The sequence below is a fragment of the Photobacterium gaetbulicola genome, assembly GCF_003025515.1.
Lineage (GTDB): Bacteria > Pseudomonadota > Gammaproteobacteria > Enterobacterales > Vibrionaceae > Photobacterium > Photobacterium gaetbulicola.
In genome coordinates, this window is record NZ_PYME01000003.1 from 230,687 (window position 1) to 287,615 (window position 56,929).

Consider the following 56,929-nt stretch of genomic DNA (forward strand, 5'->3'; position numbering starts at 1 on the left):
CGAAATGCCCATTGGTTGTAGGTGGGCAGCGTCCAGTTACTGGCGGTGACCTGGGTCTCGCCTGAAGCTGGAAATCCGTCCATTACGGCGGCATGTGCTGTACCTAGCCCGGCAATCAGGCTAGCTGTCATAAGGCTGGTTAGTAGGCGCTGTTTCATGGAATTCACCTTCTTATGTTTCACTCTGTAGGAACTAATCTGTTGGGCTATTCTTAGCAACAGCCCTTTCTAAGAGTGATATTACCGACCATCATTTAAATGTAATGTCAGTTATGCGGGGGTTAACCCAGCAAATATCGATAAGGATCTGATTTGTAGTGGGGTTTGAGGGGGGGGGAAGAATAGTAGCTGAGCGTGGGTCCATGGCCACGCCCAACTGTTTTGTAAAGCTAGCCTTAACGCTGTCGCAGGTAGTGGCTTTTGACCATGGCATTAAGCAGGATCTCGCTGCTCTTAAGCTCAAACGTGAGTGGGGAAGGTAATTCGCCAAACAGTGAGCTGCCTCCACCCAGCACAAGGGGAAAAGTCGTAATGATCATCTCGTCGATCAGATCTTGGGCCAGGAAGTTTTGAATGGTGATCCCGCCATCGATGTACAGTTCGTTGAATCCCTTCGCATTGAGATCTGCCAGGATGTTGTTCAGCTCGCCGCTGACCAAAAATGCTTTGTCTTGGTAGCCCTCGGGAATGGTCTTTAGGCTGTTGCTGATGACAAAAACCGGCTTGCTGTATGGCCACTCGCAGTCAAAAGCACACACTGTCTCGAAGGTATTTCGCCCCATCACCAACGCATCCACCCGGTTCATAAAGTCATGAAAACCAAAGTCATTACCCTCAGGGTTAGGAATACTGTGGAGCCAATCCAAATTGCCGTTCTTATCGGCGATGTAGCCATCGAGACTGGTTGCGATGTAGACAATATTTGCCATGGTGATCTCCTGGTATGAGGTTGAAAATGATGCGGCCTAGATAGCCGTTAGGGTTTCGGTTATAATATTCTACAATGTAGAATAACGTGAAGTTTAAAGAGATCTGAGAATGACTGTCAAGGGAAAAAAACGGGGACGGCCGTCGACATCAGCGCCGGTTTTGAGCAAAGAACGGATCATCGAATGTGCTAACACTTTGATGGCAAAAGACGGCAAGATCCCCAGTATCCGCAAGCTGGCTGCCAGCCTAGAAGTCGATCCGATGGCGATTTATTACTATTTCACCAACAAGCAGGCGCTACTGGAAGCGGTGACTGTCTCGCTGGTGGCAAAGATCTATACTCCAAAGCTATCCGGTGACTGGCAACATGAACTGGCCAAGCTATGCGAGAGCTACCTCAACCTGCTGGCGCAATATCCGGGATTGTTGGAAACCTTACTGGGGATGACCGCCCATGGCCCGGCGACGGTGTTCACCGAGCGTTTTGATTTGGCGACAGCAGGTTTATCGCTAGATGAAGAGCTGCGTAACAATGCCTTGTCTATGCTGGCGGACTATTTGCACGGTTATGCCTTGGCGATGAGCTGCCAGGCAGGCGATGCACTCAAGGTGGATATGATGGTGGGGCCACTGAGCTTTTATATGCAGGCGTTGCAGCAGATGGCCAAGCCTTGATCATGCTTCCGGTCGACTGGCTTTTTCTCGTATTAAAAAGGCAGCCATTTGGCTGCCTTGGTTACTGCATGATGGCTCAGCGAGTGGCTTAGCGCTGCTCAAGCGGGTATGAGCGGTAGCTCCACATGCCGTAGGTACGCAGAGCATCGCGGTAGATCCCCAGTAGCTCACCATCTGAAGGAACCTTCAGTTCATCCAATGGTTTATCGGCGGCCGATACGGTATCGAACGTGATGCCTTTTGGTCCGGTTTGCCATGAGGCAATCTCGAACAGAGCCTGACCACGGCGCACGTGGCTTGCCGAGCTGATGATCGTTGCATGATCGATATCGTGACGGGCCAGGGCATAACTGCTGTATAGTGCATTTTCTACCGTACTGCGGGCGTAGTTGTCTTCGATAATACGCTCGCGGGCAATACCTTTCTCAACCAACCAATCGGCCATCAATTTGCCTTCGGTTTTGTGGTTACGTGGTACGCCGCCGGTGAGCACGATTAAAGAGTCCGGTTCAGCCTTGGCCATTGCCAGGGTCATTTCAAGGCGCTGGACCAGAATATCGTGCATGCTGCCGTCCGGGTTTAGAGCATAGCCCAGGGTAATGATCGCCGTATTGCCCTCGTAGGCTTTATCTTGTTTTTCTTTCAGCGGTGTTGCCACAATACGATTGACGGTATCAAAGATACGCTGGATATCGTCAGCCCGGCCGGCATTGAGCGATTTGAGGGCGTTCATGTGCTCAAGCGAAGCCTGACTGTTGCCTTTGAACTGCTGCCAGACCGCGAGGTAGGCATGGGCATCGACATCTTGCGGGGCGACGGCCAAAACTTGCTCGAAAAGCTCAATCGCCCGGTCGACGTTCTTGTTGTAGATCTGGGCATTGGCAGCAGAGATCAGCAAGTCGGTACGGTAAGGTTCTAGCTGGTACGCTTCAAGCAGGCGATTGGTGACAATCTCCATGTTGCTAGGCATTTTGGCGGTAAATCCGGCATGGGAAATACGGGCTGGCGACTTGAAGGCACTAACGGCATCGGCCAGCAGTTGGTCGACAACCTGGCGCTTGGTAATAAACTGGCTGTATTCCACAGTGGCCTGGATACTTTGCTGTGGGGCGGTATCTGCAGCCAGGATAGACGTCGAGGAAAGGCTCAATAGACCACTAAGGGCAAGGGCAATAAGGTTCTTTTTCATTGTTTTTGTTTAATCTGCATCACAAGGTGGGCAGCAATATATTGCATCCCTGGAATGAATATTGTGATCCAGTAATAAAATTCCCTTATCCCTGTGCAGGACGGTGCACAAAGTGATGGCTTGCTTCCATATTTGTGTGATGATTTTATTTCAATTCATTATTAGTGTGAATAAGTGACAGTTTCCGGGCGAGGGCTGCTACGGCTTGATAGATGGCATCGCCACATCCTGCATGATTACGCAGATCAACTTCTCGCTCTTCAAATTGACCATTTTCCCGGCAATGAAAATAAATTTCATTTAAAATACCAACCTCATATTTATTTGCGATATGTACCCGTTCTCGAATAAGTCGGGGGAATTGATTAATGGTGATATCAACAAATTTATTATCTACCTCGACCCAGACATGACTGAGGATTTCAGGGTAGTCGGCCAGATCATTGCGGCACCAAATCATCTTGGGGTTATAACCATGCTCTCTTAAATACATTGCCAGCATGTTGTTGGCCAAATCACAGGAGCCATAAGGAAAGGCATTGAGTTCCTGCCAGCGAGGAAGTTCACAGTAGCGGAAGGACTGGGTTTCGATAATGGTGGCAAGGGCACTCCGGAATGTATGGATATGGTATTTCATGGCAACCTTCCTTGTTGGTTAATAAAACTGTCAAAGGCCGCTTTCCTTGGTTAGGAATCTAGCGTATGGGTATAAGTATAGGCTGGTTGCCAAGACGAATGTCCTAAACTTGATTCTAACGATAATTATTATTGTTTTGTCTTGATTATTATTTATCAACTGTAAGGTAGAAATAATTATAGTTTTCATTCTTGGGCAATACGGCTAGGTATCATTAATCAATTCTAATAATCTTAAAAGTTCCTATGAGAATTTGAGAACATTCTTGGTTATGGTTTATTCGTGTGGTTGTTTTACTCTTTAATTATTGTTGTTGAGAAATAAATCTAGCAGAAAATTACTTACACTTTGTGTGGGTTAACTAATTATATTGTTGTGAGGAGATATTCAAACTTATTGATGTCCATAACTCAGGCTTTTCATTTCAAATTTAATGGAACTGACTTGATATTAAAGTCAGTAGCTTTTAATTATAAAAAATAAGTATTTGGAGCTTATTGATGAGTATTCACACGGCTAGGTTTAAAAATAAGGGAGTAGATAAGATATCTATCCCGCTGCTCTTCGGCATGATGAGTGCCGGTGCCTTTTCCGGTAATGTTTATGCCAATGATTTAACGTATTTGGAAGAGTTGGGTAAGCGGCTTTTCTTTGAGAATATTTCGCTGAACCAAAATATGTCATGCGCAACCTGCCATGCGGGCTCGGCCGGAGGAACTAACGGTGATTCGGTGACGAATAATACGGATGTTGCGGTAACTGGCTCCGACGGTGAAGGCGTCGGTAATTTAAGGCCACCAACAAACCAATATGTCCAGTTTCGAACCGATGCGGGAGATATCGTCGGTTTGGGCAATTTTAAAGTGTGCACGGTCCCGTTCCTCGGTGATGTTGCCTGCGGTGGCGCCTTCTGGAATGGACGGGCTGAAGGTAACCTGATTGAAGCCTTCCATAATATTGATCCCTTTGCGGGTGTTGGTAGTGAATATGAGGATATGTACCGTAAGTATATCGGTCCGTTGTCTGATCAGGCTCATGCCAGTCCGTTTATCAACCCGGTAGAGCAAGCGCTGGAGACGAAACAGGATGCTTGTAAGCAGGTTCGCGATGAGACTATCTGGGGTGAACAGCTATACAAATATGCCTGGGGCTCTGAATTGAGGTGCGGTAAAAGGCAGATAGATAAAACGTTCGCGCGTTTTGCTATAGCGCTTTCTGCCTGGCAGATGTCAAAAGATAATAACCGCTTTGATTCCAAACGTGATATTGCATTGAGAAATGATGCAGATGGACAATTCCCGCTGGATGACTTTACCGCGCAAGAGAACCGTGGCCACGATATTTTCTACAATGTGGGGCCGGTGAGAGGCAATTGTGTTTTCTGTCACCAAAGCGATCCGGTCAATGCCGGTGGGGTAGGGCCATTCGAGCGCTATACCAACGATCAGTTCTTTAATATCGGGGTGCCGAGGAACCATGACATTCCCAATGATCCCGAGCCGGATATTGGGGTTGAGCTGATTGCGCCAAACTTAGGATTACCCTTTGGGACAAACTTGGGTAAGCACAAAGTACCCACCTTGCGTAATGTGGATAAACGTCCGCACTCTGGCTTTGTGAAAGCTTATACCCACAATGGTTGGTTCAAGAGCCTCGAGCAGTTGATCCACTTTTACAATACCGCCAGGGTGAAACCGACCTGCGCCCCTCACATTGAGACCGCCGAACAGGCGATTGTCAATAATTGTTGGCCAGAGCCGGAGTTTGATGTCAATCGCCCGCCTCCGTTCGTTGTCGGCGGGTTGGGGCTTTCACCGCAAGACGAGGCTGACTTGGTGGCGTACCTGAAAACGTTAAGTGATGGTAGTTCGGTACAAGCACCGGCTCGCTACCGTCTGCATATCATCAATGAAAGCCGGTTGGATCATGGTGATGATGGTTCTTCAGGGCCATTCGGAGGTCTGGAAGACAGGGCTGACGATGCCTTTGGTCGCTTTTAAGTAGACTGATTAACCATCGAGCTAAACCAGAATGCCCGAGCCATTGCGATAATGGTTCGGGCATTTTGTTACTCGCTTTTGGTCATGAGTTTTAGGTACTCGGCCTCGGTGTAGTAATCGGCTTTATCAGCCCTGTCGAGGAAAACCAGGCCATTGAGATGGTCCAACTCATGCTGGAAAATTCGGGCAATGAAACCTTCCATTTGAGTTTTGACTTCCTTGCCTTCAAGGGTGTCGTAACGCACCTCGATATGGGAATGGCGGCTGACCAGTGCGCGGATCCCCGGAATGCTCAGGCAGCCTTCCCAGTCTTTTTCCATATTCTCGCTGGCCCAGGTAATTTCCGGGTTGAGCATCAAGGTCGGCTCCATCATCGGTGCGTCGGGATAGCGTGGGTTGGGGCGGGATGCCACGATGAAAGCACGGATAGACTCGCTGACCTGCGGCGCGGCGATACCCACGCCATTATGCTCCAGCATCTTTTGCTGTAGCGCATTGAAGAAGGGGGCGAACTCCTGATATTGGGTGGCCGAAATCAGCGATGCATGCTCGCGCAAGATAGGGTTGCCGAGCTGGGCGATGGTGAGCGTTTCCATGGTACGAGTCCTTTTCACTGTTTCTCCGTAAAGCTTATAGGGCGACAGGAAAAGCGGCAATAGGCAAGAGGGCGGTGCTGATGATTTGGTTGTGATGATGTGAAATATAACAGGCCCGGTGAAGGGCCTGTTTATCGGTTGAAGCTTTGCTCGGGAGAGTGGGCTGAACGAACTTACATCATTGCAAACAGCAGAAACACGATGGCGCAGCCAACCAGCAAGACCAGCGGGTAGGCTTTGCTGTTGTGCGGCTGTTCCTTGGGCGGCTCTTGCATTGCAGCAGCAGCTATCGGCTCGGCGTTTGCGGCGGTATTGGGCGCTGGCTCAGTGCCCGTTTGCGCCGCTTGTTCATCCGCGCCAAATAGCGCCATCACCTCAGCTTGGGTGCGTGCGGCCAATAGCTGATCCCTAAAATCGTCATCAACCAGCGACGAGGTCAGGGTGGTGAGCACTTCCATGTGGGTGGAGCCAGCTTCTGCAGGCGGAATAGCCAGCAGGAAAATCATATTGACCGGCTCGTCGCCATCAAGGCCCTGCCATTGCAATTCATCTTTGACAAAGGCGCAGGCAAACACCGGTTCGGTAACCGCTTCGGACTTACCGTGCGGCACTGCGAGGTACTCGCCTAGGGCCGTCGGTCCTTCCTCCTCGCGCTTGAGTACCGCATCGAGGAACATCTGGCGGTCGGTCAGCTTTCCGGCCTGATCGATTTTATCGGTCAGGGTTTCGATGGCGGTGATGCGGTCATCGAATACGGCATCGAGCATGATCAGATCAGGTGAGGTTAATTGGGCCAGTTTCATGGTCGTACTCCTTATTGTTCATGCTGCTGATTTGAGTTTGGCGCTAACCAGATAAACTGGTATGGCGCTAATGTTGACTGTGGTGCGAAGGTCTCACCGCTGATCAAATCTGTCCCGCCTTGTGCCAAGGCGACTTGCTGCGGTTGGCTGGTCAGGTTAAGGATGTAGGTAATGCGTGTTTCACCTTCACCACGGATCAAACCAAACACACCTTTGCCTAGGTTTAACACGGTTTGCTTGGAAAGCGGTGAAAACGCGCTGTGTTGCTGGCGAAGGTTGAGCAACTTGATCATTTCACCGTATACCTGCTGGCGCAATGAGCCATGGCTATTCAGCTCGTTTTCCAGTTCATCGAGACTGAACTTTTCACGGTTGATTCGGCGGTTGATGCCGGATGTTTCCATGCCCGCAATGTCATTCTCACTGCCGAGGAAGCTGTGGTAGTAGATAGCCGGAACGCCGATAAATGACAGTAACAGTGACTGCGCAGCAAGGAACTTGCGTGCTTTGTCACCGTCGGTGTCGCTTGGCTCGGTGATCGCACTGAGGTAATTGATATTGAGCTCATACGGCGATTGGGTGCCGTCTCCATTGTGTTTGTAGTTGACCCGGCCGCCCTTGCGCTCGACTTCGCTGCACATGAACTGGCGGTCGGCATCGGTCAGGATCCCTTCGGTCGGGCGTACTCCGATCCCATCGTGGCTGGCAAGGAAGTTGAAATAGGTAGTCTGGCGTCCGGCGCTGAGGTTCTCCATTGCCTCGCGGGTCAGCCCTTCGGCCCACTGGGTCAACACCGAGCTGTCTTCAGCGAGGAAGGCGTGCAGGGTCAGCGGCGGCAGCGGGAACTGGTAGACCATATGGGCTTCATCGCCATTGCCGAAATAAGCCACGTTTTCCGGGTGGGGAACGTTGGTCTCGGTGATCAGCAAGGTACCGCTGGCGGCAATATCCAGTACCAGGCGCCACAGCTTGATGATGTCGTGGGCCTGCGGCAGGTGGATACAGCTGGTGCCTAAAACTTTCCAGATAAAGCCAATTGCATCGAGGCGGATAGAGCGGCCGCCGTTGGCCGCATACATCAGCAGGATATCGATACTCTCCAGCAAGATCTGTGGGTTGGCGAAGTTGATGTCGATCTGGTCGTCTGAGAAGGTGGTCCAGACGTGGGCCGTCTCGCCGTTGGCCTTGGTAAACGGCGTCAGCAGCGGCAAAGCGCGCGGCCGGGTGACACTGCTGTAATCCAGGCTTGGGTCGGATTCGACGAAGTAATCTTGATAGCGCTCGTCGCCTGCCAGGTAGCCCTGGAACCAATCACTGCTCTTGGAGATATGGTTGATCACACAGTCGTACATCAGGTTGAAGTGCTCAGCCAGGGCATTGAGTTCATCCCAATCGCCAAGGTTGGGATCGACCTTGCGGTAGTCAACCACACTGAAGCCATCGTCCGAGGTATACGGGAACATCGGCAGGATATGGATATTGCTGATCGCCCCTTTGAGGTACTTATCGGCGAAGGTTTTCAGGGTCGCCAGTGTCGGCTTGCCGTTTTCGCTGATGCTGTCGCCATAGGTGATCAGGTAGCTTGTGGTCTGGTCGACCCACGCCGGGTAGGCCGGTGCCTTGCCCTGCCATTTGTCGATGAGCGCCAGGATCGCTTCGGTGATCTGCGGCGCCTGTTCTTGGCCGTAAATATCGGCCACTTTGTGGGTAATAGCTTGGGCAAACATTAGCAATTTTCCTTATCAGACGGTGTTGCAGCCGTACAGCGCAAACGCAGGTCGATGGTATTGTTCGGGGCAACCACCGGCTCGGCTCCGGCGATCAGTTGCTCGCGGTAGTTGACAATAGCGACATCGGCATAGTTGTCGAACTGGGTCATATCCAAAGTGATGGCTTGTTCGGTCGGGTTGAACAGGCGCAGGACTAGCGCGTTGTTTTCGTAGAAAGAGTACGACAGGCTCGACAGCTCCAGCTCTTCTTTGATATTGAGCAGGCTAAATTGTTTGCTCATTGGTTTAACGTCAAAGCGGACCTGGAAGCGCTCGAGACGGTTTTCAAAGCTGTTGAGGCGCTGGCGCTGGTAGCTAAACGGCTGGTTGAGGTACTCGGTTTCCAGCTCGCGGATCGCCTGGTGCGATGTACTTTCGGCCATGGCGATGGCAAAGCTGAAGCGCATGGATTGCTGCAGCTGGGCATCTGGGGTATGAACCACGGTATTGTTGATCCCCGATGCGCGGCCCGGACGCCACAATAGCTCATCTTTGCCAAGGTAGCCGACCGCCTTGAACAGGGTCAGGGCGATGCGATCGTATTGGTCGGTTTTGAGGATTTGGTATTCCTTGATCCCTCGGCCGTTGATAATTAATGCCCTGTCTGTTTGCTTATCGTCAGCGTCATTTGCTATCGCGACAGCACCCTCGGTGGTCTCGATATCGACCGGGCACTCGCGGAAGCGCTCGCGCCAGTTTTCCTCTGCGCCGAACAGCACCGGCGCAATTGGCCGCTCAATCGTGGCAAACGGCAGGGTACTGACAGAGCTGTCGGTATTGATATCACTGTTGATCAATACACGTACCCGGTGGTCTTTGACGTGGTTGATGGTATCAATATCGACCTGCAGGTTGCGCTCGCCATGGTGCAGGGTAAACGTTAGCTTGAACACGATTTCGCTGTTGGCATCCCCCTGACGGCGGTCTTCCAAATCTTGTGGCACTAAGATCCGACTTTGCAGGGTCATTTGCTGCATTAGTTCACCGCGCTGGCTGCCAATTAGAGACAGTGGCTGGGAGTAAAGCGGGGTATCACCTTCCAGCGGTGAGAAATCATAGGAATCACCATCATCCGCTTGGTTTTCAAACTGAATGAGGTTGGAAATAGTTCGGCCACTTTGCTTGTCGGTTAGCACCAGTTCGCCGTTTCCTAAAGAAAGATGCAACCGGTCATTTTCTATCTGGGCCGAGGTGCCGTTTTGTGCCTTGGCCATCGAGCCAGCCTCGCAGACCTGAAAGGTTTGGTAACCAAGCGCCGGGATATCATTGAGCTTGGCTTTGAGCTCGAAACGGTAATACGGCGGGACAGGGACTTCTTTTTCGCCGTCTTTGGTGACTTCGATAACCTTGCCGCCATCGAGTGTGTCGCGCTTGACCAGCTCAGTGGTTACCGCTTGGCCGTTGTGCTCCAGTGTAATATCAGCCAAGGTGCTGAACACCACGATATCGACAATACCGGAATACGGTTTGATACGGTTGTTGAACACCATGACTTCACCCTCATCGCATACCTGGCTGGCAATGTCTTTGACAATCAGGTTGTACAGGCCGTGGCAGATCTCCTCGGCTTGTTTGAGGCGGTGCATTATATCGGCGTTGGTGGCATCGCTGTTGCAGCCGCCCATGCTATCGTGGGCATGACATTCGATGATTTTTTTCCAAGCGATATCAATGAGCTCGGTATGTACGGTAATACCGTGCGCCTTGGCAATCGCGGTGACCAACTCGAGCTTTTTCAGCAGGAACTGCTCGATGTCGAAGTTGAGTTTCTTGATGTCGTAGCGCACTGAGCCAATGGTTTTGTGGATGCGGGTATAGCGTGGGATCTTGAACTCACCTTGGTAGGTGTCGAAATCACTGCTGTTTTGGCGCAGGTAATCGACATAGTCTTCCATCGACGAAATCACATAGGTGTCACCGGCCGTGCTGCGCTCGGTGGCCTTGGCTAGGGTCTCCGGCAAGTTAGGGTCGATATTGACCTGATCGCCACCGGATGGGATCAGCACTTCGTCGAGGCCGGCAAGGGCCTTGATTTTCTCGACCATCGGGAAGATTTTGTTGTCGAGGTGGGCAGGCTCGGCCACGATATTTTTCGCCGCGCCGTAGCCGTGGACCAGGTTGTAGGCAAGGATGTTGTCGCCGCCCGGTGACTGCCAGAAGAAGTTGGAACGCTCGACCTGCTGGTCGTAGTCGATACCGCGCCAGAAGATGATATTGTCGATCCCACAGCCTTTGAATAGGGTAGGCATCTGGGCATTGTGACCGAAGGTATCCGGCAGATAGCCGACCGTCATGCTGTGGCCTAGCTGTTCGGCGACATGCATGCCGTATTTGAGGTTGCGGATGATAGATTCGCCGGCAACGTTGAAGGTATCGGTTTGGGTGTACCAAGGGCCGATAAACAACCGCTTGTCGCTGACCAGTTTCGCCATGCGCTCGCGCATGTGCGGCATCACTTTGAGGTAATCTTCAACAATGGCTGATTGTCCATCAAGGTGGTAGCAGCTATAGCTCGACTGGCTTTCCAGTGTCTCGATCACCTTGGTGAAGTTGTAGGTTGCAAGAACATCGCTGTCCTGCTGGGTGAAGTACCACTCACGGTCCCAGTGGGTGTGGGGAATAACATGCACTTTAGCCATGCTGACTTCTCTTCTTTTAGAATTTCAGTATTACAGGGGCAGTATCTACTGCCCCGCATTGTCTTGTGTTGGCCGGGGTGGCCTTATTGGGTTCAAAGGGCCAGCTTCGGTCAGTGGCTACTTTTAGGGTGCGGCTTGGTACAAAGCAGCAGGGCGATAGCGATAAAGCTTGAGCCGACAATAACCGAGATGGTATAGCTCACCGGATCGGAGGACAGGAACCAACCCCATACCGCAGGCAATGGCAGGCTCTGCCAGACATTGAGCACGACGGCCAGCTGGGTACCGATGATGGAGCCGAGGATCATAATCGGGATCATTTTCGGATTTTTCAGGATGAACGGGATAGCCCCTTCCGAGATACCGATAAGGCCGAGCATCAGCGAGGTCTTACCGACAGTTTGCTCTTCGCGGCTGAATACGCGAGGGCGGAACTTGCCGTCTAGCAGGGCGGCGATGCCGACACCGATAGGCGGAATCACGATACCCAGTTCGCGAGCAACCAGGTCGAAGTTCTCACCCATGCCGTTAAGGCCAAGAGCAACCGAGCCTGCCGCTTTGTTGATTGGACCACCAAGGTCAAAGGCGGTACCGGCAGCAATTACCATCGAGTAAATACCGCGACCAGCGTCACCGGCTTCGGTGAACAGTTTGACCATCGCCATGTTAACGGCGCCGAAGAACGGGTTGATAGCGTATTCCATGGTAAGCACCATGACGACACCACTGACAAGTGGTACCAGCAACATGGTTTTCAAGGTGGTCAGTTCGGACTTCACCTTGATAGTGTCGTTGAGGTAGCGAACCAGATAACCAATCAGGAAACCAATGGCGATAGCGCCGAAGAAGCCTGATGGTGCCCATACCTCGATACCGAAGAAGCGTTTGTAGACTTCGTCGCTCATTACCCCACCGATAAAGGCCGGGACCAGAGCGGGCTTACCGGCAATGGAATAGGCCAGGTAGGCAGCGAAGATCGGGTACATGAACTTGATGGTCATGAAGCCAAGGCGATCTAGGGTTTCGACCGGGGTACCGGAGATATCAATAAATTCACCGGTGATTTTGGCGACCGCCATTAGCAGGCCACCGAGTACCACCACAGGCAGCATGTAGCTGATACCTGTCATGATATGGCCGATAAACACTTGGTAGGCAGAACGCTTTTCCTGAACCGGAAGAACAGCGCCTGAAGTGGACTTGTCTTTTTCGCGTTTCATTGCTTCTGGCAGCAGGACATCGACATGCTTGATCAGCTCCTGGGTACGTACTTGCAACGGGTTGGCATTGTCAAAACGTTCCATATCCATGATTGGCACGTCGACAGCCAATACAACGGCATCAGCGCTGGCAATGTCGTGGGCGGTCAGCTTGTTTTTGACCCCGTCACTGCCCTGCGTTTCTACTTTGACTTCATAGCCTTGCTTTTCAGCCCAGCTCTGAATTTTCTTTGCCGCCATAAACGTATGGGCGATACCTGTAGGGCAAGCCGTTACTGCGACCAGTTTTTTCTTCGCCATGGTTTCATATCCATTGTTCTAAACTGCAGACAGTATAAAAAGCGGCGATCGGCAAGCGTTATGGTTTCTTGGTACAAGGTGCGTATGACGATACTTTTGAGAGCTTACTCACGGATTTTCATCCGTTGTTCGCGATTAAATACGCCCATCCAATGACGACGTGACGACAGCAAATTACATGAATACCTTCCGTGGGACCGAACGCATCATCTATGAGTTTATTATTAGCCACGCTAAGCAATTGGGCGAGATCTCGGCCAAGGAGATCGCCGCCAAGGCGTTGACCACCACGACCTCGGTCAACCGGGTGTGCAAAAAGATGGGGTATGCCAGTTATACTGAGTTACGCTACAAGCTGGCGGCAGACTTGGCCCGCCAGCGCTCGTCATCGGAAGATGAAGGGCTAGATCAGGAAGTGATTGCCAAGCTGGCATCCGGCCTTAAAGCCACCAATGTGGTGTATCTCTATTCCCGCGGTGCGTCGATTGTCAGCGTCAATTACCTGTCTCGCTTTTTGTCTCTCGCCAATATTCCTCATCTGGTGATCACCGATATTCACCAGCTCACCATGGCCAGTGCGGGTATCTTGGTACTGATCAGCAAATCGGGTGAAACCAACGCGGTGGTGGACATGGCCCACAATGCCAAGCGCAAAGGAATGAAGGTATTCTCGATCAGCCTGCGCGGCTCGACCCTGAGCCAAATTAGCCATCTCAATGTGAATCTGGAAGAGCAGATTGATGGGATTTCGCTGTACAGCCGGGAGAGCCAACTGCATATACTCGAGGTGGTGGATAAGTTGGGTGAGCAGTTGCTGACTTAAAGTTAATGAATAAGCTTTTTTGGTTTGAAGTGCCTTAAGTAATGTGGAATCACCACGGTCTCTGATTTTATGGTTTGGTTAGTTGCTTAATTGTAAGGTCGCGAACCAGCTCGAAGAAAAAAGAGACCAAATGTAACTGTTAGTGGGCTTATTAAATTAAGCTCCTAAATTTTCATTATTTTTTGTGATTTGCCCTCTTCGATTAGTTCATTATCCGAGCTTTATGAAGGGGGAATGTATTAATGATTCAATGCACATACAATGGTAATTTCAAGAAGAAATTCGATGCCAATATGACGGCTCTCGGCCTTCCGGTTCCTTCTGGGCTTTTTGAAACGGCGACGACAACCACTGCCACTCTAGTTGCAATGATCGAGTCTTACAATGCACTAGGAGCAACGGCAACCGTTAGTGAGATTCTTGGAGCCACCGTCGCAGTTGAAAAACTTAAACTTATCGCGGCCCTTGCTGGTTCTTTCTATATTGGGGCAGCTATCGGTTCTTTGGCTGTCGCGACGAGCAGTTCAGTTACTTGTTCTTTGAGTATGTCTGAAATTCTTGCCTTCAAGCGAAAACACAAACTCGATTTTAATGGTGATCACTTATTTTATCATCGCCATAGGGAAGTGTTTATGGCTTCTCACCAGAAACGGGGTTACTACCATAGGGCTGTCATACAATGATAAATGTAATTAAAGATAAAGCCTTATTACTATTCTTCGGAATAATTTGTGCTGCGGGGGCATGGCTGTTAATTGCAGGCATGGGGCAGTGGTTCTTTGTCTTGATGGCTGTTGTAGGCGGGCTGTCGTTCTGGCAGCGAAAAAAGAACAAATGATAATAGAGGGTTTATGGGGTTTCCCATAAGCCCTCTTTAATTCAATCATCCATACACATGATCAGCACCGCGGCAAATGCCAGGAAGGCGGTCATCATCAGGAACACATCGTTGTAAGCCATAATTGCCGCATCACGCTGCATGGTCGACAGCAGTGTGGCTTGGGCCTGCTGCATCGCGGTGCCGGCATCACTACCTGCCTTGATAAAGAAATCACTCTGTTGCAACAACTGCTGCCAGCCATTGGTACTGACACTGGGCAGTGATTCCTTGATATGCCCGAGGTGCTCGCGGGTTTTGTTATCCAGCAGAGTGGCGATAATCGCGATGCTGAATGCCCCGCCGAGGTTGCGCATGACATTGGTCAGGGTCGAGGCATCCGGCGTGTCGGCTTTGCTGATATGCTTCATCGCCACCAGAGACAGCGGTACCATGATGAACGGACTGCCGATAGCACGCAGCACCATGGAGAGGATCAGCTGTTGGCCGCCGAAATCCACCGTCATGTGGGTGTTGACGTAGCAGCTTAGGCCAAACATGGTAAAGCCGAATGTCACCAAGTACTTGGGTTTGATGAACTGGACCAGCTTGGGCACGATGGGAAACAGCAACAGCTGTGGGAAACCCATCCACATCAGCACTTCACCGATCTCCATGGCGTTGTAGCGCTGGATCTGGGTCAGGTACAGCGGCAACACATATATCGAACCGAGCAGTGCCATTCCGAGGATCAGGTAGGCCAGGCACGACATAGCAAACTGCCGCTCGCGCAGCAATCGCAGGTTGACCAGAGGCTTGTCGTGCTGCAGCTCGTTGATAACAAAATGCACCAAGCTAACGCCCGAGATAATCGCCAGCGTGACAATGAAGTTCGAACTGAACCACTCTTCGCGGTTGCCCTCTTCCAACACCACTTCCAAACAGCCAAGCCCAAGGGCCATGGTGACAATCCCGAACCAATCCGCCTTGAGCAAGGTGCCAAGGTTGAGCGGCTCGTCATCCAAGCCATAGCGGATCATCGAAATCACCAAGATCGCCGGCGGGATGTTGATATAGAAAATGTAGTGCCACGACAGGTTTTCGGTCAGCCAGCCGCCGAATGTCGGCCCAATTGACGGGGCAAAGGTAGCGGTCACACCGAATAATGCCATCCCGATGGCCCGCTTTTGGATCGGTAGCAGTTGAATCACCAGCGAGAAGGCCAGCGGGATCAGGGCACCGCCGCTGAACCCCTGCATGGCCCGGAAGACAATCATCGAACTCATGTTCCACGATAGCGAACACAGGAAGGATGACAGGGTGAAAATCGCCGTGGTCCATGTCAGGTAGCGGCGCTTGCCCAGTGCATTCGATAGCCAGCCGCTGAGCGGGATGGCGATCATTTCCGCCACAAGATAGGACGTGGAGATCCACGAACTCTCGTCCAGGGTAGCAGACAGTGCCCCCTGGATATCTTTGAGCGAGGAGTTGGTGATCTGGATATCCAGGATCGCCATGAATGCCCCAATCAGGCCGCCGAACAGGGCGATCCAGTGGCGGCGAGGCACATGAAGCGCCTCGCTTTCAACAGCATGAACCTGTTGCTGTTGAGCTGTTGTGATATCGGCCCCCATGACTTAGCCCCGTGTATCAACCGTTGCCACAACCGACAAGCCGGGGATCAAGCGGCCTTGCAATCCTTGTGGGTCGGGAATGGTAATTTTTACCGGTACGCGCTGGACAATTTTGGTGAAGTTGCCGGTGGCATTCTCTGGCGGTAATAGCGCGAATTTCGCACCGGTTGCCGGCGAGAAGCTATCGACGACGCCTTGCAGCGGTTGGTCCGGGAAGGCATCCAGTTCAACAGTGACGTTTTGCCCCTTGTGGATCCCGCTGAGCTGGGTTTCCTTGAAGTTGGCTTCGATCCATACATCGGAGGTTGGTACCAAGCTCATCAACGGCATACCCGGCTGAACGTACAGGCCAACCCGCAGGCTACGTTTACCCACGATGCCATCAATCGGGGCATAGATATTGGTGTAAGCCAGGTTGAGCTCGGCTTGCTCCAGTTGCGCCTGCGCTTCGGTTACCGCGGCCTCGGCCTGCTTGATTTGGCTGGCGATGACCACGAGCTGATCTTTGGCCCCTTGGTAGCTGGCATTGGCTTCTTCGAGCTGGGCGGCAGTCACCTTCTGTTGTGAGGTCATGCTGTCGAGCTCGTCCTGTGAAGAGTAATTTCGCTTGAGCAGGCTGCGGGTGCGTACAACTTGCTGCTTGGCTCGCTCGAATTCGGCTTTGGCTGAAGCAATTTGGCTCTCGACCTGACGGATCTGGGTCTTCTGCAATTGCTCTTGGGCATGGAAGTTGTCGATAGCCGCCTGGCTAACGGCTAAGTTGGCCTTGGCTTGATCCAATTTCGCTTCAAAGTCACGGTCATCGATTTTGGCCAACAGATCGCCGGCTTTGACCTGCTGGTTATCAGAGACGAAAGACTCGGTAATGTAGCCCCCGACTTTGGGGCTGATGTTGGTGATATCGCCTTGTAGGTAGGCATTGTCGGTCGACTCGAAGTATTGGCCGTAGCCATACCAATAGCCTGCGCCTAATGCACCAAGCGAAAGCATGATCAAGGTAGCGATTAATGGCGCTTTTTTCTTGTTGCGTTTGGGAAGTGCCGCAGGAGCGGTTTGTGATTGGCTAGAATTGGCAGCTGCAGGCGCTTGGGGATGATCGGCCATTTTACCCTCTGTGTCTTATAAGAATTGGCTTTCGTAAAGTGTTTCAAATTGTAAATGATCTCGATTGGTTGATAAGATAAGAAAAAGAGGAAACACTGTTGCAGAAAACGAACCAATTGACTAAAGGCTACATGGCGATGGATTTGAATTCGATAGCAATTTTTTCACAAGTTGTTGATTGTGGTAGCTTTACTCAAGCTGCTGACGTATTGGATATGACCAAGTCGACGGTCAGCCGGAAAGTTGCTGAGCTGGAAGAACATCTCGGTGTGCGTTTGATCACACGCTCGACCCGCAGTTTGATCCTGACACCGGAAGGCGAAGCGTTTTACCAGTCGTGTGTGCAGATGCTCGAAATTATGGGGCAAGCAGAACTTGAGGTCAGTGCCAACCAAGATCTGATCCGCGGCCGGTTGTATGTGGTCATGCCGGTCGAGTTGGGGCACCAGGTGATGGGCGGCTTTCTTAATGCTTTTTTGAAACAATACCCGCATGTCTCCCTGCATGTTGAAATGACCAACCGCGAAGTGGATATTATCGGTGAGGGGATCGACCTCTATGCTCAGGTTGGGGAGTTGGACGATTCAAGCTTGGTATCACGGAAGTTGACTGAGTCGCGCCGGGTACTGGCCGCCAGCCCTGACTACCTGGCGCAGTATGGCATGATTGAAAGCCCGGCAGATCTCAAGCCGCCGCATCATCAGGTTAAAGTCCACAACAAAGCAGTGAAAATTCCTAACTGGCACCTGATGCACGATGGTGGGGCGGTGAGTATCGATCTGCCCTACCGCCTGAAGGTCAATACCATCACCGCTTCCCTTTCGGCTTGTCTGGATGGGCTAGGTATTGCAGTACTGCCCGAGTTTATCTGCCGTGAGCATTTTGCCTCAGGCAAATTGATTCAGTTATTGCCGCAATGGGATATGCCGCTGGTACCGGTTAGTTTGGTTTATCCGCAGCGAAAATTGATGCCCAAGCGGCTGCGGGTGTTGGTGGACTTTTTGGTCGAGCAGTTCGAACAGCGGGTGAAAAAGCAATCTACGAGTACAGCCACCCAATAGTCTGGGGTCGCATTACTGGGGGGCAAGGAAGCTATTTATGGTTTAATCGATTTCCGTGTGTTCAATCGAATCTGGATTGTGTTTGGTCCGGCAATGGCTTAGTTTGAAGCCAGCTGTTGTTGCTCATTCGCTTTAGCGTCAGCCTCTGGCTCGACACTGGCTAAATCATCGACTTCGGCATCGAGGATCTGGTAACCCTTGAGCTCCATGCAGCGGCGCAATACCAGAGATTGGGTCTGGGTTGCTTTCACCGAGCCTATCGCGGCCCCGGTACCGGCCCCAAGAGCCAGGCCCCATACCATGCTCTCTCCCATCCCGACATCATCGGTGAGCAGTCCACCGAGCGCCCCTGCCGCGGTACCGATAAGTGCCATATTGGCAGCACTGGTGCGGACCGCCTCACCTTTATCGACTTCCTGGGTCTTCTGGCGGCATTCCGCCAAGTCTTGCTCGTACTCGAGTTGGGTTTTGTCATGGGAGCCGACAACTGGCGCAGCATTATACGAACAGGCAGAGAGCAAAGCTGTACAGATAAGAAGGGCTGGTTTTTTCACAGTTCTAGTTTTTCGCTGGCCAAAGAAAGATGGCCGCTATGGTAGGGGCAAAATCGCTTCTCTTCAATACAGTGTTTTTTATTTTATGTATCTTAATGCTAATGGAACAATAATGCGGCAGGTTGCCTGAAAAATTTACAATGTAAATTATGAATCACTGCATTCGATGGCGGTAGCCGAGGGTAAAGGCAATATCGGTACTGTTATCCATATTGAAGGCATTCTCGATCATCGACACCTCGATCGCGCCGCGCTTGGTATGGTAGCGATAGCCTAGTAAAAACTCGGTGGACGGCTCGCTGAGATCAGACGTCGCATCACTGGCCCCCTCGTAGACATGTACTTCGGTAATAAAGCGGTGTTTGGGGCTGATTTGGTATTGGTAACTGACCCCGGTGGCAAAGGCGAATTTGTTGTATTTGATTTGTGCCAACACCTCATCATGATGGCGGTAGGATAAACCCAGCAGGGTATAGATGCTGTGCTTGCCTGTTCGGTAGCTGTAATTGAGTTGCAGCGCTTGTTCGAAATTGCTGGTTTTGAACGGCCCGCTGCCAACGTAGTTGAAGTAGAGCGATCCGCCAAGAGACAGACCGTGATGCTTGTTTTCAAGCAGTTGGTAGCTGGTATAGAGGGAAAACGCATTGCTGATGGTTTCGCCTTCGAAGTCGTGGATTTCAACTCCGTACTGCGGGACCGAGATGTCGAAGGAGTGATCATCAACTTCATCGCGGCCATTCTGCCCAATACCGAACCAGTCATGGAAGGCTTTGGTCAGGGTGTCGAGGTGGTTGTTGGCGGCAAAGCGCCAGGTGTAGTCGAGCTCCAAGGCCCATTGGTCGTTGAGTTGCCAAAACCCGCCAATCGAAAGCGCATTTTGGTAGTAATCTGCGCTGTACTCTTCGGTGTGGGCCCACACGCTGGCAATGGTACCGGTGGCATAGAGTTCAACAGTATCCGGCGCATGGCTGAAGCCGGTTCTGACCAAGGGAGTCAGTGCATTCGACTGCAGGGGAGACTGGGCATAGGTTTTCAGTGGACCGTAATCGGCATAGCGCTGCTCAACGCCGGCTTGGGCGTGCCCTGCGAGCGAAAGCGTAATGAATACCGAGAGTTGCTTGTGATTATCCATAGGGGAGCCGATGCAGATTGAATCTTGTCCTTTGCTCGTTGTTATACTTATTTAGGCTGTCGCTGCGCTGAATGTGTAACAAAGTAATGCAAAGCTTTTCAAGATATTGAATCTTCAGTATAGCTCCCCTCTCGGGGGGCTGACGGGCTAAATGCGATCCCGCCCGGCATGGGCCTACAAAATAACATGCGGCAGATAGCGTGACATATCCTGGGTGATGCGTGAGCTATCCTCTCTGATGGAGATACCTCCTGCCCGGTCGTCTACCAGCCAACTGCCGATCAAGGTGTAGGCATTGTTGAACTTCGGCAGCGGGTGGTAGGCCTGGTAGATCACTCCCTCATCGCCGTAGGGGCCATCCACCCTCAGGGTCTGCCTGCCGTTTTCGACGATAGTGATGTTGGCACCTTCGCGGGCAAATATCGGCTTGATGACATAGTCCTTGAGCTCGCTAAGTCCTGGATCATCGGCAAAATAGGCCGGCAGCAAGTTCGGGTGTCCTTTGTATTTGTGCCAAAGCATCGGCAGTAGCGCTTTGTTGCTGAGCACTGATTTCCACATCGGCTCCAGCCAGTTGATCGGGTTGGATGGCAAGTGCTTGGCGTATTCTTCTCTTAGCATGAACTCCCAGGGATAGAGCTTGAACATCCAGCGGATGGGTTTATCGGCTAAGTCTGTAAACTCTTTCTTGCCGTTGATCCCGATATCTTCGACAAAGACGAAGGCGGTCGACAGGCCTGCTTCCTTGGCGCAGTCTTGCATATACTGCACCGTGCCCCTGTCTTCGACGGTATCTTTGCAGCAGGAAAAGTGCAGGGTCTGCCCGGGTTGCTGGCGTGCAAGGGTTTGGAAGCGGGCGATCAGCAATTCCTGCAGGAGGTTGAACTGATCGGCGTCGCGGCGGATCGCCCCGCTGTTGACCATATCTTCCAGCCACAGCCATTGCCAAAAGCCGGTTTCATAGAGCGAGGTTGGGGTATCGGCATTATTCTCATACAGCTTGGCAAAGCCGTTGCCGTCGTAGGCAAAATCGAGTCGGGAATAGAGCGAAGGCTCTCGGCTGCGCCACGACTCGAGGATTGGCTGCCACATGGTTTCCGGTATCTGGAATCGTTGCAGCCAGTATTCGTCGGCCACCACGTCATCGACAACCTCCAGGCACATCTGGTGGATTTCCTCGGTCGGCGCTTCAAGGTCTTGCTCTATCTGCTTGAGGGTGAACTGGTAGTAGCCGGTTTCGTCCCAATACGGCTCGCCGTACATGGTGTGGAAGCCGAATCCATATTCTTTGGCGAGCTCACGCCAGTGGGGGCGTTCTTTGCTGTCGATCCTTAACATCTGTATTCCTGGCCGATTCAAAAGGGCATGGCTGCCAGTATGGCATGGAGTGAAGTGAAATTAAGGCACCGGTAACGAATTTTTAGAGTTAGGGCAATATCGGTAGGGAGCGGGAATCAAACAGGCGGCGAGCTAGTTAAAATATAAACAAACTGATGCTTTATCGTATTTATTTACGGCTGTTTGCATATTGTTACACACTCTTCTCCCCGGGCGTAATTTACCGGGGCTAGATTGATATATGTCACATTATTGTGTGTCTCGCGGGGTATAGTAGCCCTCGTTAAATTCAGGTTGCATGCTTCGTACCTGTAAGGTTTAACATCACTACAAATAATCGTTCGGGTAAGTTACTGGTAAATAGTTATTGTTCACCGTTCCTTGAGTAAGCCACTTGGCCAGCCAACCTTTTGCTTTAACTTGGTGCTTACCCATTTTTTTCTTTTCTCTCTTACTTTTCTTGCTGCCCGCCCGCAAGCGAACAGGCAACAGTTTGCTTTCTGTTATTACTGAGTTTTGATCCAGTTTTCGATGCTGGTCTCGACCACTTCCATCGGTTGATCGCCGTATTTCAGCAACTGGTCATGGAATGACGCCCACTCAAATTGACCGCCCAGTTCCGTCTGTGCTTTTGCCAGCATCTCTTTGATGACCAAGTAGCCCGATTTGTAGGAAACTGCCTGCCCGACGTAGGCGGCGTAGCGGTAACTTTCTGACTCGATATCACCGTTACCCAGGGCCGAGTTCGAATCCATATACTCCTGAGCTTGTTTGATACTCCAGCCTTTTGCATGGATACCGGTATCCACGGCCAGGCGCATGTTGCGCAGTTGGGCTTCGTTCAGGCTGCCGAAGTACTGCAGGGCATTGCACTCTTCAGCATCGGTATAGATCCCACCCTGGAACGTCTGGTAGTCAAGGTCGAGTTTGCACATCCCGGTGGCATTGACGAAGGTGGGCTTGCCGCTGTTGTCCAGCTCGCCATAGATGCCCATCTCCAGGCCCAGCCACTCGGTGTACAGTGCCCAGCCCTCCGCGTAAGCGGTGTACCAGACGTTCTGGATGTAGTCGGGTTTGTCGGCCGGCGGGTATTCGATGGAGTAGGCGTTTTGGAAATGGTGGCCCGGTGCGGCTTCATGCAGCAATAAGGTCGAGACATTCCACTTCTGCAGGCTGTAATCCGGGTTGGTGTTGAGGTTGAACTCATTGTTGCCGTATGAGCCCACCCCGTCATATTCCTCGCGGTTGGCCGGAACCGGCACTATGGTGTAATCGGTTTTTATTGGCTTGAAGTACTTGGCGACGACATCATTGGCGTCGGTTTTGAATGTATTGTAGTCGATCAGGGCGGCTTCGCAGGCGCTTGGGGACGATGCGGCCTCACACAAAGTCGCATAATCGGTGCCCGAAATATCTCTGCCATCTCTGCCGTAGAAGAACTGTTCGCTGTTGAGGTAATCGAAAAACTCGTTGAGATCGATATCGCCGTTACCATCGAGGAGCTTGAAGGTTCTGAGGCTGATAGTACCGTTTTCCTCACGCCAATTGGCTTTTGGCGTGGCCCCCCGTTTGTCGACGATAAGCTCGGCTACCCGGATCATCTCCGCTTTGGCGTCGGCAACAAGATCTTCCCCAAGCTGGCTTAGCTCCATTGCCGGTTTGCCAGTAGTACTGTTGCGGTCTAGCTGCCATTGGTACCAGGCCTGGCCATTCGGTAAATCCCCCCAGCCGATATTGGTGTCTTCAGCTGTGCCCGCTCCTCTGGCGCCATCGAGGTAATCGACCTTGAGGAAATCAATCAAGCCGCTGACCGCATTGGTCGCATCTGCTACCGCCTTTTGGTATTCGGTAACAAAGGCATCCTCGTATTGATCGCGGTGTTGTTCAATATCTTCCAGTCCCTGGCTCAGCAGCCCATAAGGGGCCGTGCCGACAGCAAGGGCTTTTTCGGTACTTTCAACTAGCCGGTTGGTCAGGACTTTAGGCAAGCGTGCCTTGTCGACGATCCCCATCGCGTATTGTGAATGCAGGTTGTTCGTCCAGGCGGTGAATTCACGGATCACCTGGATATGGCTCTGGTAGTCATCAGGTGTTTCCTGTTTCGCGCCGGCCACTGAGGCATTCCAATCGATGTAGTTGTAGAAGTGGGTGATCGGGATGTCGAAATTCCCGAATCTCGGGTTGGGTAGTGAAGCACCACGAATAGCAATGTTGCGGTCAAACTGGAAAGTGTCGTAATAAATTTTGTCTTCGTCGGATAAGGCGCTGCGATCGATATTTTCCAGCTTGTCCAAATACATTCGGTCGACGGCTTGGCGTGAGCTGGCCATCTGATCGGTGACTTGCCCAAACTCGGTATTGTCCAGGGTATGAATAGCGCTTTGGTAGTCGGCAAAGACGCTGCGCATCTGCCTTGCTGGGTCTTGGTTTTGTTTCGGTTGCTCGATGTAGGTAGTTTCATCGTTGCAGCCCGCCAAAGCGGTTAGTGTGATGATGGCAAGGGCTATCGGGCGAAGTTTGTGGGTGTTCATTGTAATCCCTCATGGTGTGTGATCGTATCTTGTTTTGTTGTTATCCCGTGGGATGTTAAGAGGGTATAGGTTTTGATTACGGGGCTATTGTGATGGCCATCACGACCGGATAGCTTGCGTCATTATGCACGTTTTGCATATCAACGGGGATTGACTAAGTGGCAGCAAAATATGCCTATGATAATTGGCCAAGCCTGAGTTACCGGTTACTGGTATGCATAGAAGAGTGAAGCGATGAATATTCATAATGTTGCACTTATGGGCAAAAAAATGCTGCATTTGAGGTCAAGATCAAGCTTTGGCTTAAAAGTGTGAACTGGATGGCGAAATATATTCAGCCGAACCTGCTTTGACTAGTGGGTTGAGCCTAATGCCGATGAAAACAATTGCATGGAGCATGGAGCATGGAGCATGGAGCATGGAGCATGGAGCATGGAGCATGGAGCATGGAGCATGAGGGGAAAAAAAGGTCTCTTCAATTCGTTGGTTAGTGATGGTAGGAGGGAAAGAGACCTTTGTACCAAGGGCGGACGCTAATTTCACGTAATGGGTACTAACATCCCGAAGGAATGCAAGAGGAATTATATGCGGCCTAATTAGAGTTAAAAATCTAATTGGTGGATTAATGAACAATTCTGGTGCGGGGGAGGAAATTGGGCGCCTGTCGTAAAAAGGTAAGTCTTCTGATAAGCGAGTGGTTATTATTTGAGCAGATTGGGCTGGGGCCTTTCAGCCGTAAGAAAGTCATTAGTGAGGTTGATTTTGAATGCTCAACAATCCTTAGTAACACTTCCAGAAAAAAACACGTTGGATACTGTGATTAAGTCCATGTTGCTGCTGCTGGTTGTGTACTTTTGCTATCAGATCCTACAGCCATTTTTGCTCCCTATTGTCTGGGGGGCAATCATCGCCATTGCGCTGATGCCTTTGGTCAAGGCGCTGCAACGGCGCTGTTCGCTCTCCCTTGGAAAGGGCTGTATGTTGGTTACCCTGGTCGCCCTTGCGGCACTGCTGGTGCCAACGATATGGTTCTCCGGGGCGGTGGTAAGCACCAGCCAAGATGTTGCGACCGCGCTCTCTGCTGGGACTTTGGTGATCCCACAGCCAGATGCATCGGTGGCCGTGCTGCCAGTGGTGGGTGAGCCGTTGTACAAAGCGTGGAGCCTTGCTGCCACCAACTTGGCAAGTGCGCTGAATACCTATGCACCTCAAGTTAAAGCGCTGGTGTCAAGCGGGTTATCTGCTATCGGAAGTCTGGGCGGCAGCGTGGTTCAGTTCATTATTGCCATTCTGATTTCAGGTGTGGTGATGAGCAATGCTGCCCGCTGCAAGACGATGGCCGGCAAAGTGGCTGTTCGCCTGCTGGGCGATAAAGGTGAAGACTATGTCGGGCTGTCGATTGCAACCGTACGCAGTGTGGTTCATGGCGTTATCGGTGTGGCCGTTATCCAGGCAGTACTGGCTGGATTGGGCATGGGGATTGCCGGTGTGCCGGCAGCCGGACTGTGGATGCTAGCGGTACTGGTTTTGGCCATTATCCAACTGCCACCGATTTTGATATTGGGCCCGGTGATGGCATACCTGTTTGCGGTTGATACACCGACCGTTGCCGTTATCTTTAGCGTGTGGGGCGTTCTGGTTAGCGCCAGTGATACCGTATTGAAGCCAATGTTGATGGGGCGTGGCGTTGATATCCCGATGTTGGTGATACTGCTGGGCGCGCTGGGCGGCATGATGATGTCTGGTATTGTTGGTCTATTCGTTGGTGCCGTGGTATTGGCACTTGGCTACAAGCTGCTGATGGCATGGCTTGAACCGGCAGACAAGATCGCTCAGGCTGGGACCGAGGCGGTACTGCCGGTAGTTGCAACACCCTAAGCAACCGAAGAGGTTTGGATGTAAAGCCCTAACACTAAAAGAAAAAGGTCAATACCGATGGGTATTGGCCTTTTTTGTATTGTCTTTTCCAATCGAGACGGACGTTGCTATTTCGCTTCTTGTGAGTCTTTTTCTTCTTTGTCGCAGCCCCATTCACACGGCAGCTCGATAAGGATGTCCGACAGCTGTTCTGGCTGCAGCATTTGTTCGGGGGAGATATTGAGCTGGTTTGCCATGGTTTGGTTAAACAGCTGCCAATGGTTCAGTAAACATTGTTCTTCACTGGCGTTTTCCCATGTGTCCAATATAAATGGCTTCATGCTGGCGGCACCATGGGCATACATCATCATTTGCCATTTCATTTCCCAAATGTTGATCGGTTTCAGCGGGAAATCACTGTTGCAGTTAACGACCAGTTGGTTGACGAACTTTTCAAGCTCGCCGTTGTTATCGAAGAAGTAATCCATTAATACATCGCCCTGCCTGACCCCATCGGCAATCAGCTGGATAGGCATCGGGTGGGCAAGTTGCTGGGCTAATAGCATGGTGACAAAGCGATAGAGGATGACATTGCTCGGCAGCTCGGAAGGAATTTCTTCCAGCAACTTGTACATATAACTCAAGAAATAGACGTGCAGGTTGTCACTGATACTTTGCCAGATCTTTTCCTTGCTGCCGAAATGGTGGCGGATCAAGCTGTGAGATACCCCAGCGCGTTCGCTGATATTTCTCAGCGATACCCTTTCGTACCCCAATTCGCAGAACATTTCCGCGGCAGTTTTGATGATCAGCAGCTTGGTTTCTTCGGCGGCCTGTGCGCTGCGGCGGCCCTGTTTTCTCTCGGTCATGGTTCTATCTGTTTCATAGCCCACGCTATTTTAACCAAAAAACCGCGGGGGCGTCATCTGTGTGCTCACAAAATACATTTATTGTCCATCTGTAAAATATACTTGATCTCAACCAAGTTCAACATATACTGCACAGGTGTGTAATATAAATCTCAGAGAGAAACGCCCGTGAAAGGAACATCCATTTCGTTCACCCCGTTTGTCAGGGTGGCAACAATAGCATTGCTGGGAAGCATCCTAGCCGGATGTAACCAAGCTAATTCAGAAATAACCGAAGAGGTCGTCAAGCCCGTGAAACTGCTGGAAATCCCAATGCCAGCGAATCAGGCGAGTAATGCTTTTCCTGGCAAGCTAGTCGCGACACAGCGCGCCCAGCTTTCTTTTCAGGTACCTGGCGAAATTGCCAAGCTGACGGTCAGGGTCGGCCAGCGAGTCAAGCAAGGTCAGGTACTGGCGGTACTGGATGATCAGGATTACCGCTTGGCTTTCGATGCCAAAATGGCAGAGTTTGAGTTGGCGCAAAGCCAGTTCCTGCGCGCCAAGCAGCTATACGGCAAGAAGCTGATCAGTACCGACCAGTTTGACCAGCGCGAGACTGCTTACAAGGCGGCAGCCGCGAACTTGGAACAAGCAAAAACAGACGTTGAACATACCTTGATCAAAGCGCCTTTCAACGGTGTCGTTTCACTGAAATTTGTTAACCAGAACCAGTTTGTTGGTGCCAACCAACCTGTGATGAACATCCAGAATGTGGATGAAATGGACGTGAGCTTCAATCTGCCGGTACCTTTTGTGAAGCAGACCAGCTTGTCGGCGATCCGCCAGACTGCGGTGTGGGTTGAGATGGATAACCACCCAGCCCAGCCGATCCACGCAGAGTTCAAAGAGCTGTCGACCAAGCCCGATGCTGATACTAACAGCTATACCGCGAAGGTGACCCTTTCCCGCCCGGAGGAGATGAACTTGCTCTCCGGCATGGTAGGTCAGGTGCATTTTGCCAAGCCTGAGCTGTCTACTGCCGTGCGTTTGCCGGAAGGTGCCTGGGTTGAAAAACAAAACGGCCATGGGACATTGTGGCAGTTTGATCCCCAAACCGGCGTGGTCGATGCTCTGGAAGTCGCTCTCAACGATCAGGGCGAGGTGGTATCAGGTTTGGCTCCGGGGATCATGGTGGTGATCGCTGGCGCGACTGATTTGTTGCCGGGCCAACAGGTGCGAGCCTGGGAACGTGAGGGTGGTATCTAAGATGTTGAAGAAGATGTCATTCGCCGTTCTTTCCATGATGGTATTAGCCGGTTGCCAAGAGCCGCCGCAGCAACAAACTACTGCTTCGCTTGCAGTGTCTTCCCTGACGGTTGATCAGCCGATAACCAGCCAGTTCCGCTCCTTCAAGGGCCAGGTGGAAGCGGCAGAAAATACCCCGTTGGCGTTTCGGGTTGAAGGCGAGCTGCAGCGCGTATTGGTTAAATCTGGCCAGCAGGTCAAGAAAGGCGAGCTCCTTGCCGAACTGGATGCTGATAAGTTCGAGCAGCAACGCAATGATGCCCAGGTTCAGTTTGGTCTGGCGACCAAACAGCTTCAGCGTGGCCGGGAATTGTTCGAGCGCAAGATGATCTCCAAGGCTGAGCTCGACGAGCTGTCTGCCAATCACAAGCTGACAAAAGTGAACTTCAAGGCGGCGGAGCGCCGTTTGGGCTACACCCGCTTGGTTGCGCCGTTCGACGGCGTGGTGGCAGATGTGCCTAAGGAGTCGTTCGAGGCGGTATCTCCGGGTGAAACGGTCGTTAACCTGTACCAGGACGATCTGCTGTATATCAATATCGCCGTATCCGATCACGTGCTGGCCATGCTCAACCCGCAGCAGGTGAACCGCAGTTACCAGCCAATGGCGCGTTTTGGGTCCGAGTCGCAAACCTATCCCGTGACCTACCTTGAGCATACCGGCGAGCTAGAGCCACAAAGCCAAACCTACCGGATGTGGTTTGAAATGCCGCAGCGAGAGCCGGCGATTTTGCCGGGCACCAGCGTGTCTCTGCGTGTCGATATGGCGGAAGCGGGCCTGAGTACTTTGCAAGGCTACCAGCTGCCGATGACAGCTATTGAGGCAGGGCGTGAAGCGGGTCAGTTTTTTGTTTGGAAGCTCGACGGCAATCAGGTCCACAAGGTGGAAGTCAGTATTGGTCAGCTTAATAATCACGGTGCCATCGTAAGCAGCGGTATCAGCGAGGGTGAGCGCCTGGTGACCTCCAGCTTGCGAAAAATGCGCGAGGGAATGGAAGTGACCCAGTTACCAGCAGTAAAAGCAGAGGCGAAGGCCCTGTGAAATTGAACATGCCCACCATTGTCCAATCCCTCATTCGCTGGGTGGTTTGGCTGGTGATCACATTGGCTGGCCTCGCCCTCTTCACCGGATTAGGGCAACTGATGGCTGGCAAGCTGATTGACGGGGGCATGCAGTTTTTAGAGTTATCAATTCAGGCCACGCCCGTTATTACGACATTTTGGGTGCTTGGTGAAGATGATTGGGGATTGACTATGGCAGTAGCCACCATGGGAGCAGTACAGTGAATATTGCTGAGTATTCAATAAAAAATAAAGTCATTAGCTGGCTATTTTTGATTATTCTGGCGGCCGGGGGGGTGACCTCGTTTCTGGACTTGGGCAGGCTGGAAGACCCGGCCTTTACCATCAAAGATGCCATGATTGTGGCGACCTATCCGGGGGCAACCACCACAGAAGTTGAAGAAGAGCTGACCTATCCGCTGGAGAAAGCGGTGCGTCAATTGCCGTATATCGACAAAGTGACCTCGACCTCGTCTGCCGGGATGACCCAGATAATGGTCAGTATGGAGATGATTTACGGCCCGGACGAGTTGCCACAGATCTGGGATGAAATGCGTCGTAAGGTTAATGATCTGCGTCCGATATTGCCATCCGGTGTGGGTTCGCTGCAGATAATCGACGATTTTGGTGATGTGTACGGCGTGATGATCATGCTGACCGGCGAGGGCTATTCATACGTCGAACTCAAGCAGTACGCCGATTACCTGATCCGTGAACTGGAGTTGGTCGACGGTGTCGGCAAAGTGAGTCTGGCCGGGGAACAGCAAGAGCAAATTTTTGTCGAGATTTCCGTTGAGCGCATGGCGGCGCTGAATCTGGACATGAACACCGTTGTTGGCTTGCTTAACCAGCAAAACAGCGTAACCGCCTCGGGTGAGATGATGATCAATGGACAGAACCTGATCATCCGCCCCAACGGCGAGATGAACAGTGTCGAATCACTGGAAAACTTGGTTATCCATGGCCGCGATACCGGTAATCTTATCCGCCTCAAAGATGTCGCAACCGTGTCCCGTGGCGTGCAGGAAAAGCCGGGTAATATCGTGACCTATAACGGTCAGCCTGCGATTAACCTAGGTCTTTCTTTTGCCTCTGGGGTCAACGTAGTAGAAGTGGGCAAACAGCTTGATGCCCGTTTGGCTGAGCTGGAAAACATCAAGCCCGCCGGTGTTGAGTTGAACTACTTCTATAACCAGGCGCAGGAAGTGGACAAGTCGGTACAGGACTTTGTGGTCAGCCTGGGTCAGGCGGTGGCGATCGTGATTGTGGTGCTGCTGTTTGCCATGGGGCTGCGCAGTGGGGTGATCATCGGTTTGGTACTGCTGCTGACGGTATTCGGTACCTTTATCATGATGAAGCTCAATGACGTTGAGCTGCACCGTATCTCCCTGGGCGCCCTGATCATTGCGCTGGGTATGCTGGTGGATAATGCCATCGTGGTAGTCGAAGGGATCTTGGTCGGTCTGAAGAAAGGCCGTACCAAGGTGCAGGCGGCGGCAGATATTGCCAAGCAGACCCAATGGCCGCTGCTTGGTGCGACCGTGATTGCCATCACCGCATTTGCCCCTATCGGTTTGTCGTCGGATGCAACCGGTGAGTTTATGGGATCACTGTTCTGGGTGCTGTGTTATTCCTTGTTCCTGAGCTGGATCACCGCACTGACACTGACGCCTTTCTTGGCCGATTTATTGCTCAAAGACGAAGATAAAAACCAGCAGGATGATGAAGACCCATATAAAGGTGCATTGTTTACTGTCTTTGGTGCAATGCTGAGATTTGCTCTGCGTTTCCGTTGGTTGACCATGGTAAGCATGCTGGCTCTGCTGGTGAGCGCGGTAATCGCCTTTGGCCAAGTGAAGCAGTCGTTCTTTCCACCGTCGAATACGCCGATGTTCTACGTTGATTTGTGGATGCCGGAAGGGACCGATATTCGCGAGACCATAGCCCAGACAGAGCAGGTCGAACAGTACATCCGCCGTCAAGACGATGTTGATTTCGTCACAACCTCTGTGGGGCAGGGTATGCAGCGCTTTATGCTGACCTATCAGCCGGAGAAGAGCTACGAGTCTTATGCCCAACTGCAGGTGCGCACCACCAGTCGCGACAACATGTTTGATTTGCTGCACAAGCTGGATGCAGGACTGCCTGCCAAGTTTGATCAGCCGACCTTCCAGTTCAAGCTGATGGAATTCGGTCCGTCGCCGGCATCGAAGATCGAGGCACGTATTATTGGCCCAGATCCGCAAACGCTGCGTGATATCGCGATGCAAGTGGAAGACGTCTTACTGCAAGACCCAGGCGCTCGAAACGTCCGTCACGACTGGCGTGAACGCACTAAGGAGTTAGTGCCACAGTTCAATGAAACCAAGGCGCGTCGTTTGGGGATTTCGAAACAAGATTTGTCCAATACCCTGCAGATGGCCTATGGAGGTAATACGATTGGTTTGCTGCGTGACGGTACCCATATGCTGCCGATCATCACGCGTCTGCCGGAGTCTGAGCGGGTCGATTACGATACCCTGCAGAACCTCCAGCTTTGGAGCCCGGTCCAGCAGGCTTACGTACCGATTGAGCAGGTCATCGATGGCGTTGATCTCGGTTGGTCCGAGCCGCTGATCCAGCGCAAAGACCGGAAGCGGACCCTGACGGTACTGGCAGACCATGATGTGCTGGGTGATGAAACTGCGGCGACTCTGTTTAATCGTATCCGCCCTCAGGTTGAAGCCCTGCCGCTGCCGGTTGGCTACAGCATCGAGTGGGGTGGCGAATATGAATCATCGAAAGATGCGCAGGAGTCCATGATGGCCTCAATGCCGATGGGTTACCTGTTTATGTTCGTGATCACTATCTTCCTGTTCAACTCGCTGAAGAAGCCGTTGGTGATTTGGGCGACGGTACCGCTGTCGATTATCGGGGTGGCATTTGGCCTGTTGGCAACCAACATTCCATTCAGCTTCACCGCCTTGCTTGGCCTGTTGAGTCTAAGCGGGATGATTTTGAAAAACGGTATCGTATTGCTAGATCAAATCAATATTGAGCTGGAGTCTGGCAAGCAGCCTTATGATGCCATTGTCGACAGTGCCATCAGCCGTGTTCGTCCAGTGAGTATGGCGGCACTGACAACGATTCTGGGGATGATCCCGCTGGTGTTCGATGCCTTCTTTAATTCGCTGGCGATCACCATCATGGCGGGCCTGGGTTTTGCCACGGTACTGACACTGATTGTGGTGCCTGTGTTGTTTGCCCTGTTCTACAACGTTAAGCAGCCAGCAAAAGCTTAACGGTTGGGAAACTAAAAATGCAAAACCCCGTTGTACATAATGTATAGCGGGGTTTTTTTATAGGGTTATGTCAGTACGAACTGATCACCTGAAGAACAACTGGCTGAACGGATTGAGCAAGGTTGCCAGTCCTGACGTGAAGTGCAGCGGCGCATTTAACAGGGTCAGGCATAGGCAATCTTTCCCCTCCCGGGTTCTTGGCAGATGCTTGTGCGCTTCGGTTTGGATTATGAAATCACCTGGTTTGTAGGTACCGTTTTCATCGTAGAATTCGCCCGCGAGAACCAGGGTGATTTCTTGCCCCTGATGGGTATGCTCTGGCAAGGCACTGTCGGAATCCATATAAATGAAATTCATCTTGCTGGTTCCGCTGACATCCACTTGAGCACGCTTGATGTTTCCTGGCAGGCGGGACCAGGGACCAATTTTCTCGTTGTGGCGCTGCAAGGCAGAAGGAAGAGGATATGATTTGTCTTCCAATTTGAGTTGGGTGTCAGGCCATTCATCGACAGTTTCGTCAACAAGCTCTTGATCCATGATCTGTTGCATCATGGCATTGAGCGCCGGCGACAACGTTGCTGGTTCGCTTTTCTCAAGTAGGCCTGCCTGTTCAGTCTCGATGGCCGCGATTTTCTGCCGGCAGTAAGGACAGAATTCTAGGTGAGCACTGATCATAATGCTCGATGCTGACTCCAGTTCACCATGGGCGAAACGGCTAAGGAGGGCATGGTCGGGATGGAAGTGAATATTAGCCATCGAGGGCCTCCTTCATTTTTTGCAGGGCCAGGCGGAGTCGACTTTTCACCGTGCCAAGAGGCACATCGAGGGCATCCGCGACGTCTTGGTGGGAAGCGCCTTGCATGCAGACCATACGGACAATTTCCGCTTGGGCAGGGGGAAGCTGATTAATTGCTGCTTCCAATTCCTTACTCACGATTGAGTGAAACTCAGCAGGGAGTTTATCGGCATCAACATCTTCGTGCAGGATCGGCCAGAGATCATCACCTTGGACCCAATCTTGCTGATGCTTGGTCTTTCTGAGCAGATCGAACTTAACATTCCGGGCGACAGAATAAATCCATGTGAGCGCAGCACCTTTGGACTCGTCATAAAGGTGCGCTTTCAGCCACACCTTAAGCATGGTTTCCTGAACGATTTCCATTGCCAATGACTCATCTCGCAATTGCTTGCGGGAAAAATTAAGCAATTTGGGGGCAACCGAGGTAAACAGCTGCTCGTAACTGCGGCGGCAACGGGAATCGGCAATATTGTGTAGTAGCATTGCTACATCGATAGCAGGCGCTTCATCGTTAATGAGAGACTCCTTGCTGCTCCTGGAGTGCATAATTGCATGTGTTCTCATGTTAACCCTATCTGCAAGCATATGTCCGTTTGCAATAAACGCCAAAACTATTTGATGCGATCACTCTGACGTATGATTTTTCTGAGATATCTCAGGCATGGCTCGGAGGTGGGAGACTTTAATAGCCGTTGTTTTGTGCCCAGTGGAATGGGGAGAATTTCCAGCCAGCGCCAGCAAATCCAGTTGGTGTTGAATTGGTTTGTTGGCGAGCTTAAAGCACCGGAATTCAATTGCTGGTTGGGATACTCACTCGTAAGTTGCAAAAGACGCATCACAAGCAGATCATCGTCGGGGAGGACGCTATCTTGCCATAGTGGGTAGACTTGCCCCTCGAGGTGCTGATGCTGAACGCCAGAGGCGGTGACTTTTCCCCAGTGCCGGATAGCAAGCTTAAGCTTGATTTGGCTTCCGCTGAGCCAGTCGACGTCCTCTATGGCTGCAAACATGATAATGTCACCGCTATTACCGGCAATTTGGCCCGAATCATCTTGCATAACAAGCCACAAGCCACCTGCACGTAATCCGTCAGTAACGGTATGGGTGAAGCGGTATCCGGTACCATTGATGTTGCCATTACCCATAGGCATGAAATGATCACGGCATTTTAGATAGGGTAAGCGTTTAAATTCATTTGAGATCAACGACACCATGCGTCCTCCTTTATTGGGTATTACGTGGGTAAGTCATGTTTGGATGACTGTGTTTTCTGTTTGTGGAGTCGGAGGGATTCTCAAGATTGAGATTTTTTTTGTGATCGGGTGAAAGTCAGGCATACGTATCTGACGCCACAGGCAACCACGAAGGAATGATCTGATGAAAGCCAAGTCACTTACCCTTGCTGTTGTTTCGGCACTTGCCCTTGCCCTTGCCGGTTTGGAAATGATTGATTATCAGGCCGTCAGCAGCTTGTTGAGCGTGGACAGTGGGACCTATGACGTGTTCGCTGTGGGTCAAACTGCGGACATTGTGCCTGAAGGCGGTGATGTTCGCCTTGATGTACTGCATGCACATCTGGCACCTACCGAATTCGTGTGACAGTAGCAGGTTCGAAGGACGTTGCCTTTGACAGTGGTGAGTTGGATTTAGCCGGAGGTAGTGATTTGATGATCACTGCGGTACCGAATGTCGATGGTGGCGCAGTATCACCGGTGAACTTGCTGGTAGCTGACGGTATCGCGGTGCTGCGCTGGACGATCTGACATTTGGTATCAATGCCGACAATTTTTCGAGTGCGGAATAACCGTGATATCAAACAGAAAAGCCATCCTCCGGGATGGCTTGTTTGTCTTGGCGTGAAGGGGGCGAGACCAGTATTATCGCTACTGTTAAAAGCTGATATCGTAACGGACTTTTCCGCCAGTATTATCGCTGCTGCCTATCATTTCATCGTAGGGTGTCACCATCTCGAATACCGCTTGGCGGATCCCTAGTTGACTGAGTTTCTCTTCTGCTTCGTGCAGTGACTGCCCGGTAATGGAACGGTGGTGATTGTCTTTGAGGTGGTAGAAGTTACCTTTGTTGTCTTCCCCACCAATCAAGTAGCTGGTTGAATCTGCGGTATTGATAATGGTGGGTGTCAATACTCCCCGTTTCATCAGTGAAAGTAACGCTTCCTGAGTCATGGCCATACTCCTGAATGAGAGCAACAGTGCTGTTGCCTTGTCATTAACGCTGATAACAGCGCAAGCGATCATCTATGGTGTGGTCGCGGATAACGACTTATCAGCGACAAAGTTGGAGGCAGATAGCGGTATCCGCCCTGGTGGTATATTGGCTCAGTAGGTCTCTTTTTTGGGCTTCTTGTCTTTCTTATTGCCTTTACCTGGGTTGTCATCACCATGAACGCTGCGGTTTTCTTGATCCTTTTTCCATTGTTCACACTCTTCCGAGGTGATCTTTACATTTTCAGACTCCAGCTTCAGGCAATCTTTGCTGATTTCAAAACCGTCGCCAGATATCTTTACATCAGCGGTGGCTCCCAGACTAACCATCAGGGTCAGTAGGCAGGCAAAAACTCGGTACATGGCAAATTCCTTGTGGTTGATATCACAACAAGTGTAGAAGCTCTTTTGCTTCTATGTGTTAAGGACTAGTCAGATTTGATCTCGTAAGCGGCAGTAAATTGCTGGACCGCCGATTCGATGGTGGCCTGCAGTATTGTCGGATCCGGCGCAGGCTGGTGAGCCATGATCTGCGGCCAGAAGATGGTTGCTTTCAGGCATGAGACAAATTGCTCGGAGGCAATTTCCGGGTGGGCCACATTGAGCTTGCCAGCATCAATCCCGTCGAGGATCCAGCGGGTGAGGCCATGGCAAGCATCGAGTGGCTGGAACTTCTCTACCATTAAACTTGCCAGCTCCTTGGAACGGATACATTCCGCCATGACAACCCGGGCAACGGCCATGAAACTCGGGCTGCATAGTAACTCCACTTCTTTTTGGGCAATGTGGGTCAGCTGATCTGTGATGCTTTGATCTGGCTGGAAGGGAATAGAGCTGATCACTTTCACATTGGATACTAGCCGCTCAACGATCACCTCGAACAAGCTTTCTTTGGTTGGGTAATACTTGTAAAGCGTTCGTTTTGACACTTCGGCTTTTTTCGAGATCGCTTCCATACTGGCTAGCTCCAGCCCTTTTTCTGAAAAAATTTCCAGTGCGGCACAGACAATATTTTCCTGTTTAATTTCAGCGACTTTACCCATAAAAATTACTCAATTATATGATGGTGTTGAATTAATATGTAAACGGTTGTGTTTACTTTTTGGTTGTGATCAATATGATTAAAGTATACACCATCGTTTACTTTTGAGACTAGCGACGAATGAAAACGACATTGAAAGCATCTTTGGTTGCCATCTTGGGGGCTCTTGGCCTGGCGGCATACAGTGGCGGAAGTACCAGCACAGACGGCAGTTATGTGCGCAGCCAAGAAATTCGTCAAGCACGTATCGCCCGTTCGCCGCAATTCAAAGATGGCAAAGTCATCACCCAGCTGCCGAGGGTTGAAAGCGAGGAGGGCATGTTGTCGCTGCTGTGGAAATTTTTCATGCAGCGCGATCAGTATAAGCCTCAGCAACGTTTGCAGTTCCAAGCGGTAGATACCCCGTTGCTGGAGAACCCGAGCAGTGCGCTGCGGGTGACTTGGCTGGGGCATTCGTCTTTGTTTCTGGAGGCGGATGGTGTGCGCATCCTGATTGACCCGGTGTTTGACCATGCGTCGCCATCGGCGTTTGCCAGAATGTTCTCGCGCAATGTGGATGCACCGGTTAGCCGTGAAGACTTGCCGCTGCCGGACGTGATCTTGATTTCCCACGACCACTATGATCATTTGGAAGAAGCAACAGCACGTTTCTATGCCGATAAGAACGTACGGTTCTTTGTCCCGCTGGGGGTGGGGCGCCACCTGGAAAAATGGGGCGTGAAACCGGGCAATATCGAAGAGTTTGACTGGTGGGAAAGTGTCGCTGTCGGGACTGTTCGGATTACTTCGGCTCCGGCCAACCATAATTCAGGCCGTGGTCTGTTTGACAGCAATACCACTCTCTGGTCATCCTGGGCGATTCAGGCTGAAGCTGGCAGTGTGTTTTACAGTGGTGACTCGGCCTATGGTGAACACTTTAAGCAAATTGGTGAGCGGTTGGGGCCGTTTGATATGACCTTTATCGAGGTAGCGGCGAATGTGAAAGACGGCAAGGGTTATCCAGTAGAAGGCTGGGGGCATATGCAGGCGGCCCACACCATGCAGGCGCATCTTGATGTGGGCGGTGACAAGTTATTTCCGGTCCACTGGTCGACCTATGAGTTGTTTCTCCACCAATGGGATGAGCCGGTCAATGACTTGATTGCCGAGGCACAGGTACATGACGTGGAATTGGTGACCCCTTTGGTTGGCCAGAGCTTGGATTTGTCTCTGCCAGTTCAGACTGCCTATTGGTGGCAAGACAGCGAGCAGTGGCAAACGGACAGTGACATGGCCCAGTTGGCATACCGCGCAGAGTAATGGCTGGTAAGGAATAAAAAAGGGCAATCGCTGGCGCGATTGCCCTTGTTGATCATGGTGCTGGATGGGCGATGGTTATTGCCGTCCGTAAACCCTCACCCCCGCCGATGAGCCCTCGGCCTTGCCGAATACTTCGAGGCTTTTCACGCAGCGGGTATAGGCAAACTTGCGCCAGTCAGTCTGGTCATGCTTGTCTAGCTTGCGGTGAAAATGGATGGTCTTGGTGTCGTCATTGTTGAAGGTCAATACCACACGCTCTAACCGCATATCTCGTTCGGCTTTGACGCGGATAGCGTCAACCCGGCGACATACCAGCAAGGGGATCTGTGCGCCATGGTCGCTTTTGCCCAGCAAGATGGTTCTGCCCAGGGTGATTTTGTCGTCGGCTTGGGCTAGGTTGGAAGCACCGAGTAAGCCAAGGCTCAGTGCCAAAAACATGGAATGCGTTTTCATCAATAATCTCAATAACAGCAGTACTGTTAAGCTAAATAGAGAAGTGGGAAATTCTTCCCACCCGTCGCGGGCCCCGCCTGTATGTCTGAACTTACTTGTCAGTGCTTTGCGAGGGCAGCGGAATATACCTTCGGCTTTGGTTGTTAAAGACAGGGTTGTGTAAAATTTTGCTCTCTATGCCTGTCTATTGGTTTGGTCTTCTTCATCGATGGGGGTGTTATCCGCCGCCTCGATCTCGACTGGCGCTTTTCGGGTTACCGAGACTTTATCCGCCCGGTTGCCATCGACTTGGGTCACCTCGAACTGCCACCCTTCCCATTCGATGCTGTCTCCCACCGAAGGTAGCCCGCTCAAGGACCACATCAGCATGCCGCTTAGGGTGTGGTAGCCGTTTTTATCCTCATCGGGCAGGGTTTCGAGCTCGAGCAAGTCTTTGAGCACCAATATTGGGATCAGTCCGTCCATCGACCAACTGCCATCTTCATTTTCCACCGACCAGATATCTTCGGGAGCGCGGGTTTTGAACTCGCCGGCCAAAGCCTCGAGGATATCTTTCGGGGTCACGATACCCTGGATATCGCCGTATTCATCGACGACGAACGCCATGACATCTCCCGAGTGGCGGAAGTGCTCAAGCAGTTGGATCCCGGTCCAGTTTTCCGGAATAAATACCGGTGGCAGCAGGTAGTGCTCTATCGGGCTGCGCGGCCTGGCGATGTGGTATTGCAACAGCTGTTTGGTGGTGATGATGCCTTTGGGGTTATCCATATTGCCTCTGATCACCGGAAAGTGCTGGTGACTGGAGGCGACCAGAAAGTTGAGGTTGCTTTCGCTTGGCTTATCGAGATCCAGCGCCACGATCTCATTGCGAGGGGTCATCAGCGATGTCACCTTGCGATCATCAAAGTGAAAGACATTTTTGACCATGGCATGTTCTTGTTTCTCGATAACCCCCGTCTGTGAACCCTCTGCCAGTACGGCTTTTATATCTTCCTCGGTGAGCACATCACCTTGATTTTCTTTGCCGTGTTTGCCCAACAGTCGCAGGGTCAGCTCAGTGGAAGTGGCCAGCAAGAAGACAAAAGGTCTGGATAGGCTGGCAAGCACGGTCAGAGGGCGGGCCATCATGCGGGCAATGCTCTCCGGGCTTAGCTGGGCCAGGCGTTTGGGTACCAGTTCACCAATGACGATGGAGAGGTAGGTGATACCGACAACCACGATGGTGGTGGCGGCTACGGAGCTGGTCTTGGCGGCGAGGCCAAGTTGCTGGAGGTTGTCGGCCAGAGGCCCTGCGAGGGCGGCTTCACCGAACACCCCGTTGAGGATGCCGATGGCGGTAATGCCAATCTGTACGGTGGAAAGAAAGCGGGTCGGCTCCTCGCCGAGCTTGATGGCGGTGGTCGCACCCTTGTCGCCATTGTCTGCCAGTTTTTGCAGACGACTTTTTCGTGCAGTGACCAGGGCAATTTCCGACATGGCAAAAACGCCATTAAGCAGAATTAGGCCGGCCAAAATTAGCACGTCCATGAGGTTCTCCTTCATGTTCGAGGCTTCTGCCTCTAAGCATATGTGTTGAGTTGAAAGTTTGGTGTGAAGTAGCAAACAAGTTTGACCTTAGCGACTCAGAGGCGGGATGAACATGGAGAAATATTTATCTCTATAAACTGTGTTTTTGATTAAGATGGCGTGAATGAATAAAAGGAAATAAGGCAATGAAAATCGAGATCAATTTCTCAACCGAGAGGCTGTCGGTCAAGACCCTAGACCGCACTATGCCGGGGATCCAGGACGAAATCATGACTATGTTTACCGAGCCGGTCAGTCGTCACTTGCCACCGTCCTGTCAGAATTTCCGCACGGCGGAGGATGTCGCCAACTGGCTTGAGGGCATGGCACGAACCGGTAGTGTGCTGAGGCTAACCTTGCAGCAGCAAGCGGTGGGGTATCTATTTGTCTTTCCCGAGCCGGAAGACTGCTACCGCTTGGGTTATGTGCTTGACGAAGCTCAATGGGGCAAAGGATTAGCGACCGAAGCGATGCTGGGGTTGGTGAACTATTTGTCTGCGTATGAACACGCTGCCTGTTTCATTGCCGGGGTTGAGCCCGACAATACCGGGTCGGTCAATGTGCTTAAGAAGCTTGGCTTTAGTTACAGCTATTCCGAGCAAGACGTCGACTACTACAAACTGCAAAGCGCCTGATTCGGAACTCTTGGTGCTTAACTCGGCAAGTGCCCGGTCTTTACTAAAATGACGGTCTCCTGCTCGACAAAGGGATAATGCTCGCTCAGGTGCGGGCTACGTAGCCAAGTACCAGCAGGATACTGTCCGAACTCATCCTGAAACTCCCCAGACAAAACCAGGATCTCCTCTCCGCCCCAGTGGCGGTGGGGCTGGAAATGCTCGCCAGTCGGCCATTTCACCAAGGCGGTGTGCTGATGGCCGAACTCATGCAGCGGCATGACTTGTAATCCACCGATCCCCGGTTGCCAGGCGGTGTGCCGGGTATCGATTCGAAGTTGCTGGCTGTCCTCCGGCATGAACTGGTTGAGTTTGACGAAGATTGTACATCCCCGTTTGCTGAATGGGGCATGCTGGCTGCCCGGCGGGTTACGGATATAGGTACCAGGGCCAAAATCACCGGTTTCATCTGAGAACACACCATCGAGCACAAAGATCTCTTCACCCATCGGGTGAGGGTGGGGGGCAAATGATGAGCCTTCGGCATAGCGGACGACACTGGTGGTATGCCCCGACTCTTTGGCTTCGCGCTCAAGTGGCTTGCGCCATACTCCTGATGCAGGGCTGGGCTGCCACTTCATTTTCTCGGTCTCGATCACCAGCCTTTGCTGAAAATCCATGTTGAGCATTATTCACCCTCCCCGGGTAGGTTTCACAATAGGTTAGTTTCGGCCTGCCATTATGCCGCCACCCTGCTTAATCATGTTTTTCGCAACAGTTTGGCTGAGTCGGAATGTCACTTTGTTGAGTTCCATATAAGTATCATAATCAGCCATAGAATGGTCAATGAATGCTTTGGGGGTGAAGGGTCATCGATCAAAGTGCTTAATGAGTGCAAGAGGAAGAACGTCGAGCTCGGTATCTTGGACAAAGTCGTGTTTAACAAGCTACCGCTTCGTGTCGGATACTATGTGATTCTGTTTGGCGAGAAGTTTCTTCGGATTCTGGATGAACTCGAGAAGTTGCAGTATGAACTTGAAAGTTAGTCTGAAATGAAAAAAGCGCCGACATAATCGGCGCTTATGCTATTGGTTGAGCTTGCTAAGTTGAAATGAGAGAAGTTAAAGCTCAAACTCCGGCACTTTTTTCTTCACCGCATCATGGGTGCCAATATAGAGAAGCTCTTGTTGGCCAAGTCCGCGCATGAAAAATGAAAGACATTTCGGGCACTGCAGTTTTTCCTGTCCTGTAGTAACCAGTGATTTTTCGTGCCATTTGCGTCTTACTCGGTTTAATCCTGAAGTGTTGTTACATTCGGGGCATCGAATTGGTACTTTCATAACATCGTTCTCCTGACCACTCTGTCTGGTTACAAATTAACCAGAATAACCCCGCACAAAACTTGATATGCATCAGGTTTGTCAGTTGAACTTATGATGTTGCAAAAAAGTTTTTTATATTTGAGACCAACGTCTTAGCGGCAATTAACAGGGTGTAACGCGAGGTTACAAAACGACATAATTGGTCGCGTTACTCGTTGCCCAAAATGGCCTGCCGCTTGAGCATCAGCTCCTTTGACATTGACTGGGCAGTAATACGCATCCCCTTTTGCTCCAGCCCAATCAGTAATTGCATCCGTAGATTTTCAGCGCGTTCTTCAAGTGCCTGGCGTTCTTGCTCTGGTTTTTCCGCCGCTTTTTCATAACAGCCAACAATTGACTTGAACAGGTGGGACTCGAAGCTGGTTCTTTCTTCCGGTTGAATCGTGCGTGATTCCTTCACTTCACCATTGGCCTTGCGGCGGTTGTAGTCTTGGATCTGGTTTTCAGCGATCAGGTCGAACACACTCATAGCATTACATTCTCTGTGGATATTTCGTGCCCATCATAGCCCCGCAGATTGAATAGGTGCTGAAAAATGCCTTGGGGAAGTGTTTCGAAATGTGTTTGGGCAGCGCTGAGATAAACGCTGTTTTCATCCTTAGGCCTTTATGTGTTTGCGAGTAAATCGATCAATTTTCGAGTTTTCAAAGGGATTACCGCATTGTTGGGATACACGGCATACAGTTCGGTTTTCCAGGTATAGTTATCCAGCAGACTGACAAGCTCACCGGACTGAATATATGACTCAGTAATAAAATCTAGGGTGGTTGTTACCCCCATGCCCTTTAATGCATATCGCGTGAGTAATGACTCACTCTCAAGCTGCAGGAATGGTGAGATTTCTATTTTGGTTTCTTTGCCATCATCAATGAACATCCACTTATCTTTGGTGAGGCAGTGGGTATAGTTCATACATTTGTGGCCAATCAAATCTGATGGTTTTACGGGGATGCCATGTCTGTCCAAGTACGTGGGTGAGGCGACAACATAGGTCCCGATATTTTTGATTTTTTTGCACTTGTACGAGCTGTCTTCCAGTGCGCCAATCTTAAGCACCAGATCGACCTGCTCATGGATCAGATCGCCAATCTGGTTGTCAAAAATCAGGTCGAGTTCTAGCTCTGGATAGGTTGATAGCAGCTGGGCAAAGGTGTCGGTGATGAAATCATCGAACTCCAGCACCGCTGGCATTTTTACCCGCAGTTTTCCCCTGACGATATCTTTGCGCTCGTCGATGAAGTCGTAGCACTTATCAACGCTGTCGAAGATCTCAGCGCAGCGCTCGTAAAGGAATTGCCCTTCTTCTGTCAGGTTGATCTGCCGGGTAGTACGTTGGATCAGCGAGCAGCGCAATTCTTGCTCGAGCTGTTTCACATGCTTGCTAATCACGGATTTTGACAAGCACAGCTTGTCGGCAGCGATTGAAAACGAGTTGTTCATGACCACGGTGTAGAAGGTGGCCAATAGATTCAGGTTCATGGTTTTCACCCGTTAGATCCTTGTGGCGTAGTGTCGAAGGGAGGGCATCTGTTATTGATCGTTTCAGTTTTGCTAATGTTTCCAATGTGGAAACTTATTGATTTTGTATACCAAATCAATAGTCTGGATAGGAGGGTTTTTATCATTTTTATGGTTGATGTGTGATTGGTCACGTTATTTTTCACTCAGGGGAAACTATCAGTTCTTGATAAGTTGATTAAGTTTGCAGGGCATTTGAGGGAAGATTTGTGGGCCAACAAAACGTTCTCACAACAGAGGCTCCTATGGAACAGAATACCTACCCTGAACACGACGTAGCCGATCTATCTCTTGCGCCACTTGGCCGCAGGCGTGTCGCATGGGCTCGTAGCCACATGCCAATCATGCGCAGCATTATCGAGCACTTTGAAAAAGAAAAGCCGTTTACCGGTTTGACAATCGGTATTTGCTTGCACGTTGAGGCCAAAACCGGTGTGTGGCTGGAGGCCTTGACCAAAGGGGGGGCCAAAGTGGTGATCACCGGTTCACCAGGTTCAACCCAAGATGAAACCGCTGCCGCATTGGTCGAAGACTATGGGGTAAGTGTCTATTCCCGCCGTGACGAAAGCTTTGATGATCATATTAACTACTGCCGCAAAGTGTTATCTCACCAACCGGACATCATTGCCGACAACGGTGCTGATTTGCACGAGCTCATTTTTACCGAGCCAGAATTTAGCGGTTTTCAAACTTCACTGCTAGGGGCCACGGAGGAAACCACCACCGGGGCTAACCGCTTGCGTGAAGACTTCCATGCTGACAAGTTCAGCACCTTGATCATCAATGATACCCAAGCCAAACGTATTATCGAAAACCGTTTCGGTGTGGGTTCATCCGTTGTCGATGGCATCATGCGCGCCACCAACGTCATGCTGCACGGCAAGAAGGTCGTGGTGATTGGTTATGGTTATTGCGGCTCCGGTACGGCGCAGCGCCTGCGAGGTATGGGGGCCCATGTTACCGTCGTTGAGTCCAACCCACTGACATTGCTTGAAGCGCATATGGAAGGCTTCTACACCTCAACCTTGGAAGAGGCTTTGCCGGATGCCGACATGGTCGTCACCATTACTGGCCGTGACAACGTGCTGCGTAAGGAGCACTTCGAATTGATGCGCGACAATACGATTATCGCCAATGCGGGGCATTTCCAGCGTGAAATCAACCTTGCGGATTTGGCTGCGGTGAGCCAAAGCCAGGATAAGATCCGTCCTCATGTAACGGCTTACCAACTTGAAGAAAAGCAGCTGTTCGTCCTGTCGGATGCCAACCTTGTTAACCTATCGGCGGGTGACGGAAACCCGATAGAAATTATGGATCTCGGCCTGGCATTGCAGTCGCTCAGTTTAGAGCGTATCGCCCTTAACCGGGACTCGCTGCAGAATATTCCTCAACCGGTCCCTTTCGATATCGAAATGCAAGTTGCTGAACTTGCTGTGAAACACTGGATTAACCACTAACTTTGCAACCACCTCGGGTATGCTGCGCCCGAGGTATTTTTGCCGTCACCCTGTCCAACCTCATGAGCGCGACGATAGCCGGTTTTTTTTCTCGTTTTAGCCATTGATGAGGGGGGAGATACTATGGTGGTGTGCTTGAGTTGCTGAACGGATTGTTAGTGTCCCCAAAATTTTTTTTAAGATTTGTCAAAATTTCACTGCATAATTTTTGCCCAGCTGTTATGATGTGCGGGCTCAAATAGAGAAGAGTTATTTAATGCAACATCAAGTACAAGTTAAACCATCTGATACTTCTACGTTTTCGTGCTGTATCTAACTGTTTCCCTTATATTTATCGTCACATTAATAATTCAATTGTTACTGATCGCTGTTGATAGCGATTTAAATGAATTTACATAAGGGACAACACATGTCTAAGTCTACTGGTATCGTTAAGTGGTTTAACGAAGAAAAAGGTTTCGGTTTCATCACTCAAGAGAACGGCGGTGCAGACGTATTCGTACACTTCCGCGCAATCGCTTCTGAAGGTTTCAAGACTCTTTCTGAAGGTCAGAAAGTTTCTTTTGACGTAGAGCAAGGCCAGAAAGGTCCTCAAGCTGCAAACGTAGTTACTCTATAAGTCATTGAACTTATTTTAAGAAAATGCTGGCCTAGGCCAGCATTTTTTGTATCTGCTATATACCCAAGGTACTTCCTGCACCTTGAGGTAACTTGGGTATCTCTGATCCCTGAACATCTCTTATACCTCTTTTTTATTTGAGGAAGGTAGGATGGAGATGGGTAAATATGCAACCTTTTCCTCCGCTGTTTCACCTTTACTTTGATTTCCACGCAGGCTCCTTTAGCTCAAATCCGGCAACGCTAAGACGACTTCAGATAAATACTGACATGATATTTGCGACTTGAAAGCAAAAAACAGCCCATGTGGTTATTGTTGCTGCAAGATTGGTAGTCGGCAGTGCAAAGTTTTGTTAAATAAGTGTTTAATGAAATATATTATGTGATCTTCGTCACGCTATGACGTCAAGTTGATTTGGATTATCTGTTTTTGTGTTTTATTCAATATAGAGCGGGTGGTTATTCACTGCCTGCAACGTAGAGGCGCATTGCCTAACAGTAGTTTAGTGAAGGTCGACAGCCGGTGAAGCTAAGCGAAAGGAGTCAATGCCGAAGTGGTTTTGGTCGTCAGCCAAGCTGCTGGGGTTGTTCTTAATAGGAGCAGCACTGTCATCTCGGGCCCTGCCCGGATGGAGAGCTACAGCAATATTTGTTTTCGAACAGGTAAGTTCACCTACCGATTTCGTACAGCCTTTGTCGCTCGCGTACTCCTTACGCCCCTCCTCTACATACTCACACTTTATTGATGTTGTTTATTAGGAGAAGTCTACGAATGGCTGATTACGGATTATTGTCCATCGTACCCGCGGTGCTGGCGCTGATACTCGCCTTTACCACTCGGCATGTTGTTTTGGCTCTGGGCGTTGCAGTGATCAGCGGCATGCTGATCTTAACCAAGGGCCACCCTGTCGATACTGCGTTGATGTTCTTGTCTGATGGGCCGTTCACTCAGCTCGCATCGGGCAGCAACGCACAGATCATTATTGTTATTACTATCATTTCTGGCTTTATCTACCTGGTCGAGCAAAGCGGTGGCATGGCTGCATTTTCGACCATGGCGACCCGTTATGTGTCATCACCATTGAAAGCCCAGCTTGCGACCTGGGCAACCGGGATCGGGGTGTTTTTTACCGACTCGGGCAACTCGCTGATCCTCGGCCCGATGTTCTCGCCAATCTACAACAAGCTCAAGCTGAGCAAGGAGAAACTGGCCTTCATCATCGACTCGACCTCGTCACCGATTTGTGTGCTGATCCCGATTATTAGCTGGGGTGTTTACTCGCAGGGTCTGATTGAGAACGCGTTCGATAACATGGGCCAGCCGGTCGATGGTTTTGCGACTTTCCTTCAGGTGATCCCTTACCAGCTCTATGCCTTGCTGGCACTGTTCAGTGTGCCTGTCTATGCGGTGCTAAAAAAAGACTGGGGGCCAATGGCCGAAGCCGAGCAGCAAGCCCGCCAGCAGGCTGAGGTGAGCGTGCAATCTGCGGATGACCAGCAGGTGAAATCAGGCCGTATCTCACTGATTGTATTGCCACTGGCGGTACTGTTTGGCTCGCTAATCGCGCTGTTCACCTATAATTACCACTTGCATGGCGCCATCAATGGCCCTGTGATCCGTGCATCGCTGGGTACCAGCTATCTGATTGCCTCGGTAACGGCGATTGCCTATTACGCCTACACCAAAACTATGACCGCCTCGACAGCCTTCAACACTTTTGTGTCGGGAATGCAGCGGATCATGCTAATTTTGGTTATCTTGCTATTGGCATGGACCTTGGGTGATATCTGTAAATCACTGGGGACTGGGGACTATATTAGCCAGGTGATGAATGACCGCTTGCCGGTGTTCATGCTGCCTGCATTGATTTTCATTATCGGCAGTTTTATCTCGGTGGCAACAGGTTCGTCGTGGGGTACCTTCGCCATCCTGATCCCGATTGCGGTACCGGTTGCCAGTGCACTGGGCGCCGACCCGCTGATTTGTATTGGTGCCGCGCTAAGTGGCGGCATGCTGGGGGATCACTCATCACCGATTTCCGACACCACGATCCTCAGCTCGATGTCGACCGGATGTGATCATGTTTCCCATGTCCGTACTCAGTTCCCGTACGCTATTTTGACTGGCGTGACCGCCAGCATCGGCTTCATGGTTGCCGAAATCACTCGTAGCCCGTACACCATTGTATTGGCCGCCGTATTGCAAGTTGCACTGATTGTGTTGATGGTGCGCCGTCAGGCCGCAGCCAGCCCAGTTACCGCTTAAATAGCGATTGCTATTACGAGCTACCGTTTAAAAAAAGGATTGAAAATGAACACACTATTTTGGCTAAGAGATGAAGTAAAAGTGGGTGAGCACCGCACCGCATTGACACCTACCGGAGCCAAAGCCCTGATTGATGCGGGTGCCCAAGTGATCGTCGAGCGCAGCGATACTCGCATTTTTCCTGATCAGGCCTATGTCGATGTGGGCTGTGAGCTGGCGGCAGGCCATAGCTGGACTGACGCTCCGGAGCACGCCTATATCTTGGGTTTGAAAGAACTGGCTGAAGACGATTTCCCGCTTAAGCACCAGCACATTTATTTTGCCCATGCCTTCAAGGGGCAGGATGAAGCGGTGCAGATCCTGTCGCGCTTCAATGCCGGTGGCGGCCAAATCCTTGACTTGGAATTCCTCCAGGACGAAATGGGCAAGCGTGTTTGTGCCTTTGGTTACTGGGCTGGCTACGTTGGCGCAGCGATTGGTCTATCGGGTTATATCCACCATTTACACTGTAAAGACGTGTTCGGCTCGGTGGGCAGCTACCCTGATCGCGACCATTACCTAGCGGTACTGCGCGAGCAGGTTGCGACACTATCAGAGATGCCTAAGGTATTGGTTATCGGTCAGTTTGGCCGCTGTGGCCGTGGCGCGCTGGACTTGTTTGCCGAGCTGGGTATCGATGCCGACGGCTGGGATATTGAAGAAACCAAAGCTGGCGGCCCGTTCACCGCAATCAATGATTACGACATCTTGGTTAACTGTGCTTACCTAGCAGAAGGCACGCCTCCGTTCATCACCAAGGAAAGCCTAGGTGAGAACCCACGCCTGAGCATGGTCAGCGATGTCAGCTGCGATCCGAACAACCCGGATAACCCAATCCGCATCTACAGCCAAAGCACCAAGTTGGCGAAGCCGATTATTGAGTCGGAGGTCAGCGGGTTATATGTGCAGGCGGTCGACCACCTACCGACAGTACTGCCGAAAGAAAGCAGCGAAGATTTCGCCGGTCAGCTGCTGCCGCATCTTCTGACTCTGTGCAAAAGTGAAGATCCCAACGGCGTCTGGGCAAGGGCACGTGATTTCTACGCGACGGCGCAGAACATTGTAAAGTAAACATCGCGGCGATTTGCCTAGGCCAATGAGAGAAGGGGATCTACGTTTGTTAGGTCCCTTTTTTATACCAATGAATCGAAGTCTTAATGGTGTGACCTATGCGAATAAGCTTTACCACGTGACACATTTTTGGACAATTCTGTGTCAGGGCTTTTGCTAATTTAGGAAGTGATGAATAACTTTAGCTAATCGCAATCCACCGTGACAGGCTCAAAAGGTAGATAAGTTTGTTATTTCAGTTCTATGCTATCTAAAGCACTGGAAAGCCACCTTCATATAAAGGTGGCTATTTTTTATTTACGTTAAATGATGATCATCACAAACAACACATCAAATAAAGTCAATCAACTTACAAGTGCTAATACAACTCATATGGAACCCCAGACGCGGGCAGCATCTCATTAGTAAATTGCTCTATAATTGACGACCCAATATACATAACACAACCATCATTTTTTGTTGGAACTTCAATAGTTTCAAATGGGGTTCCTCCTGGTGAGCCTACCTTTAAACCACGAAATTCATATGAATGCAGTTTACCAATAATTGATTGAGACTTTATATAATCAGGGTTTACCTTGTTGCATTGACCATCACTAAAAACAATTATTGCTCCATTAAGTCCATCCAAGTCATCACTGTGCTCCAACAAGTCAATATCATAGCTAAAGTGTATAGACTCATTATGCTGAACCGATGTAAAGCCCTTAACCATAGGCCATTCATTATCATGAAAATGATAAGTCTCAACCACAGTCAAGCTCATTACCGAAATAAAAAGGCTAGTTAAACTCATCATACAGCTCCTTATAACTACCATACTGCTGGTATGCTTCCCACATAAACTCAGCTGACTTTTTGGTAAAATACCCAGTTACAGACAAAGATTTTACAAACGCATTCTTTTGAGCAGCACTAGAAGCATACTGGTATGCAAGATTTATCGAATGTGCGACCATCTCCGATGAATAGAACATCTTCGCGACAATAGATATATTCCACTCATTCCTTGCTTCCATATACACGTCATTTCTTGCTAAACGATCATCGCCCCAACTTCGTAATCTTGGATGTAATTCATAAATTATTTCGATAGGAGCAGTTCTATAAAAGTTCATCTTATACCAAGCTTCTGAGTTACGTCCACTTGCACTTTTGTACGCAAAACCACTATCAATCAGACCTTTAATCGCTTCAGATTGTGAATTAAACAAATTAGCCAAAGAAGCAGTCTGTACTCCTTTCGTAAACGAGCCACCGCCCATTTTACTTCCCGCGCCTCCAGCTATCGCTGCAATGGCCAACTCACCAAAATCGATACCCACCGCATTGAATTTACCACTACCACCAATCATATCGAGGAGACTACTTGCCTGGCTGGTTGCTTTACCAAAAGCCGCGGAGAAAAAACCCGCAGAGAAACTGTCTCCATTCAATGAGTTCAAGCCACCGCCAACCACACCATGGGTTAATGATTTAACCAAAGGATTTTCACCTATCATATTCGAAAGAAAGCCTCCCTCAGCAAAACCTGCTCCGACAGCTGAAAATATCCCCGCAGTTAACCCAGCCTTGAATGCATCCCTTGGACTCAGGCCAAAAGACCGACTGACTACGTATGTCATCGTAAATGATATTGTACTGACTACGGCCCAATGAACACCCGCTTTGAGCATAAGCCCGAACACTACGGAGGTAACTAGCCCTATAAAGTTACCTGTTGGATCGTGGTACTTTAATGGGTTATTCCAAACATAACTGTAACGGTTGTAATTGTGGCTATTGTTAGGGTTTTGCAGCACAGAGTCGGGGCTCAAGAAGATACCATACTCTGGCGAATACACTCTGGCATTCATATGGATTAGGTCAACTTCGGGTATATGCTCATGCCCTGTAAATCCACGATTGGTGATCGAGCCAAACAGCTTATTCTGCTCAAGGTTATGACGATCCCACTCTATCTCCCTGGCTTTCCCCCATGCATCAAACAACGTCTGGCTAACTTGCTCTCCTATGGCATTGGTAACCAAAGTAATCGAGCCCAATGAATCTTTATGGAAATAATGTACCTCTTTACTGATTGGGCTTTCGTCTTCAGCTTTACGAATATCCATACTGACAGCAATGGCACGGCCTCCAGCATTGATAAAGTTATGGTACTCGACCTGGAGCCCCTCCGAGCCCTGCGTATACCTTTTCTCAAAACTTGAACCTTGATAGAAAAGGCGTTCACCATTACCACTGACTTTTCTTAATCGGTTGCCTGATGTACCGTATGTGAATTGAGCAAAATTATCACCCGTATGCTGCTTTAGGGCTTGCCCTGCCAGACCCCATACAAAGTACTGGTTGCCAATCTGTGTTACTGCTCCGTTAGCGTCATATGTCACATCCTTATCACCAATTTTGCTTGGGCCATAACCTCTTCCACTGTATTGGTATGCTACCCCATCTTTTGATTTGAAGTTCCCCCGCTTATCATATGTAAAGTTTTCATTGAAACGGGCACCTTTCCCAACAACCTCAGCAATAGAACTTCTGTATGATACCGAAATCAGTTGCTCAGCGGCATCAAATGCAAACTTCTCTTTTATCCCTAAGGTGAGGTTTTCACGGACGGTCATATTGTCATTCCGGTCGTATCCAAAACGCAAATTGCGTGACCACCCCTGGCTGGATAAGCCATACCCACTGGATGCGGGTCCACGAGTATCAATGTTGTGTAGCTGACCGGTTCCTTCGTAATAGAAGTAATCCGAGCTTACCCCGTTGCCAAACATCTCAGCTTTTACACGACCTGAAGCATCGACTTCCTGCGCTAGCCAGTAATAAATTTCTGCATCAGGATTATCAGAAATATCCGCAAGACTTTCCCATCGCTCGGCTCGATCTGTCTCTGTTTCGAATAACCGATTAAAATGGCTCGACATAGACGCAAGTTGAGTCGCCAAAGACAACATATCTTCAGCTGCGGCCAAATAATCATAATAACGGCCCATTAGCATTTGGTAGGCTAGATTATATTCACGGGCTAAATCCGAAAGACTTCCGTTCCATTCTTTTTTGAAGAATGGATTATTGCCGTATTCATCCACATCAGCAATGATGATCTCCAACTGTCCGCTGTCATTGAGATCTCCTATCCAAGCTTTACTGCTTTCATTTTTCTCAAAACGCCCCCATTTATCACTAACTACTCCATTAATCAGCTGCAAATACATGTCATGGCTAATTTGCTCCATGTTTCCAGAAACAGGATCATAGATATGATGGAACTCTGGGATCAGCGGTACAATTGACAGCAGGCCACCGTCAATAGGAACAAATAGTTCCGGCGTCTCAATCAGTAAAAAACCTAGATCAGATTCCCAAATATCATGTGCCATTCCTTTGTATCGGCTAAATGAAACATCGTCGACCCCATTCACTGGCATCGTATTGTTGCTCGCATCTACAATCTCATCCGCCCAGGACTTCGCGTCCATGGCTTGCGAGTAAAGTGATGCTGCCTCATTTGCATAAAGCTCGGCATGCTTTAGTGCATCTGCGATCAATTGCTCGATCTCTTCTTTACTCAGTTCAAGGTTATGCTGCCCCGCAGGCCCTTTAATCGCTCTTAAATGGCCATTCTCATAGACATTTTGCTGACGGAAACCATCTGGTCGAACTTCTTCAATAACACGCCCCGTCTCGTCATACTTATATTCGGTAACAAAACGCTGATGGCCATACACAGAGTCATTCAACTCTTGAGTCACCTTTTTCAGCTGGCCAGCGCCTTTTGAAGAAAAGTTGTACTCATAACGTAGAATTGATTCCTCGTCAGGCTGCCATATCCCATTAATTGCGACTCTTTGCCGCTCTGCAGCTAACTGTCCAATAAACGTAGAGTCATACTCCCAACGGGATTCTTCCAGTCGCCCTTTGGTACCCTGTCGTGTCTGAAGATATATACGGCCCAGCTCGTCATAGTGACTTTTGGTAACTGTACCGAGCGCATCGGTTTGTACAATCAACTCACCAACACCGTTGTATCCATATTGGATGGTACCTGCGGCCGGATCCGTCATTCTTACTTTGTGACCCAGTGCATTGTATGCGAAGGAGGTAGCGTACTTACCATCATGCAACGTTGAAGCTAAAGACCCATCAGCGTAATAATTATGTTCTATATCAGCTTTTCCGGCAGTGATCACCTTGCGAGTATTACCATGAACATTGTAGAACTCCGTTTTTTGAGCTCCCAGCTTATCTATACGGGTGATCTGATGAGGACTGTAATGCAAAGTGGTTACACTGTCTGACTCACCAAGCGGGCCTGGTTCACTTATCTTTGTCAAACGCCCCATTTCATCATAATCATGCTTCACTGAGAAAAAAGAGGATTGACCTTCGAAATACGGTCTCGTCGTCGCAACAATCTCTCCACGGTTGTTGTACTGCTTATCGATAACAATCCATTTACCCTGTAATGATTGTCTCAATTCTCGAAATGGTCGACCAAAGATATCATAAACAATAATATTCGCTGGCTCAGATGCCGGTCGAACGAACTCACACCAACCAAAATTATCAATTGTTGTACCACCAGTGACAGCTCGACAAGCATTCGCATCTGCACTTCGACCAGACACTGTACTTACCCCAATATCCCACGGCATTTGAGTGTTCGTTCTATACCCCAACCAGTCATAGCTGTGTTGTATTGCGCTCCCCAAGTGGAAACCTGGTGCTTGCTCTTGTAACAGCAAGCCAGTATCTTCGTCATACACATAGCTTGATTTATGGACAACATCACTGAGCTTTTTCCCATCAATATCAAAGCGTCGTGTCGTTATTGACTTACTATCCAACAATTGAGGAAAATTACTGTTATAGGAGTACACAACCTCACGGTTTGATTCTAAATGGCTACCTGTTGTTCTTTCTCGGGTGATATTTCCATATGAGTCATACGTGTAATATATTCTGTAGTTATCTTCGGCGTCCCCCCCTTTCTCTGAGGTTAATAGGCCTGAAGCAAAATCATAACCAAATGACACGGTATTGCTGACTTCGTCATCACCTTTAAAGTGCGTAACCGTTGAACTCAGTAGCCTATCAATAAACCATCTATTGATATTAGGTGGACCAAACTTGTTTACGGTTCTTACTGTATAGTTTTTGCCGTCTTCTTTGCCGCCCTTTACAGTAACACGTGAGTTTATCCATCCAACATTCATGAACTTATCGAAGTTCGCGTACTTCGTAATTGATGTAGTTAATTGCTCCTCATTAATGTCATGTGCATTCTCAACGTTTTCGATTAAAGCGGTATACCACCGATTAACTTCCGTATCCGCATCAACCACGACGCCACAAGACTCAACACCGGACACTTTTAGTTCACTACCGGAAGGAGATACACCATTGGCACAAAATGAGTTTGTACGTTTGTTTAATATCTTTCCGTTTAACCGCTCCTCAACCAAGGCTGTTTGCCCATTGAAGGGGTAAATTAAATGTCGTCGCTCTTTTAGTTCACGGCCCGTCAATTCATCTTTCACATTAACCATGGCCATTCCAAGGTACCCGCGGAAATTTCTGCCGATACGCTGTCCACCATATCGGTAAGAACTGTGGCCTGTAACCACGTTCTTACTATCCCTGACCTTAACCGAACTGATCAGGAATGAGCCATGGGGATTATCATATGATGATGTTCTTAGGTGTGTTTTCTGCTGCCTATTTTCATGATAGAAAAACTGAGGTACATAAAGATCATGCCCCTCATCATGCGAAAAGCCGTATTCAAACTCGACCTTTGGTGCGTATTTGCTTGTGACTGCCGTCAAGTACTGCAATTTTGAAGAGAATGAACCGTGGTAAATTTGCGCTGCCTCTCCGTCTCGAAGAATGACCAAAGAAACACGCCCGTTACCAGCGAAATCTACGAAATTAACAAAATCGTCTTTTGATGGTTTATGAACTCCTGAATAAACAAGTGTGGCATTTTTCGATATCTGTCCATTGAAGTTGTAATGCACATACAAACGCCCTGAGTCATCGATGTAGTAAAAATCAGAGAGCCCATTCTGGTTGATATCCGCAAACCCCCTGCGAGTATCACGGTAGGAACCAGACATTGAAAGAAGGGTTTCTCGTGCAGTAAACGTGCCGTCGCCTTTCCCCTGAAAATATCGAACTTCCTTATCATTTACCTCAACGAGATCAACAAATCCATCTCCGTTAATATCAATCAACCATTCAGCATTCGAGTTTACAGAGTGTACTTTTTCCCACTTACCATATGCTTTTTTAGGATCAAGCTTTTCGTTATAAATGTATGCGCCATTTCTAGTTACATTATCCAAAACACCATTATTGGTCAGATCTCCCAATAAGTGTAATTGAGCATTGAAATCAGTACGTACCCTTTCTTGAATCATATCTGGATCATCAAACCACTCCCATCCGAGTCCCTTTCGTTGACGTGAGTGGTATGACTGCTCCATACCATCCCAGTATTCATCATGGTCATAATGTTCGCACTCAAGAATAAGCTCCGGTAAGCTCCGGCCAAGTATATGCTCATAACGAATCTTCCCCCACCAACCCCACGAATTATATTGACACCCCGGAGTCTTCCACCATCCTCGATATGAAGGTGTCCCAGCTTCATTGATTGCTGATAGAATATCGCTAACCTCGATTACTGATAACCCCGCAAATCGGCTATCTTGAAGGAAGATAAGCTGCAAATTATTATCGCCATTGACATCCATTATCTTTATGGATGTGGCGTTTTTCATTACATCATTGGCGTCACTAAAGACTTTTTTATAAGGTTCCCAACTTAAAATGCCATTTTTATAGTAACCTTTCGAGATATAGATGAGACCATTATTGTCGACACCAATAAAGTCCTTAATACCATTCCCTGTAATATCATTAACGAGGTTAAATTTATAACCTTTAGCCGTGAAGTTCTGTTCTTTTGATAGAGTAAAGTTTGATTCGTTAGATTGCCAAGCATATTCAAATACTAATGGAGGTAAGCAATCCTCACCATTACACTGGCTAACTGAGTCAACATACCTCAGCCCTGTGTGGTTATCTGTGGTGTATTGTATACCATAGCGCCAAAGTAGTTTATCGGTAGCTGCACCACGTACATCAACACTACTGAGATAATAGTTATATGATTGTCGGCGCCCATGGTACCAAGACGGTTTAACTGAAGAGTTTATGTTCCAATTAAAAACGACATCGCCCCCCGCATAGCTTACTCGTTCTAAGCGAGCATATTGATCCCCATTTTCATCAAGATCCGAGTAATGGTATGTGATCGCGCTTCTGTCATTGGATGAATAATTAGGAATTGAGCTAGTCAGGAGTAACTTTGATGGTTTTCTGCCAAAATCCGTTGCATAAACGGGGGTTTTATAGGTGTGTTTTATACCATCTCTAGAAACAATTTCGAATTCAGTCGGCCCCCAGTTGTCATCCCGTTTTACCTCAATATAATACGTTGGATCACTTTCAAGCTGAAAAGTCGCTCCTCTAGTGCCAGGTCTCATCCTGGTCGCGTTAGTTTGTACCAATGGGGTTCCATCGATACACCAAATATCGCTCTTGGTAAGTTCAGGTCTCTGCCGCTCATACTCACGATACTGAGCGTTATAAACTATCTTGTCGCAACGCTCTATCATGCTAGGGCCACCAAGCGTCCACCCCACCCCAAGTGATCCCTGACCCAAATTATGATTGTAATTTAAGCTTAATTGAGGAGAAAAATCAGTAATACCTTTTGGAACCGTTATGGGAATTGTGTAATTTACGCTGCCATCATTGATGCGATATTCAGATTGAATTACACCAACACCAGATTGGTGAGTTATGGTACTGCTTAATGCTGGTAACGATAGTAATGCTCCAAGTGCAATAAAACCAAACCTAAACGTCATTCTATCGCCCTCCTAATTTTATCGATTTCATCCAACAACAAAACAACAGTTTCAGGTGGCGCGTACTGAGAATGATTTATACGTCCATCTCCAGTTTCTGGCACACTCTCTCCAATATCTCTATTCAAGCTCTGATCTATCGCCTTTATCCTATCTTTGTAGTGAGATAAGAGTTTTGGTGGCTCTTTTTCAACTGGGATATCGATAGCAGTCCTGTTTAATGCATCTGGTAAAGTCTTAAAATGATGCACCGAAAAAAGAACAAGCACAGACATGCAGAACCCAATTATTAAATAATTGAATTTCAAAATAAGTTCCTTATATAAAGCTACGCGACAAAGACAACCTTAATCATCCATAGCCAGCTATCACATGTGAAGCATTCAAAGGTAATCAGTAGGCACTGTGTAGTGGTCAAGTAAAATTGGCCACGGTTTTAGAGTCATTCCAGAATAACCGTTCTGACTCATTTGGCGTCAGACCACCGTTATATTGATGTGGCCTGATCTCGCTGTAATATCCTGTGATGTACT

51 protein-coding genes, 1 pseudogene and 1 riboswitch (1 of these 53 only partly in view) are annotated in these 56,929 nt (G+C 49.8%); of the genes and pseudogenes, 21 read left to right on the top strand and 31 right to left on the bottom strand.

Translation table 11 applies throughout. From position 1 onward, the window contains the following. Together C9J03_RS03820 and C9J03_RS03825 are read right to left on the bottom strand one after the other, a co-directional pair. Nucleotides 1-158: the beginning of a serine hydrolase domain-containing protein gene (locus C9J03_RS03820; protein WP_044621762.1), read on the bottom strand. It extends 1,147 nt beyond the left edge of the window; the window shows 158 of its 1,305 coding nt (coding positions 1-158); its start codon is at nucleotides 156-158; the stop codon falls past the left edge of the window. Nucleotides 159-394: 236 nt separating this feature from the next. Then, a complete protein-coding gene (locus C9J03_RS03825; RefSeq protein ID WP_044621763.1) occupies nucleotides 395-928 on the bottom strand; it encodes a dihydrofolate reductase family protein in 534 nt (177 codons plus the stop codon). 109 nt (nucleotides 929-1,037) lie between these two features. Between C9J03_RS03825 and C9J03_RS03830 the strand changes: the two genes are divergently transcribed. Next, a complete protein-coding gene (locus C9J03_RS03830) occupies nucleotides 1,038-1,604 on the top strand; it encodes a TetR/AcrR family transcriptional regulator (RefSeq protein WP_044621764.1) in 567 nt (188 codons plus the stop codon). Nucleotides 1,605-1,692: 88 nt separating this feature from the next. On the opposite strand, the gene C9J03_RS03835 is transcribed toward C9J03_RS03830, so the two are convergent. Both C9J03_RS03835 and C9J03_RS03840 read right to left on the bottom strand, forming a co-directional pair. Then, entirely contained in the window at nucleotides 1,693-2,793 is a 1,101-nt protein-coding gene (locus tag C9J03_RS03835; protein WP_044621765.1) for a YdcF family protein, read from the bottom strand. A 145-nt stretch (nucleotides 2,794-2,938) separates the two neighbouring features. Then, the gene (locus C9J03_RS03840) at nucleotides 2,939-3,430 is read right to left on the bottom strand and encodes a hypothetical protein (RefSeq protein ID WP_052829681.1); all 492 of its coding nucleotides are present in this window, start codon (nucleotides 3,428-3,430) and stop codon (nucleotides 2,939-2,941) included. A gap of 500 nt (nucleotides 3,431-3,930) precedes the next feature. Between C9J03_RS03840 and C9J03_RS03845 the strand changes: the two genes are divergently transcribed. After that, a complete protein-coding gene (locus C9J03_RS03845; protein ID WP_052829682.1) occupies nucleotides 3,931-5,430 on the top strand; it encodes a cytochrome-c peroxidase in 1,500 nt (499 codons plus the stop codon). 68 nt (nucleotides 5,431-5,498) lie between these two features. Here the strand turns inward: C9J03_RS03845 and def are convergent, their stop codons facing one another. From def to C9J03_RS03870, 5 genes are all read right to left on the bottom strand, one after another. After that, entirely contained in the window at nucleotides 5,499-6,044 is a 546-nt protein-coding gene (gene def, locus C9J03_RS03850) for a peptide deformylase (RefSeq protein ID WP_231580606.1), read from the bottom strand. A 155-nt stretch (nucleotides 6,045-6,199) separates the two neighbouring features. Further along, complete coding sequence (locus C9J03_RS03855; protein WP_044621767.1) at nucleotides 6,200-6,829, bottom strand: fructose PTS transporter subunit IIA; 630 nt, start codon at nucleotides 6,827-6,829, stop codon at nucleotides 6,200-6,202. 11 nt (nucleotides 6,830-6,840) lie between these two features. Next, nucleotides 6,841-8,556: an alpha-amylase family glycosyl hydrolase gene (locus C9J03_RS03860; RefSeq protein ID WP_044621768.1), complete on the bottom strand. Its 1,716-nt coding sequence runs from the start codon at nucleotides 8,554-8,556 to the stop codon at nucleotides 6,841-6,843. Next, nucleotides 8,556-11,237 (bottom strand): glycoside hydrolase family 38 N-terminal domain-containing protein, encoded by a 2,682-nt coding sequence (locus C9J03_RS03865; protein ID WP_044621769.1) that lies wholly within the window; start codon nucleotides 11,235-11,237, stop codon nucleotides 8,556-8,558. The genes C9J03_RS03860 and C9J03_RS03865 overlap by 1 nt, the downstream gene beginning before the upstream one ends. 110 nt (nucleotides 11,238-11,347) lie before the next feature. Next, nucleotides 11,348-12,757: a PTS fructose transporter subunit IIC gene (locus tag C9J03_RS03870; RefSeq protein ID WP_044621770.1), complete on the bottom strand. Its 1,410-nt coding sequence runs from the start codon at nucleotides 12,755-12,757 to the stop codon at nucleotides 11,348-11,350. Nucleotides 12,758-12,935: 178 nt separating this feature from the next. Here C9J03_RS03870 and C9J03_RS03875 point away from each other — a divergent pair, with 178 nt between their 5' ends. The 3 genes from C9J03_RS03875 to C9J03_RS26625 all read left to right on the top strand — a co-directional run bounded on the left by C9J03_RS03875 (nucleotide 12,936) and on the right by C9J03_RS26625 (nucleotide 14,418). After that, the gene (locus C9J03_RS03875) at nucleotides 12,936-13,580 is read left to right on the top strand and encodes a MurR/RpiR family transcriptional regulator (protein ID WP_039466229.1); all 645 of its coding nucleotides are present in this window, start codon (nucleotides 12,936-12,938) and stop codon (nucleotides 13,578-13,580) included. Nucleotides 13,581-13,822: 242 nt separating this feature from the next. Then, nucleotides 13,823-14,263, top strand: a complete 441-nt coding sequence (locus tag C9J03_RS03880) for a hypothetical protein (protein ID WP_052829683.1) — start codon at nucleotides 13,823-13,825, stop codon at nucleotides 14,261-14,263. After that, nucleotides 14,260-14,418: a hypothetical protein gene (locus C9J03_RS26625; RefSeq protein WP_156149930.1), complete on the top strand. Its 159-nt coding sequence runs from the start codon at nucleotides 14,260-14,262 to the stop codon at nucleotides 14,416-14,418. The genes C9J03_RS03880 and C9J03_RS26625 overlap by 4 nt, the downstream gene beginning before the upstream one ends. A gap of 41 nt (nucleotides 14,419-14,459) precedes the next feature. Here the strand turns inward: C9J03_RS26625 and C9J03_RS03885 are convergent, their stop codons facing one another. Both C9J03_RS03885 and C9J03_RS03890 read right to left on the bottom strand, forming a co-directional pair. After that, the gene (locus C9J03_RS03885) at nucleotides 14,460-16,031 is read right to left on the bottom strand and encodes a DHA2 family efflux MFS transporter permease subunit (RefSeq protein WP_082060531.1); all 1,572 of its coding nucleotides are present in this window, start codon (nucleotides 16,029-16,031) and stop codon (nucleotides 14,460-14,462) included. A gap of 3 nt (nucleotides 16,032-16,034) precedes the next feature. Then, nucleotides 16,035-17,021: an HlyD family secretion protein gene (locus C9J03_RS03890; RefSeq protein WP_231580653.1), complete on the bottom strand. Its 987-nt coding sequence runs from the start codon at nucleotides 17,019-17,021 to the stop codon at nucleotides 16,035-16,037. A gap of 251 nt (nucleotides 17,022-17,272) precedes the next feature. Here C9J03_RS03890 and C9J03_RS03900 point away from each other — a divergent pair, with 251 nt between their 5' ends. Then, nucleotides 17,273-18,196: a LysR family transcriptional regulator gene (locus tag C9J03_RS03900; protein ID WP_044622022.1), complete on the top strand. Its 924-nt coding sequence runs from the start codon at nucleotides 17,273-17,275 to the stop codon at nucleotides 18,194-18,196. A gap of 98 nt (nucleotides 18,197-18,294) precedes the next feature. Here the strand turns inward: C9J03_RS03900 and C9J03_RS03905 are convergent, their stop codons facing one another. From C9J03_RS03905 to C9J03_RS03920, 4 genes are all read right to left on the bottom strand, one after another. Further along, nucleotides 18,295-18,750, bottom strand: coding sequence for a glycine zipper family protein (locus tag C9J03_RS03905; RefSeq protein ID WP_197078558.1), 456 nt, complete (start codon nucleotides 18,748-18,750; stop codon nucleotides 18,295-18,297). 154 nt (nucleotides 18,751-18,904) lie between these two features. Continuing rightward, nucleotides 18,905-19,882 carry a DUF3187 family protein gene (locus tag C9J03_RS03910; protein ID WP_044621772.1) on the bottom strand — a complete coding sequence of 326 codons (978 nt, stop codon included), beginning with the start codon at nucleotides 19,880-19,882 and terminating at the stop codon, nucleotides 18,905-18,907. Nucleotides 19,883-20,056: 174 nt separating this feature from the next. Next, a complete protein-coding gene (locus C9J03_RS03915) occupies nucleotides 20,057-21,220 on the bottom strand; it encodes a glutathionylspermidine synthase family protein (RefSeq protein ID WP_044621773.1) in 1,164 nt (387 codons plus the stop codon). A 506-nt stretch (nucleotides 21,221-21,726) separates the two neighbouring features. Further along, entirely contained in the window at nucleotides 21,727-23,751 is a 2,025-nt protein-coding gene (locus C9J03_RS03920) for a DUF885 domain-containing protein (RefSeq protein ID WP_044621774.1), read from the bottom strand. An 816-nt stretch (nucleotides 23,752-24,567) separates the two neighbouring features. Between C9J03_RS03920 and C9J03_RS03925 the strand changes: the two genes are divergently transcribed. Beyond that, nucleotides 24,568-25,629: an AI-2E family transporter gene (locus C9J03_RS03925; protein WP_231580654.1), complete on the top strand. Its 1,062-nt coding sequence runs from the start codon at nucleotides 24,568-24,570 to the stop codon at nucleotides 25,627-25,629. Nucleotides 25,630-25,736: 107 nt separating this feature from the next. On the opposite strand, the gene C9J03_RS03930 is transcribed toward C9J03_RS03925, so the two are convergent. Then, complete coding sequence (locus tag C9J03_RS03930) at nucleotides 25,737-26,477, bottom strand: TetR/AcrR family transcriptional regulator (RefSeq protein ID WP_044621776.1); 741 nt, start codon at nucleotides 26,475-26,477, stop codon at nucleotides 25,737-25,739. A 168-nt stretch (nucleotides 26,478-26,645) separates the two neighbouring features. Here C9J03_RS03930 and C9J03_RS03935 point away from each other — a divergent pair, with 168 nt between their 5' ends. The 4 genes from C9J03_RS03935 to C9J03_RS03950 are packed head-to-tail and all read left to right on the top strand — an operon-like array spanning nucleotide 26,646 to nucleotide 32,101. After that, the gene (locus C9J03_RS03935; RefSeq protein WP_146149062.1) at nucleotides 26,646-27,722 is read left to right on the top strand and encodes an efflux RND transporter periplasmic adaptor subunit; all 1,077 of its coding nucleotides are present in this window, start codon (nucleotides 26,646-26,648) and stop codon (nucleotides 27,720-27,722) included. Nucleotide 27,723: 1 nt separating this feature from the next. Further along, nucleotides 27,724-28,800 carry an efflux RND transporter periplasmic adaptor subunit gene (locus C9J03_RS03940; protein ID WP_052829684.1) on the top strand — a complete coding sequence of 359 codons (1,077 nt, stop codon included), beginning with the start codon at nucleotides 27,724-27,726 and terminating at the stop codon, nucleotides 28,798-28,800. Between the two features lie 8 nt (nucleotides 28,801-28,808). Beyond that, nucleotides 28,809-29,045 (top strand): hypothetical protein, encoded by a 237-nt coding sequence (locus tag C9J03_RS03945; protein ID WP_156149931.1) that lies wholly within the window; start codon nucleotides 28,809-28,811, stop codon nucleotides 29,043-29,045. Continuing rightward, nucleotides 29,042-32,101, top strand: coding sequence for an efflux RND transporter permease subunit (locus C9J03_RS03950; protein ID WP_044621778.1), 3,060 nt, complete (start codon nucleotides 29,042-29,044; stop codon nucleotides 32,099-32,101). The genes C9J03_RS03945 and C9J03_RS03950 overlap by 4 nt, the downstream gene beginning before the upstream one ends. Nucleotides 32,102-32,185: 84 nt before the next feature. Here the strand turns inward: C9J03_RS03950 and C9J03_RS03955 are convergent, their stop codons facing one another. The 3 genes from C9J03_RS03955 to C9J03_RS03965 are packed head-to-tail and all read right to left on the bottom strand — an operon-like array spanning nucleotide 32,186 to nucleotide 34,114. Further along, nucleotides 32,186-32,857: a ChrR family anti-sigma-E factor gene (locus C9J03_RS03955; protein WP_044621779.1), complete on the bottom strand. Its 672-nt coding sequence runs from the start codon at nucleotides 32,855-32,857 to the stop codon at nucleotides 32,186-32,188. Then, entirely contained in the window at nucleotides 32,850-33,464 is a 615-nt protein-coding gene (locus tag C9J03_RS03960; protein ID WP_231580607.1) for a sigma-70 family RNA polymerase sigma factor, read from the bottom strand. Before C9J03_RS03960 ends, C9J03_RS03955 begins: the two co-directional genes overlap by 8 nt. A gap of 47 nt (nucleotides 33,465-33,511) precedes the next feature. Further along, complete coding sequence (locus C9J03_RS03965) at nucleotides 33,512-34,114, bottom strand: hypothetical protein (RefSeq protein ID WP_052829685.1); 603 nt, start codon at nucleotides 34,112-34,114, stop codon at nucleotides 33,512-33,514. A gap of 163 nt (nucleotides 34,115-34,277) precedes the next feature. Here C9J03_RS03965 and C9J03_RS03970 point away from each other — a divergent pair, with 163 nt between their 5' ends. Continuing rightward, nucleotides 34,278-34,499, top strand: a complete 222-nt coding sequence (locus tag C9J03_RS03970) for a hypothetical protein (RefSeq protein ID WP_044621781.1) — start codon at nucleotides 34,278-34,280, stop codon at nucleotides 34,497-34,499. Next, the gene (locus C9J03_RS03975; protein ID WP_197078559.1) at nucleotides 34,496-34,663 is read left to right on the top strand and encodes a hypothetical protein; all 168 of its coding nucleotides are present in this window, start codon (nucleotides 34,496-34,498) and stop codon (nucleotides 34,661-34,663) included. Before C9J03_RS03970 ends, C9J03_RS03975 begins: the two co-directional genes overlap by 4 nt. A 126-nt stretch (nucleotides 34,664-34,789) precedes the next feature. Here the strand turns inward: C9J03_RS03975 and C9J03_RS03980 are convergent, their stop codons facing one another. Beyond that, nucleotides 34,790-35,086, bottom strand: a complete 297-nt coding sequence (locus C9J03_RS03980) for a DUF6482 family protein (RefSeq protein WP_044621782.1) — start codon at nucleotides 35,084-35,086, stop codon at nucleotides 34,790-34,792. On the opposite strand from C9J03_RS03980, the gene C9J03_RS26870 reads away from it, so the two are divergent. After that, nucleotides 35,085-35,246 (top strand): hypothetical protein, encoded by a 162-nt coding sequence (locus C9J03_RS26870; protein WP_211300769.1) that lies wholly within the window; start codon nucleotides 35,085-35,087, stop codon nucleotides 35,244-35,246. The two genes, C9J03_RS03980 and C9J03_RS26870, sit on opposite strands and share 2 nt — an antisense overlap. On the opposite strand, the gene C9J03_RS03985 is transcribed toward C9J03_RS26870, so the two are convergent. Then, complete coding sequence (locus tag C9J03_RS03985; RefSeq protein ID WP_044621783.1) at nucleotides 35,240-35,488, bottom strand: hypothetical protein; 249 nt, start codon at nucleotides 35,486-35,488, stop codon at nucleotides 35,240-35,242. The genes C9J03_RS26870 and C9J03_RS03985 overlap by 7 nt on opposite strands. Before the next feature lie 65 nt (nucleotides 35,489-35,553). Then, entirely contained in the window at nucleotides 35,554-36,168 is a 615-nt protein-coding gene (locus C9J03_RS03990; protein WP_044621784.1) for a TetR/AcrR family transcriptional regulator, read from the bottom strand. 119 nt (nucleotides 36,169-36,287) lie between these two features. Between C9J03_RS03990 and C9J03_RS03995 the strand changes: the two genes are divergently transcribed. Further along, complete coding sequence (locus C9J03_RS03995; protein WP_044621785.1) at nucleotides 36,288-37,466, top strand: MBL fold metallo-hydrolase; 1,179 nt, start codon at nucleotides 36,288-36,290, stop codon at nucleotides 37,464-37,466. Nucleotides 37,467-37,541: 75 nt separating this feature from the next. Here the strand turns inward: C9J03_RS03995 and C9J03_RS04000 are convergent, their stop codons facing one another. After that, the gene (locus tag C9J03_RS04000) at nucleotides 37,542-37,919 is read right to left on the bottom strand and encodes a DUF2541 family protein (protein ID WP_044621786.1); all 378 of its coding nucleotides are present in this window, start codon (nucleotides 37,917-37,919) and stop codon (nucleotides 37,542-37,544) included. A gap of 174 nt (nucleotides 37,920-38,093) precedes the next feature. Further along, nucleotides 38,094-39,446, bottom strand: coding sequence for a hemolysin family protein (locus C9J03_RS04005; protein WP_044621787.1), 1,353 nt, complete (start codon nucleotides 39,444-39,446; stop codon nucleotides 38,094-38,096). A 185-nt stretch (nucleotides 39,447-39,631) separates the two neighbouring features. Between C9J03_RS04005 and C9J03_RS04010 the strand changes: the two genes are divergently transcribed. Next, the gene (locus tag C9J03_RS04010) at nucleotides 39,632-40,120 is read left to right on the top strand and encodes a GNAT family N-acetyltransferase (RefSeq protein WP_044621788.1); all 489 of its coding nucleotides are present in this window, start codon (nucleotides 39,632-39,634) and stop codon (nucleotides 40,118-40,120) included. Nucleotides 40,121-40,137: 17 nt separating this feature from the next. On the opposite strand, the gene C9J03_RS04015 is transcribed toward C9J03_RS04010, so the two are convergent. Continuing rightward, on the bottom strand, nucleotides 40,138-40,788 hold the full coding sequence (locus C9J03_RS04015) for a cupin domain-containing protein (protein WP_044621789.1): 651 nt from the start codon (nucleotides 40,786-40,788) through the stop codon (nucleotides 40,138-40,140). Nucleotides 40,789-40,962: 174 nt separating this feature from the next. Between C9J03_RS04015 and C9J03_RS26875 the strand changes: the two are divergent. Beyond that, nucleotides 40,963-41,145, top strand: a pseudogene (locus C9J03_RS26875) (winged helix-turn-helix transcriptional regulator); the annotation flags it as partial. Nucleotides 41,146-41,220: 75 nt separating this feature from the next. On the opposite strand, the gene C9J03_RS26460 reads toward C9J03_RS26875, so the two are convergent. The 3 genes from C9J03_RS26460 to C9J03_RS04030 all read right to left on the bottom strand — a co-directional run bounded on the left by C9J03_RS26460 (nucleotide 41,221) and on the right by C9J03_RS04030 (nucleotide 42,960). After that, a complete protein-coding gene (locus C9J03_RS26460) occupies nucleotides 41,221-41,439 on the bottom strand; it encodes a hypothetical protein (protein WP_146149063.1) in 219 nt (72 codons plus the stop codon). A gap of 190 nt (nucleotides 41,440-41,629) precedes the next feature. Then, on the bottom strand, nucleotides 41,630-41,950 hold the full coding sequence (locus C9J03_RS04025) for a hypothetical protein (protein WP_039466276.1): 321 nt from the start codon (nucleotides 41,948-41,950) through the stop codon (nucleotides 41,630-41,632). A gap of 137 nt (nucleotides 41,951-42,087) precedes the next feature. Beyond that, nucleotides 42,088-42,960 carry a LysR family transcriptional regulator gene (locus tag C9J03_RS04030; RefSeq protein ID WP_231580608.1) on the bottom strand — a complete coding sequence of 291 codons (873 nt, stop codon included), beginning with the start codon at nucleotides 42,958-42,960 and terminating at the stop codon, nucleotides 42,088-42,090. Nucleotides 42,961-43,244: 284 nt separating this feature from the next. On the opposite strand from C9J03_RS04030, the gene C9J03_RS04035 reads away from it, so the two are divergent. From C9J03_RS04035 to C9J03_RS04050, 4 genes are all read left to right on the top strand, one after another. Next, the gene (locus C9J03_RS04035) at nucleotides 43,245-44,456 is read left to right on the top strand and encodes an adenosylhomocysteinase (RefSeq protein WP_044621791.1); all 1,212 of its coding nucleotides are present in this window, start codon (nucleotides 43,245-43,247) and stop codon (nucleotides 44,454-44,456) included. A 409-nt stretch (nucleotides 44,457-44,865) separates the two neighbouring features. Then, on the top strand, nucleotides 44,866-45,075 hold the full coding sequence (gene cspE / locus C9J03_RS04040) for a transcription antiterminator/RNA stability regulator CspE (RefSeq protein ID WP_039466278.1): 210 nt from the start codon (nucleotides 44,866-44,868) through the stop codon (nucleotides 45,073-45,075). A gap of 469 nt (nucleotides 45,076-45,544) precedes the next feature. Beyond that, nucleotides 45,545-45,722: riboswitch (Lysine riboswitch) on the top strand. Nucleotides 45,723-45,846: 124 nt separating this feature from the next. Further along, a complete protein-coding gene (locus C9J03_RS04045; RefSeq protein ID WP_044621792.1) occupies nucleotides 45,847-47,340 on the top strand; it encodes a Na+/H+ antiporter NhaC family protein in 1,494 nt (497 codons plus the stop codon). 45 nt (nucleotides 47,341-47,385) lie between these two features. Continuing rightward, entirely contained in the window at nucleotides 47,386-48,450 is a 1,065-nt protein-coding gene (locus C9J03_RS04050) for a saccharopine dehydrogenase (RefSeq protein WP_044621793.1), read from the top strand. Between the two features lie 358 nt (nucleotides 48,451-48,808). Here C9J03_RS04050 and C9J03_RS04055 read toward each other — a convergent pair whose 3' ends face one another. From C9J03_RS04055 to C9J03_RS04065, 3 genes are read right to left on the bottom strand one after another with little or no spacing between them, the layout of a single operon-like run. Continuing rightward, complete coding sequence (locus C9J03_RS04055) at nucleotides 48,809-49,249, bottom strand: hypothetical protein (RefSeq protein WP_146149064.1); 441 nt, start codon at nucleotides 49,247-49,249, stop codon at nucleotides 48,809-48,811. After that, the gene (locus tag C9J03_RS04060; RefSeq protein WP_044621795.1) at nucleotides 49,233-56,396 is read right to left on the bottom strand and encodes an RHS repeat-associated core domain-containing protein; all 7,164 of its coding nucleotides are present in this window, start codon (nucleotides 56,394-56,396) and stop codon (nucleotides 49,233-49,235) included. Before C9J03_RS04060 ends, C9J03_RS04055 begins: the two co-directional genes overlap by 17 nt. Continuing rightward, nucleotides 56,393-56,704 carry a hypothetical protein gene (locus C9J03_RS04065; protein ID WP_044621796.1) on the bottom strand — a complete coding sequence of 104 codons (312 nt, stop codon included), beginning with the start codon at nucleotides 56,702-56,704 and terminating at the stop codon, nucleotides 56,393-56,395. The genes C9J03_RS04060 and C9J03_RS04065 overlap by 4 nt, the downstream gene beginning before the upstream one ends. Nucleotides 56,705-56,929: the final 225 nt, after the last annotated feature.

Bases quoted from the DNA above. Each gene is read 5' to 3' on its own strand.
- C9J03_RS03825 (WP_044621763.1), bottom strand. From the start codon at position 928: ATGGCAAATATTGTCTACATCGCAACCAGTCTCGATGGCTACATCGCC.
- C9J03_RS03830 (WP_044621764.1), top strand. From the start codon at position 1,038: ATGACTGTCAAGGGAAAAAAACGGGGACGGCCGTCGACATCAGCGCCG.
- C9J03_RS03835 (WP_044621765.1), bottom strand. From the start codon at position 2,793: ATGAAAAAGAACCTTATTGCCCTTGCCCTTAGTGGTCTATTGAGCCTT.
- C9J03_RS03840 (WP_052829681.1), bottom strand. From the start codon at position 3,430: ATGAAATACCATATCCATACATTCCGGAGTGCCCTTGCCACCATTATC.
- C9J03_RS03845 (WP_052829682.1), top strand. From the start codon at position 3,931: ATGAGTATTCACACGGCTAGGTTTAAAAATAAGGGAGTAGATAAGATA.
- C9J03_RS03855 (WP_044621767.1), bottom strand. From the start codon at position 6,829: ATGAAACTGGCCCAATTAACCTCACCTGATCTGATCATGCTCGATGCC.
- C9J03_RS03860 (WP_044621768.1), bottom strand. From the start codon at position 8,556: ATGTTTGCCCAAGCTATTACCCACAAAGTGGCCGATATTTACGGCCAA.
- C9J03_RS03865 (WP_044621769.1), bottom strand. From the start codon at position 11,237: ATGGCTAAAGTGCATGTTATTCCCCACACCCACTGGGACCGTGAGTGG.
- C9J03_RS03870 (WP_044621770.1), bottom strand. From the start codon at position 12,757: ATGGCGAAGAAAAAACTGGTCGCAGTAACGGCTTGCCCTACAGGTATC.
- C9J03_RS03875 (WP_039466229.1), top strand. From the start codon at position 12,936: ATGAATACCTTCCGTGGGACCGAACGCATCATCTATGAGTTTATTATT.
- C9J03_RS03880 (WP_052829683.1), top strand. From the start codon at position 13,823: ATGATTCAATGCACATACAATGGTAATTTCAAGAAGAAATTCGATGCC.
- C9J03_RS26625 (WP_156149930.1), top strand. From the start codon at position 14,260: ATGATAAATGTAATTAAAGATAAAGCCTTATTACTATTCTTCGGAATA.
- C9J03_RS03885 (WP_082060531.1), bottom strand. From the start codon at position 16,031: ATGGGGGCCGATATCACAACAGCTCAACAGCAACAGGTTCATGCTGTT.
- C9J03_RS03890 (WP_231580653.1), bottom strand. From the start codon at position 17,021: ATGCTTTCGCTTGGTGCATTAGGCGCAGGCTATTGGTATGGCTACGGC.
- C9J03_RS03900 (WP_044622022.1), top strand. From the start codon at position 17,273: ATGGATTTGAATTCGATAGCAATTTTTTCACAAGTTGTTGATTGTGGT.
- C9J03_RS03910 (WP_044621772.1), bottom strand. From the start codon at position 19,882: ATGGATAATCACAAGCAACTCTCGGTATTCATTACGCTTTCGCTCGCA.
- C9J03_RS03915 (WP_044621773.1), bottom strand. From the start codon at position 21,220: ATGTTAAGGATCGACAGCAAAGAACGCCCCCACTGGCGTGAGCTCGCC.
- C9J03_RS03920 (WP_044621774.1), bottom strand. From the start codon at position 23,751: ATGAACACCCACAAACTTCGCCCGATAGCCCTTGCCATCATCACACTA.
- C9J03_RS03930 (WP_044621776.1), bottom strand. From the start codon at position 26,477: ATGACCGAGAGAAAACAGGGCCGCCGCAGCGCACAGGCCGCCGAAGAA.
- C9J03_RS03940 (WP_052829684.1), top strand. From the start codon at position 27,724: ATGTTGAAGAAGATGTCATTCGCCGTTCTTTCCATGATGGTATTAGCC.
- C9J03_RS03945 (WP_156149931.1), top strand. From the start codon at position 28,809: ATGCCCACCATTGTCCAATCCCTCATTCGCTGGGTGGTTTGGCTGGTG.
- C9J03_RS03955 (WP_044621779.1), bottom strand. From the start codon at position 32,857: ATGGCTAATATTCACTTCCATCCCGACCATGCCCTCCTTAGCCGTTTC.
- C9J03_RS03960 (WP_231580607.1), bottom strand. From the start codon at position 33,464: ATGAGAACACATGCAATTATGCACTCCAGGAGCAGCAAGGAGTCTCTC.
- C9J03_RS03965 (WP_052829685.1), bottom strand. From the start codon at position 34,114: ATGGTGTCGTTGATCTCAAATGAATTTAAACGCTTACCCTATCTAAAA.
- C9J03_RS03970 (WP_044621781.1), top strand. From the start codon at position 34,278: ATGAAAGCCAAGTCACTTACCCTTGCTGTTGTTTCGGCACTTGCCCTT.
- C9J03_RS26870 (WP_211300769.1), top strand. From the start codon at position 35,085: ATGGCCATACTCCTGAATGAGAGCAACAGTGCTGTTGCCTTGTCATTA.
- C9J03_RS03980 (WP_044621782.1), bottom strand. From the start codon at position 35,086: ATGACTCAGGAAGCGTTACTTTCACTGATGAAACGGGGAGTATTGACA.
- C9J03_RS03985 (WP_044621783.1), bottom strand. From the start codon at position 35,488: ATGTACCGAGTTTTTGCCTGCCTACTGACCCTGATGGTTAGTCTGGGA.
- C9J03_RS03990 (WP_044621784.1), bottom strand. From the start codon at position 36,168: ATGGGTAAAGTCGCTGAAATTAAACAGGAAAATATTGTCTGTGCCGCA.
- C9J03_RS03995 (WP_044621785.1), top strand. From the start codon at position 36,288: ATGAAAACGACATTGAAAGCATCTTTGGTTGCCATCTTGGGGGCTCTT.
- C9J03_RS04000 (WP_044621786.1), bottom strand. From the start codon at position 37,919: ATGAAAACGCATTCCATGTTTTTGGCACTGAGCCTTGGCTTACTCGGT.
- C9J03_RS04005 (WP_044621787.1), bottom strand. From the start codon at position 39,446: ATGGACGTGCTAATTTTGGCCGGCCTAATTCTGCTTAATGGCGTTTTT.
- C9J03_RS04010 (WP_044621788.1), top strand. From the start codon at position 39,632: ATGAAAATCGAGATCAATTTCTCAACCGAGAGGCTGTCGGTCAAGACC.
- C9J03_RS04015 (WP_044621789.1), bottom strand. From the start codon at position 40,788: ATGCTCAACATGGATTTTCAGCAAAGGCTGGTGATCGAGACCGAGAAA.
- C9J03_RS26460 (WP_146149063.1), bottom strand. From the start codon at position 41,439: ATGAAAGTACCAATTCGATGCCCCGAATGTAACAACACTTCAGGATTA.
- C9J03_RS04025 (WP_039466276.1), bottom strand. From the start codon at position 41,950: ATGAGTGTGTTCGACCTGATCGCTGAAAACCAGATCCAAGACTACAAC.
- C9J03_RS04030 (WP_231580608.1), bottom strand. From the start codon at position 42,960: ATGAACCTGAATCTATTGGCCACCTTCTACACCGTGGTCATGAACAAC.
- C9J03_RS04035 (WP_044621791.1), top strand. From the start codon at position 43,245: ATGGAACAGAATACCTACCCTGAACACGACGTAGCCGATCTATCTCTT.
- cspE (WP_039466278.1), top strand. From the start codon at position 44,866: ATGTCTAAGTCTACTGGTATCGTTAAGTGGTTTAACGAAGAAAAAGGT.
- C9J03_RS04045 (WP_044621792.1), top strand. From the start codon at position 45,847: ATGGCTGATTACGGATTATTGTCCATCGTACCCGCGGTGCTGGCGCTG.
- C9J03_RS04050 (WP_044621793.1), top strand. From the start codon at position 47,386: ATGAACACACTATTTTGGCTAAGAGATGAAGTAAAAGTGGGTGAGCAC.
- C9J03_RS04055 (WP_146149064.1), bottom strand. From the start codon at position 49,249: ATGATGAGTTTAACTAGCCTTTTTATTTCGGTAATGAGCTTGACTGTG.
- C9J03_RS04060 (WP_044621795.1), bottom strand. From the start codon at position 56,396: ATGACGTTTAGGTTTGGTTTTATTGCACTTGGAGCATTACTATCGTTA.